The sequence below is a fragment of the Erwinia sp. SLM-02 genome (assembly GCF_037450285.1).
Lineage (GTDB): Bacteria > Pseudomonadota > Gammaproteobacteria > Enterobacterales > Enterobacteriaceae > Erwinia.
On sequence record NZ_JAQISN010000001.1, the window covers coordinates 1711372 to 1769042 of the forward strand.

Annotated in this window: 41 protein-coding genes and 2 pseudogenes (2 of these 43 only partly in view); 21 read left to right on the forward strand and 22 right to left on the reverse strand. The window is 56.7% G+C overall.

The window, feature by feature from the left end; all coding sequences use genetic code 11:
- Positions 1-719, reverse strand: partial view of a methionine aminotransferase gene (locus tag PGH32_RS07980; RefSeq protein ID WP_105594640.1) — the 5' portion only. The gene continues 451 nt to the left of window position 1, outside the view; 719 of the gene's 1170 nt are visible here — the first part of the coding sequence; the start codon lies at positions 717-719; the stop codon falls past the left edge of the window.
- Positions 720-850: 131 nt separating this feature from the next.
- Here PGH32_RS07980 and PGH32_RS07985 point away from each other — a divergent pair, with 131 nt between their 5' ends.
- Both PGH32_RS07985 and PGH32_RS07990 read left to right on the forward strand, forming a co-directional pair.
- Positions 851-1711, forward strand: coding sequence for a LysR family transcriptional regulator (locus PGH32_RS07985; RefSeq protein WP_337893715.1), 861 nt, complete (start codon positions 851-853; stop codon positions 1709-1711).
- A 165-nt stretch (positions 1712-1876) separates the two neighbouring features.
- The gene (locus PGH32_RS07990; RefSeq protein ID WP_337893716.1) at positions 1877-2311 is read left to right on the forward strand and encodes a DoxX family protein; all 435 of its coding nucleotides are present in this window, start codon (positions 1877-1879) and stop codon (positions 2309-2311) included.
- 50 nt (positions 2312-2361) lie between these two features.
- Here the strand turns inward: PGH32_RS07990 and PGH32_RS07995 are convergent, their stop codons facing one another.
- Positions 2362-3687, reverse strand: coding sequence for an MFS transporter (locus PGH32_RS07995; RefSeq protein WP_337893717.1), 1326 nt, complete (start codon positions 3685-3687; stop codon positions 2362-2364).
- A gap of 253 nt (positions 3688-3940) precedes the next feature.
- Here PGH32_RS07995 and PGH32_RS08000 point away from each other — a divergent pair, with 253 nt between their 5' ends.
- Positions 3941-4864 (forward strand): LysR substrate-binding domain-containing protein, encoded by a 924-nt coding sequence (locus PGH32_RS08000; protein ID WP_337893718.1) that lies wholly within the window; start codon positions 3941-3943, stop codon positions 4862-4864.
- Between the two features lie 3 nt (positions 4865-4867).
- Here the strand turns inward: PGH32_RS08000 and smrA are convergent, their stop codons facing one another.
- Positions 4868-5440, reverse strand: coding sequence for a DNA endonuclease SmrA (gene smrA, locus PGH32_RS08005; protein ID WP_337893719.1), 573 nt, complete (start codon positions 5438-5440; stop codon positions 4868-4870).
- Positions 5441-5839: 399 nt separating this feature from the next.
- Between smrA and PGH32_RS08010 the strand changes: the two genes are divergently transcribed.
- The 5 genes from PGH32_RS08010 to PGH32_RS08030 all read left to right on the forward strand — a co-directional run bounded on the left by PGH32_RS08010 (position 5840) and on the right by PGH32_RS08030 (position 11082).
- Positions 5840-6595 (forward strand): FNR family transcription factor, encoded by a 756-nt coding sequence (locus PGH32_RS08010; RefSeq protein ID WP_105594649.1) that lies wholly within the window; start codon positions 5840-5842, stop codon positions 6593-6595.
- A gap of 116 nt (positions 6596-6711) precedes the next feature.
- Positions 6712-7662 carry a universal stress protein UspE gene (uspE, locus tag PGH32_RS08015; RefSeq protein ID WP_314420505.1) on the forward strand — a complete coding sequence of 317 codons (951 nt, stop codon included), beginning with the start codon at positions 6712-6714 and terminating at the stop codon, positions 7660-7662.
- A 378-nt stretch (positions 7663-8040) separates the two neighbouring features.
- The gene (locus tag PGH32_RS08020; protein ID WP_337893720.1) at positions 8041-8577 is read left to right on the forward strand and encodes a DUF2946 domain-containing protein; all 537 of its coding nucleotides are present in this window, start codon (positions 8041-8043) and stop codon (positions 8575-8577) included.
- Positions 8578-8773: 196 nt separating this feature from the next.
- Positions 8774-10795, forward strand: a complete 2022-nt coding sequence (locus PGH32_RS08025; protein ID WP_337893721.1) for a TonB-dependent copper receptor — start codon at positions 8774-8776, stop codon at positions 10793-10795.
- Between the two features lie 20 nt (positions 10796-10815).
- Positions 10816-11082, forward strand: coding sequence for a DUF2534 family protein (locus tag PGH32_RS08030; RefSeq protein WP_314420510.1), 267 nt, complete (start codon positions 10816-10818; stop codon positions 11080-11082).
- 178 nt (positions 11083-11260) lie between these two features.
- Here PGH32_RS08030 and pntB read toward each other — a convergent pair whose 3' ends face one another.
- On the reverse strand, positions 11261-12649 hold the full coding sequence (pntB, locus tag PGH32_RS08035; RefSeq protein ID WP_337893722.1) for a Re/Si-specific NAD(P)(+) transhydrogenase subunit beta: 1389 nt from the start codon (positions 12647-12649) through the stop codon (positions 11261-11263).
- Between the two features lie 11 nt (positions 12650-12660).
- A complete protein-coding gene (pntA, locus tag PGH32_RS08040; protein ID WP_337893723.1) occupies positions 12661-14190 on the reverse strand; it encodes a Re/Si-specific NAD(P)(+) transhydrogenase subunit alpha in 1530 nt (509 codons plus the stop codon).
- Positions 14191-14703: 513 nt separating this feature from the next.
- Here pntA and ydgH point away from each other — a divergent pair.
- Together ydgH and PGH32_RS08050 are read left to right on the forward strand one after the other, a co-directional pair.
- The gene (ydgH, locus tag PGH32_RS08045; protein WP_314420516.1) at positions 14704-15660 is read left to right on the forward strand and encodes a DUF1471 family protein YdgH; all 957 of its coding nucleotides are present in this window, start codon (positions 14704-14706) and stop codon (positions 15658-15660) included.
- A gap of 223 nt (positions 15661-15883) precedes the next feature.
- Complete coding sequence (locus tag PGH32_RS08050; RefSeq protein ID WP_314420517.1) at positions 15884-17272, forward strand: amino acid permease; 1389 nt, start codon at positions 15884-15886, stop codon at positions 17270-17272.
- A gap of 3 nt (positions 17273-17275) precedes the next feature.
- Here PGH32_RS08050 and PGH32_RS08055 read toward each other — a convergent pair whose 3' ends face one another.
- On the reverse strand, positions 17276-17689 hold the full coding sequence (locus PGH32_RS08055; protein ID WP_337893724.1) for a hypothetical protein: 414 nt from the start codon (positions 17687-17689) through the stop codon (positions 17276-17278).
- 207 nt (positions 17690-17896) lie between these two features.
- Between PGH32_RS08055 and rstA the strand changes: the two genes are divergently transcribed.
- Positions 17897-18625, forward strand: coding sequence for a two-component system response regulator RstA (rstA, locus tag PGH32_RS08060; RefSeq protein ID WP_337893725.1), 729 nt, complete (start codon positions 17897-17899; stop codon positions 18623-18625).
- Between the two features lie 222 nt (positions 18626-18847).
- On the opposite strand, the pseudogene PGH32_RS08065 reads toward rstA, so the two are convergent.
- Positions 18848-19240: pseudogene (locus PGH32_RS08065) on the reverse strand (recombinase family protein); the annotation flags it as partial.
- Between the two features lie 304 nt (positions 19241-19544).
- Here PGH32_RS08065 and PGH32_RS08070 point away from each other — a divergent pair.
- Positions 19545-20213: a hypothetical protein gene (locus tag PGH32_RS08070; protein ID WP_337893726.1), complete on the forward strand. Its 669-nt coding sequence runs from the start codon at positions 19545-19547 to the stop codon at positions 20211-20213.
- Positions 20214-20497: 284 nt separating this feature from the next.
- Here the strand turns inward: PGH32_RS08070 and PGH32_RS08075 are convergent, their stop codons facing one another.
- The 4 genes from PGH32_RS08075 to PGH32_RS08090 form a co-directional block, all read right to left on the reverse strand.
- Entirely contained in the window at positions 20498-20689 is a 192-nt protein-coding gene (locus PGH32_RS08075) for a hypothetical protein (protein ID WP_337893727.1), read from the reverse strand.
- Between the two features lie 83 nt (positions 20690-20772).
- Complete coding sequence (locus PGH32_RS08080) at positions 20773-21096, reverse strand: hypothetical protein (RefSeq protein ID WP_337893728.1); 324 nt, start codon at positions 21094-21096, stop codon at positions 20773-20775.
- Between the two features lie 4 nt (positions 21097-21100).
- Positions 21101-21340: a DNA polymerase V gene (locus PGH32_RS08085; RefSeq protein ID WP_200546817.1), complete on the reverse strand. Its 240-nt coding sequence runs from the start codon at positions 21338-21340 to the stop codon at positions 21101-21103.
- Between the two features lie 179 nt (positions 21341-21519).
- Entirely contained in the window at positions 21520-23451 is a 1932-nt protein-coding gene (locus tag PGH32_RS08090) for an acyltransferase family protein (RefSeq protein ID WP_337893729.1), read from the reverse strand.
- 682 nt (positions 23452-24133) lie between these two features.
- On the opposite strand from PGH32_RS08090, the gene PGH32_RS08095 reads away from it, so the two are divergent.
- From PGH32_RS08095 to PGH32_RS08120, 6 genes and pseudogenes are all read left to right on the forward strand, one after another.
- On the forward strand, positions 24134-24895 hold the full coding sequence (locus PGH32_RS08095; protein ID WP_337893730.1) for a DUF1796 family putative cysteine peptidase: 762 nt from the start codon (positions 24134-24136) through the stop codon (positions 24893-24895).
- A gap of 465 nt (positions 24896-25360) precedes the next feature.
- A pseudogene (locus PGH32_RS08100) lies at positions 25361-25993 on the forward strand (site-specific integrase); the annotation flags it as partial.
- A gap of 29 nt (positions 25994-26022) precedes the next feature.
- A complete protein-coding gene (gene rstB / locus PGH32_RS08105) occupies positions 26023-27315 on the forward strand; it encodes a two-component system sensor histidine kinase RstB (protein WP_314420522.1) in 1293 nt (430 codons plus the stop codon).
- 33 nt (positions 27316-27348) lie between these two features.
- Positions 27349-28833, forward strand: a complete 1485-nt coding sequence (locus tag PGH32_RS08110; RefSeq protein WP_337893731.1) for a carboxypeptidase M32 — start codon at positions 27349-27351, stop codon at positions 28831-28833.
- A gap of 171 nt (positions 28834-29004) precedes the next feature.
- Positions 29005-29628 (forward strand): acid resistance repetitive basic protein Asr, encoded by a 624-nt coding sequence (gene asr, locus PGH32_RS08115; RefSeq protein ID WP_443112745.1) that lies wholly within the window; start codon positions 29005-29007, stop codon positions 29626-29628.
- 281 nt (positions 29629-29909) lie between these two features.
- On the forward strand, positions 29910-30716 hold the full coding sequence (locus tag PGH32_RS08120; RefSeq protein ID WP_314424676.1) for a trypsin-like serine peptidase: 807 nt from the start codon (positions 29910-29912) through the stop codon (positions 30714-30716).
- Between the two features lie 41 nt (positions 30717-30757).
- Here the strand turns inward: PGH32_RS08120 and fos are convergent, their stop codons facing one another.
- Positions 30758-31156, reverse strand: coding sequence for a fosfomycin resistance glutathione transferase (gene fos / locus PGH32_RS08125; RefSeq protein WP_337893732.1), 399 nt, complete (start codon positions 31154-31156; stop codon positions 30758-30760).
- 492 nt (positions 31157-31648) lie between these two features.
- Here fos and PGH32_RS08130 point away from each other — a divergent pair, with 492 nt between their 5' ends.
- Entirely contained in the window at positions 31649-31909 is a 261-nt protein-coding gene (locus tag PGH32_RS08130; protein ID WP_337893733.1) for a SymE family type I addiction module toxin, read from the forward strand.
- Between the two features lie 55 nt (positions 31910-31964).
- Here the strand turns inward: PGH32_RS08130 and PGH32_RS08135 are convergent, their stop codons facing one another.
- From PGH32_RS08135 to hrpA, 7 genes are all read right to left on the reverse strand, one after another.
- Positions 31965-32186: a hypothetical protein gene (locus tag PGH32_RS08135; protein WP_337893734.1), complete on the reverse strand. Its 222-nt coding sequence runs from the start codon at positions 32184-32186 to the stop codon at positions 31965-31967.
- A 2-nt stretch (positions 32187-32188) separates the two neighbouring features.
- Positions 32189-35008, reverse strand: coding sequence for a hemagglutinin repeat-containing protein (locus tag PGH32_RS08140; RefSeq protein WP_337893735.1), 2820 nt, complete (start codon positions 35006-35008; stop codon positions 32189-32191).
- 629 nt (positions 35009-35637) lie between these two features.
- On the reverse strand, positions 35638-36204 hold the full coding sequence (locus tag PGH32_RS08145) for a hypothetical protein (RefSeq protein ID WP_337893736.1): 567 nt from the start codon (positions 36202-36204) through the stop codon (positions 35638-35640).
- A 243-nt stretch (positions 36205-36447) separates the two neighbouring features.
- Entirely contained in the window at positions 36448-36858 is a 411-nt protein-coding gene (locus PGH32_RS08150) for a hypothetical protein (protein ID WP_337893737.1), read from the reverse strand.
- A gap of 207 nt (positions 36859-37065) precedes the next feature.
- Entirely contained in the window at positions 37066-37254 is a 189-nt protein-coding gene (locus tag PGH32_RS08155) for a DUF4926 domain-containing protein (protein WP_337893738.1), read from the reverse strand.
- 8 nt (positions 37255-37262) lie between these two features.
- Positions 37263-49100 (reverse strand): two-partner secretion domain-containing protein, encoded by an 11838-nt coding sequence (locus tag PGH32_RS08160; protein ID WP_337893739.1) that lies wholly within the window; start codon positions 49098-49100, stop codon positions 37263-37265.
- Between the two features lie 289 nt (positions 49101-49389).
- Positions 49390-53289 carry an ATP-dependent RNA helicase HrpA gene (gene hrpA, locus PGH32_RS08165; protein ID WP_337893740.1) on the reverse strand — a complete coding sequence of 1300 codons (3900 nt, stop codon included), beginning with the start codon at positions 53287-53289 and terminating at the stop codon, positions 49390-49392.
- Positions 53290-53519: 230 nt separating this feature from the next.
- Between hrpA and PGH32_RS08170 the strand changes: the two genes are divergently transcribed.
- Entirely contained in the window at positions 53520-54125 is a 606-nt protein-coding gene (locus PGH32_RS08170; RefSeq protein ID WP_314424714.1) for an FMN-dependent NADH-azoreductase, read from the forward strand.
- Positions 54126-54216: 91 nt separating this feature from the next.
- Here the strand turns inward: PGH32_RS08170 and PGH32_RS08175 are convergent, their stop codons facing one another.
- Genes PGH32_RS08175 through PGH32_RS08185 form a run of 3 tightly spaced genes read right to left on the reverse strand, consistent with a single transcriptional unit; the run spans position 54217 to position 57362 of the window.
- Positions 54217-54546, reverse strand: a complete 330-nt coding sequence (locus tag PGH32_RS08175; RefSeq protein ID WP_314424717.1) for a YdbL family protein — start codon at positions 54544-54546, stop codon at positions 54217-54219.
- Between the two features lie 10 nt (positions 54547-54556).
- Positions 54557-54748, reverse strand: a complete 192-nt coding sequence (locus PGH32_RS08180; RefSeq protein ID WP_123329751.1) for a YnbE family lipoprotein — start codon at positions 54746-54748, stop codon at positions 54557-54559.
- Complete coding sequence (locus tag PGH32_RS08185) at positions 54732-57362, reverse strand: YdbH family protein (protein ID WP_337893741.1); 2631 nt, start codon at positions 57360-57362, stop codon at positions 54732-54734. Before PGH32_RS08185 ends, PGH32_RS08180 begins: the two co-directional genes overlap by 17 nt.
- Positions 57363-57555: 193 nt before the next feature.
- Here PGH32_RS08185 and PGH32_RS08190 point away from each other — a divergent pair, with 193 nt between their 5' ends.
- Positions 57556-57671, forward strand: partial view of a 2-hydroxyacid dehydrogenase gene (locus PGH32_RS08190; protein WP_337893742.1) — the start only. The gene runs 871 nt beyond the window's last position; the window shows 116 of its 987 coding nt (coding positions 1-116); its start codon is at positions 57556-57558; its stop codon lies off the right edge, out of view.

Sequence of the window (57671 nt, forward strand, 5' to 3'; positions counted from 1 at the left end):
TGGAAGGTTTTGCCAAAGGAAGAAACAATCACGCTGCGCTGCGCCAGCTCGGGATGCGTCGCCATGCCGTTATGCTTGCGGCCATCGAACAGAATGTGTTCGTAAACCTCGTCGGAAAGCACCACGATATCGGTGTTACGGGTCAGCGCCGCAAGGCGGTCGAGATCCTCACGGCTCAGCACCTGGGAACTCGGGTTGTGCGGCGTATTAATGATAATCATCCGGGTACGCGAGGTGATTGCCGCGCTGACTTCATCCCAGTTAATCGCAAAATCCGGCACCTGGAGCTTGAGGCCAATCGGCGTCGCGCCCTGCAGACGCACGATCGGCGCATAGCTGTCAAAAGCCGGTTCGAAGAAGATAACCTCGTCGCCCGGGTGCACCAGCCCGGCAATCGCCGAGTACAGCCCCTCACTGGCGCTGGCGGTGATCAGCACTTCGCTGGCGACATCGTATTTTTGCCCGTACAGGGTTTCAACTTTCTCCGCCAGAATCTGCTTCAGGGCCGTGACGCCGGTCATCGGCGCATACTGATTATGCCCCTGCTGCATCGCCCGGCTGACGCCCGCTACCAGGGCCGGATCGCAGGGGAAATTAGGTGCGCCCTGCGACAGGTTAATGGCTTTATGCTGGGCAGAGAGCTGGCCGATCACGGTGAAAATCGTGGTGCCGACATCCGGTAATTTTGAGCGCTGCTGCACCGAAGAGGTGATAGTCATGGAAGCTCCAGTCAGAGGGGGTCACGGTCGGGATGAATTTCGTTTGTTCTATTCAACGTTGCGCGGCTTGAGCCGACAAGCGAATTGTTGTCATAATAGCTATGACTTTTAAACATAGCTCAGGTACTCCTATGTCCCAGCGTCCGCTGCCGCTGAACGCGATCCACGCTTTTATTGTCACCGCGCGCCATCTCAACCTGACCCGTGCCGCCGGGGAGCTGTGCATCACCCAGGGGGCGGTGAGCCGTAAGATTGCTTCGCTGGAAACCTGGCTTGGCTTCAGCCTGTTCGATCGCCACGCGCGCGGCCTGCGCTTAACGCCGCAGGGTTCCGCCCTGCTCCCGGCGCTGCAGGCGGGCTATCAGCAGATTTTTGACGCGGCGCAGTCCAGCCGGCAGCAGGCGGTGATCCGCTTAAAAGCCCCCACCTGCGCCATGCGCTGGCTGCTGCCGAAGCTGGTGGCGCTGGAAAAACGCCGGCCCGACCTGCACGTGTCCCTGACCACCACGGTCGATCACAGCAGCCAGCTGGAACATTATGATGCCGCGATCCTCTATGGCACCAGCGGTCGCGGCATGCGTTTATTTGAGGAGGAGCTGACGCCGGTCATCGCCCCGGGCCTGCTGGCGTCCTCTTCTTTTACTGAACAGCGCCTCGCAGCCATGACCTTTTTGCATCCCACCACCGACAGCCGCGACTGGCAGCTGTGGCTGAAATCACAGCGGATGACCATCGCCCTGCTGCGTAATCAGCATTTCGCCACCATGGACCTGGCGATCAGCGCGGCGATTCAGGGATACGGCGTGACCGTGGCCGACGTAACGCTGATTGCCGAAGATCTGGCGATGCAGCGGCTGGTTGCACCGTTTAGCGGTCGGGTGAAGACCGGCGCGCTCTACAGCCTGATCCGCCGCCCGGCAGAGGAGGCACCGCCGCTGCTGGATGAACTGGTCAGCTGGCTTGCAGCCCCGGAGGAGACGGGGGCTGGCTGACCTCTCAGGCACGCTCCGTTCAGCGGTGTTGTGCTCCCGGCTGGTGAAAAATGATTTGCAGATTATGCTGATAGGAGGCCGATCCTGACGTGTGTCACCATCGCCAGCCTGCGGCACATGCCTTATGCCGCCGGGCACTTCCCCATAACGTTAAGGACTTCACTTATGTTTTCCTCGCTAAACAACGGTTTTATCCGGCTCAGCGATCACCCCGATCTGGGCAAACTGGTGCTGCGCGTCTCGCTGGGCGCACTACTGCTGTTTCATGGTGTTTTCAAGCTGGAACACGGCGTTGGCTGGATTGAGAAGCTGTTACAGGCTCACAATGTTCCAGGTTTTGTGGCTTACGGTGCCTATATTGGTGAAGTTCTGGCACCGGCGATGATGATTATCGGGCTGATGACCCGCCCGGCGGCGTTTGTGGTGGTGATTAACCTGGTGGTGGCCACGCTGCTGGTGAAAACCGGGGCGTTCTGGGATCGCACCTCGGTCGGCGCATGGGCACTGGAAGGTGAGGCGCTGTATCTGTTCGGTGCGCTGGCGGTGATGCTGCTGGGTCCGGGGCGGTTTACGCTGGTGCAGGACAGTCGCCTGCAGTAGTGAGTGAAAAAACCACCTCCAAACGGAGGTGGTGAACACCAGAGCAAACATTACCGCTGGGGCCGGTAACCATAGCGGGATTTGGCTACCAGCATCAGGGTGGTTAACACCGCCGGGATTGCCAGGAAAGAGAAGACGTCGGTGATATTCCAGCCCATTGACAGCATCTGCGCACCCGCAAAGGCGCTGATAATCGCGCCGACGCGGCCAACGCCGTGCATCCAGCTGGACCCTGTCGCACGGGCGCGCGTGGGATAGTAGCTGGCGGAGAGCGCATTCATCCCGGTGTTGGCACCGTTAAGACAAAAGCCACTGCAGAAGGCCACGGCGCTGAGCATCATCACGTCTGCCGGCGCAAAGCCGATGCACACCGTGGCAATCGCCCCGGTGAAATAGATTGCCGCCAGGGCCAGGTTGGCATTGAAGCGGTCCATCACCCAACCGGCAAACAGCGATCCAACCGTCCCGCCCGCCTGATACATCGCGGTCACCAGCGCCGCCTGGGTGACGGTCATGCCGATATCTTTCACCAGCGACGGCAGCCAGCTGCCGATCAGATACACCAGGAACAGCCCCATAAAATAGCTGCCCCACAGCATAATGCTGCCGAACAGATACTGCCGGGAGACAACCAGCCGCACGGCTCCGCCGGTAGTGGTGATTTCGCTGAGCGCAAACCGGCAGCGATCGGTGGTCATGCCGGGGTGCATCTTTTCGACAATCTGCCGAATTTTCCAGGCCGGTGCGTTTCGCGTCATCATGAAGCGCACCGATTCCGGCAGCCAGCGCAGCAGCAGAGGCACAATCATCAGCGGCAGAACACCGCCGAGAATCAGCACGGCGTGCCAGCCATAGTTTGGGATCAGCCACGAGGCGGCAAAACCACCGCTGGCCGCACCAAAGGTAAAGCCGCAGAACACCACGGTAATCAGAAAGGCGCGTTTCCGTTCCGGGGAATATTCCGCCACCAGCGTCCCCACGTTAGGCATCGCCGCGCCCAGCCCTAACCCGGTGAGAAAGCGGAACAGCATCAGCTGGTCAAGGTTCTGCGAGAACGCAGTCGCCAGCGTCCACAGACCGAAGAAAAACACGCTGCTGATAATAATCACCCGGCGACCAAACCGGTCAGCCAGCGGGCCGGCAAACATCGCACCCAGCGCCAGACCGATCAGCGCGGCACTGATCACCGCACCCAACTGGTGATTGCTGACGCCCCACGCCGTTTTCAGCGCCGGGGCGATAAAGCCCATCAGTGCAATATCCATCCCGTCCATGGCGACAACGGCAAAACATAGCGCAATGATGCACTTCTGGTAACGGCTTAATGCATTACGATTAATTAATGCATGTATATCGATGGCCGCGGCACTGTCCACTCCGTACTCCCTGGCTGATGAACCGAAAAATAGCCCGTTATCATAACGGATTGTTATGGCGTTCTCCTGATTAATTGCAGCAGGTTGAATCAGTTTGAAGCATAAACGCACATTAAGGATGAGGAAATTAACGTCCTGAAAAGTAATGGTTACCCTGCTTCACCGCTCAAATGTTAATGAAATTTTGCAATAAGGTTAACAAAATCCATACTGAGCGCTTGCCAGTAGTACAGCCAGATAACTAATCTGGGTTATGAATAAAAATTATCAATTTAATCAGCGCATTCGACTGCGCCACCTGCATACCTTTGTTGCCGTTGCGCAACAGGGCACGCTCGGCCGCGCCGCAGAAACCCTTTCGCTCAGCCAGCCGGCGCTGTCCAAGACGCTGAATGAGCTGGAAGAACTCGCCGGGGCCAGGCTGTTCGAACGCGGCCGGCTGGGCGCGCAGCTGACCATGATGGGCGAACAGTTCCTGACCCACGCGGTCAGGGTGCTTGATGCGCTGAATCATGCCGGCCAGTCGTTTAATACGCCGTTGCCTCAGGAACCGGAGGTGCTGCGCGTCTGCGTGTTAACCACGGTAGCATTAGGCATGCTGCCCTCCATTCTCGACAGGTTCCACCAGCAGCGGCCGCAAACCATCGTACAGGTGGCGACGCTGCACAATAACGTGCTGATTGCCGGGCTAAAGGCCGGCGAGTTTGACGTGGGTATTGGCCGGATGGCCGATGCGGAAATGATGACCGGGCTGACCTATGAGCTGCTGTTCCTTGAGTCCCTGCGGCTGGTGGTGCGCCCGGATCATCCGCTGATGAGTGACAACGTCACGCTATCGCGCGCCATGTCGTGGCCGGTGGTGATTTCGCCAGAGGGCACCGCTCCGCGCAGGCTGGCCGAAGCGATGTTAAAGGAACAGGGCTGCAGCCTGCCACCGATGCTGGTCGAGACGTCTGCCACTTCGCTTGCCCGCCAGCTCGCGCTCCGCTACAACTACGTCTGGTTCGTGCCGTCTGGCGCGATCAAAGAGGATTTACAGCATAACTCGCTGGTCGCCCTGCCCATTGCGTCGCACGGGCCGGGCGAGCCGGTGGGTATCCTGACGCCGTCCGGCGTGCCGCTCAGCCTGAGCGCGGAGATCCTGCTGGCCACCATTCGAAAATCGCCTTCCGGCTAGCGCTCAGCGGCTGCGCCGGGCGTTCAGCTCCCGATTTTCCAGCCGCGCCCGATCGCTTTTGCGCAGCGCCACATAGCAGGCTCCGCTGCCGCCGTGGTGAGGCAGCGCGCTGCAAAACGCCTGTACTTCGTCAAACTGCTGCAGCCAGCGCATCAGGTAGCTGCGAATGATATTGGCATGCGAAGTATCGTGGCGCGCCTTACCGTGGATAATCAGCAGGTTGCGCATATCATCCCGCAGTGCCTGCTGCATAAACAGATACAGCGTCTGGCGGCAATTTTCCGCCGACTGCTTAATCAGATTCAGGTTGGCCTGCGGCGGATATTTCCCCTGCCTGAGCTTCTCAAGCACGCCCGGCTGAATACCGTCGGCAAGATATTCCAGCGGCACCGTACCCGGCACCACCTCCAGCAGCCCCGTGGTCAGCGGGTTATCTAACTGCGCTTCCCACTGCCGATCGCGCTGCGGTTTCGCTGAAGGGGATTTCTGCCACAGGATGCTGCTGCAGTCTTTCAGCGGGGTCACATCTTCCATCGCGTGGCGGAAGATATCGTTTTCATCAGGGTCGAAGGTCATCGTTCACTCCGTTTACGGGCACCGGCGGCGCGCTAAATCAGCCCATTTCGTGTGATGTTCACCGGACGAGTTTAGCAAGATGCAGGGGTAAAACGCGAAATCTTGCGCTGAAGCCGGTTTTACTGTGTGAAACAGGACGGCAATTAAGTGTAAATTATGATGGTGAGCGGCAGCACAATGCTCTGAATAATCGCTCAATGACGCAGAAATCTTATCGCAAACACTTAATTAAGTAGATTTAAGTTCGTTAATGGAATGTTTTTTCTCATATAATTCACGCAGATAACAATTGTTAATGACGTCCCCAGCTTTTATGTGGCTAAAACTGCTCTGACGAGTTTCATTTTGTAAGTCAAAACGGTAAAATTGATATCAGTCAATTATCATCGAGCGTACATTATGATTCCAGAAAAGAGAATTATCAGTCGACGCATACAATCAGGTGGTTGCGCTATTCACTGCCAGGATTGCAGCATCAGTCAACTCTGTATCCCCTTCACGCTTAACGAACACGAACTGGACCAGCTGGATAATATTATCGAGCGCAAAAAGCCGATTCAGAAAGGCCAGACGCTGTTCAAAGCCGGCGACGAGCTTAAGTCTCTTTACGCTATCCGCTCCGGTACGATTAAAAGCTATACCATCACCGAACAGGGCGATGAACAGATTACCGGTTTCCATCTGGCGGGCGATCTGGTTGGCTTCGATGCGATCAGCGGCAGCCAGCACCCCAGCTTTGCCCAGGCGCTTGAAACCGCGATGGTCTGTGAAATCCCCTTTGAAACCCTCGACGATCTATCCGGGAAAATGCCCAGCCTGCGCCAGCAGATGATGCGTCTGATGAGCGGTGAAATCAAAGGCGACCAGGAGATGATCCTGCTGCTGTCGAAGAAGAATGCCGAAGAGCGGCTGGCCGCGTTTATCTATGGCCTTTCACGCCGCTTCGGCCAGCGCGGGTTCTCCCAGCGCGAGTTCCGCCTGACGATGACGCGGGGCGATATCGGTAACTACCTGGGATTAACGGTAGAAACGATCAGCCGTTTGCTTGGCCGCTTTCAGAAAAATGGAATGCTGGCGGTGAAAGGCAAATATATCACGATTGAAAATCATGAAATCCTCTCCCAGCTCGCTGGCCAAAGCAGGGCTATCGCCTGACGATTTGCCGGGTCAATATTTGTTATTTTATTGATCCGGCAATATCTTTTCCCCTTTTTCCTTTTGTCTGATTGGGCTATCTTTAACTGACACGCTCAGTGTATGGAGAACCCATTATGGCTAACTATCAAAACATCCTTGTGGCTATCGACCCGCAGCAGGACGACCAGCCGGCTCTGCGGCGCGCGGTGTATCTGAACCAGCGCCTTGGCGGTAAGATTACCTGCTTTCTTCCGATCTATGATTTCTCCTACGAGATGACCACCCTGCTGTCGCCTGACGAACGCTTAACGATGCGTAAAGGCGTGATCAGCCAGCGCACTGAGTGGATCCGCCAGCAGGCGCAGGCCTATCTGGCCGCCGGAGTGCAAATTGATATTAAGGTGGTGTGGCATAACCGCCCGTTCGAAGCGATTATTCAGGAAGTGCTGAATAACCAGCATGACCTGGTGATTAAGATGACTCACCAGCACGATCGCCTGCAGGCGGTAGTGTTCACCCCGACCGACTGGCATCTGCTGCGCAAATGTCCCTGCCCGGTATGGATGGTGAAGGATCAGGTCTGGCCTGAAGGGGCTAAAGCGCTGGTTGCCGTGAACCTCGCCAGCGAGGAGCCGCACCACGATCCGCTGAACACCAAGCTGGTGAAAGAGACGCTGGACCTGGCCGAACGCGTCAATCATACCGAAGTTCATCTGGTGGGTGCCTATCCCGTTACGCCAATCAATATTGCGATTGAGCTGCCTGACTTTGACCCCAGCGTGTATAACGATGCGATTCGTGGCCAGCACCTGGTGGCGATGAAGGCCTTGCGCCAGTCGTTCAGCATTGATGAGAAATTCACCCACGTGGAAAAAGGGTTGCCGGAAGAGGTTATCCCGGAGCTGGCCGATCATCTGTCGGTCGGCGTGGTGGTGCTGGGAACGATCGGACGTACCGGGCTTTCCGCCGCATTCCTCGGCAATACCGCGGAACAGGTGATCGACCATCTGCGATGCGATTTGTTAGCGATTAAGCCTGATGGTTTCGCCTCACCGGTGGAACTGGACGACGACGAAGACGATTAACCCGCGCGTGGGCGCAGACGTTAAGCCTTACCCGGCTGCGCCCCGCTCTTTAGTAATCCTGTGCCCCATCATTTTGTACACAGAGGCCTTCGCACCACTCTCTATCTCTATCTCTATCTCCAGCTTCACTCTTCACTCTTCACTCTTCACTCTTCACTCGCAGCGGTAATATATTCCTGGCAGGTGAACAGGAATAACAATAAACAGCGCGGATATAATGTTAAATAAATGTTTAATTCACTACCTGTTTGCTGATGATAATTTATTCCCTGTGCATTCACGTTAAAAAACATCTGAATGATAAGAATTATCCTTTAACATTATAATTAAAAGCCGTTACACTCAGCCGGTCATTTAACTTTGCCAGAGATTGCCCTTTTGGTTTTATATCGTCTGTCACAGCGCCGGATACCTGCACTGATCGCCATACTGGCGATCCTGCTGCTGTTTATTGCGCCGGACATTTCGCAGTCTCTGATGCACCGCCAGTCCGCCGATGCGAGCGCCGCCGCGTTGCACGATATGTCTGCGACGGACGATGAGATGAACATGGCCGACATGGCCGCTGAAAGCAGCCACAGCAGCCACAGCAGCCACAGCAGCCACAGCAGCCACAGCAGCCACAGCAGCGTAGAAAACAGTTCACCCCGCCAAATGCAACACCCCGTCAATCCCGTCAAATCTCATACCATGAATATGGGCATGGGCATGGGCATGGGCATGGGCATGATGGACGATTTTGCCTGCGGCTACTGTCAGCTGCTGGTTCACGTACCGATGCTGGTGTGGATTTTCATCCCCGTTATTTTGCTGATGCTGCGGATAAGCCAGTCGCCGGCGGTCCGCCCGCAGCCCGTTTATCATCTTACCGTTTATCCCGGCCCCTGCCAGCCCCGCGCCCCGCCGCTGTTTTAATTCCTGACTCTCTATTCAATCTATTATTCGTGCGCGATAAACAGTTCGCCGCGACAGTAAAATAATAATGTGATGATCACAGGACTTCGTACGCCCTAATTAACCCGTTCACTCTGCATCGCTAAATAACAGCATAAGAAAACGGGAAAGAATAATTAACGGGCGCTGGCGAGGATTGTTAAAACAGGAAAAATACATGAACGCATTTCCCCTGCGTATTTCAGTGCTGAGCGCAGCGCTTTCCCTTGCGTGGCAAAGCCAGGCGGCCTCTGCCCCTCATCACCCCGCCGTGAACGACGATGCGGTAATTACCGTGACCGCGCCGCTGTCCAATCCGTTACGCGTGGTGACCTCGCCGAAAACGCCGCGCCAGCCGGTGCCGGCCAGCGACGGTTCCGACTACCTGAAAACCATTCCCGGCTTCGCCCAGGTGCGTAATGGCGGTACCAACGGCGACCCGGTATTTCGTGGGATGTTTGGCTCGCGCCTGCGCATCCTCACCGACGGCGGAGAAATGCCGGGTGCCTGTCCGGCGCGGATGGATGCCCCGACCTCGTATATTTCACCGGAAAGCTACGATTTGCTGAGCATCACCAAAGGACCGCAAACCGTGCTGTGGGGGCCGGGAAACTCGGCGGGCACTGTGCGCTTTGAGCGCCAGCCGCCGCAGTTCACCGAACCGGGGATCAAAGGAGATGCCAGCCTGCTGGCCGCGTCTAATCATCGCTACGATGAGAATGCGGACCTCAGCCTCGGCAGCGATCAGGGGTATCTGCGCCTGCTGGGCAACAAGTCGCGATCGGATGATTACAAGGACGGCAACGGCGATCGCGTTGCCTCCCGCTGGGATAAATGGAATGCCGATATCGCCCTGGGCTGGACGCCGGACGCCGATACGCTGCTGGAGCTGAGCGCCGGGCGCGGGAACGGTGAGGCCCGCTACGCCGGGCGCAGTATGGACGGCTCGCAGTTTAAACGCGAAAGCCTCGGCCTGCGTTTTGAAAAATCGAACATCGGAGAGGTGCTGGAAAAGGTTGAGGCACAAATTTATTACAACTATGCCGACCATATTATGGATAATATCACCCTGCGCTCGCCGACTGCCGGAATGGGCAGCATGGGTGGCATGGCGATGGGCGGGATGGATATGAGCAGCGGAATGTCTGGCCGGCTCGATCGCCGTACCGTTGGTGGCCGGGCGATGGCCACGCTGATGCTGGGCGACGTAACGCTCGAAAGCGGTATGGATATGCAGACCAGCACCCACCGCAAACGCAGCGGCGATGACTGGCGTAAAGATGCCCGCTTCCACGATGTCGGCGTGTTCAGCGAGCTGAGCTGGTCGGCCAGCGAACAGGATAAAATCGTCGGTGGAGCGCGGCTCGATCGCACGTGGGTGGATAATTTCAGCACCCGCGGTGAAGGCGAGCGCAGCGATACGCTCCCCGCCGGGTTTATGCGGCTGGAGCATACGCTCAACGACGTGCCGCTGATGCTGTATGCTGGCGTTGGTTACACCGAGCGCTTCCCGGATTACTGGGAGTTATTCTCGCCCTCCTCCGGCGCGGATGGCCATTCCGCGGCGTTTGATACGGTCAAGCCGGAGAAAACCACCCAGCTGGATGTGGGCGTTAAGTATTCCGGCAAGCGGCTTGACGGCTGGCTGTCGGCCTACGTCGGCCGGGTAAACGATTTTATTCTGTTTAATTACGATGCGGCCGACAGCAGTAATAGCCGGGCCAGCAACGTTGACGCCACTATTATGGGTGCCGAAGCGGGTTATCGTTACCAGTTGACAGAACGCTGGTCAACGGATGCCAGCCTGGCCTGGGCATGGGGTAAAAACCGCAGCGATAACGTGGCCCTGCCGCAGATGCCGCCGCTGGATGCCCGGCTCGGGCTGGGTTGGGAAAACGGACCGTTCAGCACCAGCGCTCTGCTGCGAATGGTCAGCCATCAGGATCGCATTGCGTTGAATCAGGGGAGCGTCGTCGGCAAAGATTTCAGCCGCAGCCCCGGCTTCAGTATTTTCTCCGCCAATGCGGCCTGGCAGTTTAACCCGCACCTCAAACTGAGCGCGGGCGTTGATAATATTTTCAATCAGGCGTATAGCGAACATCTGAATCTGGCGGGTAACAGCAGCTTTGGTTACTCGTCCAATACCCCGGTTAACGAGCCAGGCCGTACCTGGTGGGCAAAAGTTAACGTGAAGTTCTGAACAGCATACAGGAGTTTTTTATGGCGTTTTTACCACCGGGCAAAAAGAGAAGGAATTTTCTGACCGCCCAGGCCTGCGTTTTCATTATCGTAGCCGTTATCATGACCCGCGCGATCATTGGCGGGGCCATTCAGGAATACAACATGCCGCTGTCTACCTGGCCGGTACAGCTGTATATTTCTGAATTCTTTATGATTGTGATTTACAGCAGCGTGTTTACCCTGCTGTTCTCCATCCCGCTGTGGTACTTCTTTATCGGTACCCAGGACCCGGAGAAGAAACAGTAATCCCGCCTTGCTCAGCGCCCGCCATCATTCTCGACGAGGAATAATCCCCCTTCCCGAGGCGTTGATTTCAGCTGACAATGAAAAAGGGGCGACCGGTTAACGGTCGCCCCTGTTATTTTCCACTTCTTGCAGGCTTCAGGTAACCCGGGAAATGGGCATATCCTCCAGCCTGAGCGGCTTACAGCGCCTTCAGAATCGCATCGACGGTGGCTTTCGCATCACCGAACAGCATCTGGGTGTTCTCTTTAAAGAACAGCGGGTTCTGCACGCCAGCGTAGCCGGTATTCATTGAACGCTTGAACACCACCACGTTTTGCGCTTTCCACACTTCCAGCACCGGCATACCGGCGATTGGGCTGCGCGGATCTTCCTGCGCCGCCGGGTTAACGGTGTCGTTAGCGCCAATCACCAGCACGGTATCGGTAGCGGCGAAGTCATCGTTGATCTCATCCATTTCCAGCACGATGTCGTAAGGCACTTTTGCTTCGGCCAGCAGCACGTTCATGTGGCCAGGCAGACGACCCGCAACCGGGTGGATACCGAAACGCACGGAGATGCCGCGCGCGCGCAGTTTCTCGGCAATTTCAGCCACCGGGTACTGCGCCTGCGCAACCGCCATGCCGTAGCCCGGGGTGATGATCACCGAGTTGGAGCCTTTCAGCAGTTCTGCGGTACCCGCAGCGTCGATTTCGCGGTATTCGCCCATCTCTTCGGCTTCGCCGGTTGAGCTGCTGTCGGTACCGAAGCCCCCTGCGATCACGCTGACAAACGAACGGTTCATCGCTTTACACATAATGTAGGAGAGGATCGCACCGCTTGAACCCACCAGCGCACCGGTGACGATCAGCAGGTCGTTGCTGAGCATAAAGCCCGCTGCCGCCGCCGCCCAGCCCGAGTAGGAGTTCAGCATGGATACCACCACCGGCATATCCGCACCGCCGATAGACGCCACCAGATGCCAGCCAAACGCCAGCGCGATCAGCGTCATCACCAGCAGCGCGAAGCCCTGCGCACCAACGCTTTCTGAACGCACAAAGAGGATCAGCAGCAGGAAAGAGACCACCAGCGCCAGCAGGTTAAGCTTGTGGCGATGCGGCAGCATCAGCGGACGGGAGGAGATTTTCCCACGCAGCTTGCCGAAGGCGACGATCGAACCGGTGAAGGTGACGGCGCCGATAAAGATGCCGATAAATACTTCGGTCAGATGGATGTTTTCCATCACCGGCAGCAGGCCCGGAGCGTGGTCGAGGTAGCTGTTAAAGCCCACCAGTACCGCCGCCAGACCAACGAAGCTGTGCAGTACCGCCACCAGTTCCGGCATTTCGGTCATCTCGACCTTCTTCGCCAGACGGATGCCGATCGCACCACCAATCACCATCGCCAGCAGAACCCAGGCAATATTGCCGGAGTCCGGGCCGAAGATAGTCGCCACCAGCGCCAGCGCCATACCGCTGATGCCGAAAATATTCCCCTGTTTCGAGGTTTCATGTTTAGACAGCCCGGCAAGGCTGCAAATAAACAGGATCGCAGCAACGATGTATGCTGCAGTCACTAATCCGCCAGACATGGACAAACCCCTCAGTTTTTACGGAACATTTTCAGCATGCGCTGGGTGACGGTGAAGCCACCAAAGATATTGATGCTGGCAATCAGCACCGCGATAAACGACAGGAAGCTGACCCAGCCGCCGTGGCCAATCTGCAGAACCGCACCGATCACGATGATCCCGGAAATGGCATTGGTTACCGACATCAGCGGGGTATGCAGCGCATGGCTGACGTTCCACACCACGTAGTATCCCACCACGCAGGAGAGCGCAAACACGGTGAAGTGCGAGAGGAATTCCGGCGGAGCCACGTTAGCCAGCCAGCCAAACAGCACGATGACCAACGCCAGCAGCAGATACTTACGCAGCGGCGACGCCGGTTTTTTCAATTCTGCTTCCGCTTTCACTTCCACTTTCGGCGCTTTAGGCGCAGCGGAAACCTGAATCGGCGGTGCCGGCCAGGTCACTTCGCCATCGCGGATCACGGTCACGCCGCGTACCACAACATCGTCGAAGTCGATAACGATTTCGCCGTTTTTCTCTTTGCACAGCAGCTTCAGCAGGTTGACCAGGTTAGTACCGTAGAGCTGAGAGGACTGCGTCGGCAGGCGGCTCGGCAGATCGGTATAGCCGATAATCTTGACGCCGTTCGGGGTGACGGTAACCTTATCTGCCACGGTCAGCTCACAGTTGCCGCCGGTTTGCGCCGCCAGATCGACGATCACGCTGCCCGGTTTCATTGAGGCCACCATTTCTGCCGTAATCAGCTTAGGCGCAGGCTTGCCCGGGATCAGGGCGGTGGTGACAATAATGTCCACTTCCGCGGCCTGAGCGGCGAACAACGCCATCTCAGCCTTAATAAAGGCTTCGGACATCACCTTGGCGTAGCCATCGCCGCTGCCTGCTTCTTCCTCGAAGTCCAGCTCAAGGAACTCGGCACCCATACTCTGCACCTGCTCCTTCACTTCCGGACGGGTATCGAAGGCACGCACGATCGCCCCCAGGCTGCGCCCGGCACCGATCGCGGCCAGACCGGCCACGCCCGCACCAATCACCATCACTTTGGCAGGCTGTACTTTGCCCGCGGCGGTGATCTGCCCGGTAAAGAAGCGGCCAAATTCGTGAGCGGCTTCCACAATCGCACGATAGCCGGCGATGTTGGCCATGGAGCTGAGCGCATCCAGCGACTGCGCGCGCGAAATACGCGGCACCGCATCCATCGACATCACGGTGACTTTACGCGCCGCCAGTTTTTCCAGCAGCGCCGGATTCTGTGCGGGCCAGATAAAGCTGACCAGGGTACTGCCTTCGCGCGTCAGGGCGATTTCTTCATCATCCGGCGCATTAACCTTGAGGATAATATCCGACTGCCAGACGCTGGCCGTGTCGGTGATGGTGGCCCCGGCGGCCACAAAGGCCGCATCGTCAAAGCTGGCAAGCTGACCCGCTCCGCTTTCTACGGTGACGCTGAAGCCGAGTGATAACAGCTGTTCCACCGTTTTCGGTGTTGCTGCCACGCGGGCTTCGTTGGCCAACCGTTCTTTGGTAATACCAATAAGCATATTCTTCCCTTTCATCAGAGAGTATGACGGTTTGTTGATACTGCTCCGGCCTCTATGACCGAAACCATCCTGTTTCAAACTGTTTATAACCTACTGAAAATGTGTCTTTCGATCCAGCTACCACGAGCACTGCAGAGCACTTTACCTATAAAAATTCAGTCCAGGCCCGGTTAAACCCTATATTGGACCTGAATTACCCGCTAAACCAACTATAATCTGCTACGAAAAAATTTAACAATCTCAGTGTATTCTTATCAAATCCTATTAATTAACAATGCATTAACGAGTAAAGTGGTAGCTATTACCTGCATAAGTGGTATGGAATGAAAAAACGACACGATTCAGCGAGCTTTCCTGACTATTCCAAAAATCGGAATACCCCCCCGCATAAAACCATAAAAAATGCCTGAGACAGAGGCATTATTACATGTAATAATCGTGAGCTAATCTGTTGAACATCAAGACTCCAGCACGTTTTCGTACTCATTTTGCGTAAGGCGAAGGATTATTTTTATGAAGCTGAAGAACACCATCCTGGCATCAGCCCTGTTGTCACTCACATCATTAACCGCAGTCCATGCGGCACAGGAACTGACGCCGGAGAAAGCCGCCGCGCTGAAACCGTTTGATCGGATCACCATCAATGGTCGTTTTAATGCCATTAATGAAGCCAGCAGCGCAGTATCTAAACGTGCTGATGCGCTCGGTGCCGCCTCCTACTACATTCAGGGCATCAACGATACCAACGGCAACGGCGGTAACTGGAACGTGACGGCCGACCTGTATCGCGCAGATGCCCCAGAGGCGGTGAAGAATAAAGATCGCGTGATCAACGGCGTGCGCGAACTGACCAAGTCTGAAGCCTACACCCTGGAGCCGTATGACACCGTCAGCGCCAGCGGCTTCTTCCGCAGCCAGCCGGATGTTAACGATGCGATCAGTCGTTCAGCCAAAGATAAGGGGGCGGCGTCCTTCTTTATCATTCGCCAGATTGATACCAACAACGGCGGCAACCAGATGATTACCGCCTACATCTATAAGGCCGATGCGCCTAAGCGAGTGGTGCAGCAGTCGTCTAACCTGATCCCGGCCGACTCCGAAGCGGGCAAAGCGGCACTGGCTGCCGGCGGTGCCGCAGCCAAGAACGTTGAGATCCCGGGCGTGGCCTCTTCCGATACCCCGAGCAAGAACGTCGGTCGCTTCTTTGAAACGCAGAGCTCCAGCGGTCAGCGTTACACTGTCACTCTGCCTAACGGCAAGAGCGTGCAGGAAGTAAATGCCATTACCGCCGCGCAGATGCAGCCGTTCGACAGCGTGACCTTTACCGGCCACTTCAGTACACCAACTGAAATCTCTGAAGAAGTGGGTAAACGTGCGATCGCCAAAGGCGCGAAGTACTACCACGTCACGCGTCAGTGGTCTAACCAGAGCGGCGGTAACCTGACCGTCAGCGCCGATCTGTTTAAGTAACGCTCAGAAACCGTATGCAACACGGGCAGCCTTCGGGCTGCCCTTTTTGTTGGTGAATAATCTGCGGTGATTTGTGCATAGTAAATCATTGCATCCCCTCTCCTCACTCCGTAAAATCGCCTCCCTCTTGCAGGGCTATCGTTCACCTAATCGCGCAATTCCCCTGAGTAAAAATTATACCTGGCAAATTAACTGGGTTTTTATTCCGTTTCTGGAGTTATTCTTGGACAAAAAACTAGGGCTTACCGCTCTCACCGCGCTGGTACTCAGCTCTATGCTTGGTGCGGGCGTCTTCAGCCTGCCGCAAAACATGGCGGCGGTAGCCAGTCCGGCAGCATTGCTTATAGGCTGGGGCATCACCGGCGTGGGTATTTTGCTGCTGGCAACCGCGATGCTGCTGCTGACCCGGATAAAACCCGAGCTGGATGGCGGGATTTTTACCTACGCGCAGGCGGGCTTTGGCGAACTGATCGGCTTCTGCTCGGCCTGGGGCTACTGGCTGTGCGCCGTCATTGCTAATGTGTCCTATCTGGTTATCGTTTTTTCCGCGATGAGCTTCTTTACCGATTCCCCGGGCCACGCCGTTTTCGGCGACGGCAATACCTGGCAGGCCATGCTCGGTGCCTCCGTGCTGCTGTGGGGCGTTCATGCGCTGGTACTGCGCGGGGTGCAGACCGCCGCCGGGATCAATCTGGTGGCCACGCTCGGCAAGCTGCTGCCGTTAGGGCTGTTTGTGGTACTGGCGATTGCCGCGTTCAATTATGACCGCTTCCGCATCGATTTCAGCGGGCTGTCGCTGGGCAAGCCGGTGTGGCAGCAGGTGAAGGACACCATGCTGATTACCCTGTGGGTATTTATCGGTGTGGAAGGCGCGGTGGTGGTTTCTTCCCGCGCGCGCAACAAGCGCGATGTTGGCCGCGCGACGCTGCTGGCGGTTGTGGCTGCGCTGATTGTTTATCTGCTGGTGACGCTGCTGTCGCTCGGCGTGGTGCCGCGCGCCGAGCTGGCGGGGATGCGTAACCCTTCGGTCGCGGGCCTGATGACCACGCTGATCGGCCACTGGGGCAACCTGATTATCGTCACCGGACTGATTGTTTCGGTCTGCGGGGCCTATCTCAGCTGGACGATTATGGCGGCAGAAGTGCCGATGATTGCCGCCCAGCACGGGGCGTTTCCCCGCATCCTCAGCCGCCAGAACGGACGGGGTGCACCCGCGGCCTCCCTGTGGCTGACTAACGGCTGCGTTCAGCTCTGCCTGATCCTGATCTGGCTGACCGGTGCCGACTACAGTACGCTGCTGACCATCGCCTCGGAGATGATCCTGGTACCTTACTTCCTGGTGGGGGCGTATTTATTCAAGCTGTCCTACCGTCGGGGGCAGCCCGCCATCACGGCGGTTGCGGTGGGAGCCAGCCTGTACGGGCTGTGGCTGCTGTATGCCTCCGGCCCGCTGCATCTGCTGCTGTCGGTGGTACTTTATGCGCCGGGCATGCTGCTATTTTTGTTCGCGCGTCGAAAAGGATCGCTGAAAGCACTCAGGACGGTAGAAAAAATGGCGATGGGGATACTGGTCGCGGCCGCCGTTCCGGCGGCCTGGATGCTGATGCGCTGACCGTCAGTGAGACTGCGGCAGGATGGCGATATGCAGTCGATCGTCCTGCTGCTGAAGCTCCAGCGGGCGGGCATATTCCTGGCGCACGGTGGCCAGCTGGGTATCGGACAGCGGATAAGGCAGAAGGATTTCAAAGCGGGCAATTTGCTGCTGCTGCGCAAGGGTAATCAGCCGAACGATATTGATTTCATCACTGACCTGGGTGGAGATAATCTGCAGCGCCAGGTCTTTCAGGCGTTCAGGTGCGGCGCGCGGTGCGGCCGTGGTTTTCCGCGTGACGATGCCAAAAAACGGGATCACGCCGTAAATCGCATCAACAAAGCTCCAGCGTTTCTTACAGGAAGCAGAAAGGAAATCGATATAGTTTATACAGACAGGGTCACTGTGCCCCGCTGCAGCCAGCTCAGATTCTGACACCCTTTCCTCCTTTTGATTGCACGCATAAACAGCCCCGGCGAGTATAATGACATACTCGACGTCCATTATACTACATTCATTAGATTAACAGATGTAAGGATGTCAGCGGATTCGCCGGGCGTTTTTCCGGTGATTTAGCACAGGTTAATAGGCGATATCCCTCAGAAAGGATAAGCTACCGTCATCTTTGGCCCGATAAACGGCATCATGAATAAAATTGTATTTGTAGAAGACGACAAAGACGTGGGCGAACTGATTGCCGCCTACCTGGGACGGCACGATATTGAGGTGATCGTTGAGGGCCGGGGTGACAAAGCGGAAGCGACCATCGCCGCCGCCAACCCCGATCTGGTGATGCTGGATATCATGCTGCCGGGTAAAGATGGCATGACCCTGTGCCGCGATATTCGCAGCACCGGCGTCTGGTCCGGCCCGATTGTGCTACTGACCTCGCTGGACAGCGATATGAATCATATTCTGTCGCTGGAGATGGGCGCAAACGACTACATCCTGAAAACGACCCCGCCGGCGGTTCTGCTGGCGCGCCTGCGGCTGCATCTGCGCCAGGCCGGTGGCAAACCGCAGGGTGAAGAGATCGCCCCGGCGGTTTCCAGCCAGAAAGGCCTGCGCTTCGGCACGCTGAGCATCGATACGGTCAATCGCCAGGTGACCCTTTCCGGTGAGATCGTCGCCCTTTCCACCGCCGACTTCGATCTGCTGTGGGAGCTGGCGACCCATGCCGGAACGATCCTGAACCGCGATGCCCTGCTGAAAACCCTGCGCGGCGTCAGCTACGACGGCATGGATCGCAGCATTGACGTGGCGATTTCTCGCCTGCGCAAAAAACTGCTCGATAGCGCCACCGAGCCGTATCGCATCAAAACCATCCGTAATAAAGGCTACCTGTTCGCGCCGCACGCCTGGGATGCCCAATGAGAAAGCTGTTTATTCATTTTTAGTGTGCGGATGTATTTCAACATACTGTATTTAAACAATTTATCTAAAATTCAGTATGTTGGCATCAGGCAAGCAATGGACATTTAAAGGCGGGCACGGTCTTTTTCGTGCCCCTAATTCTGTCCCTGCCGGTGAAATGCCCCCAAATTTGCCCCTATTTTCTGGCTTGATGTAGGTTTCACAACTCATGAGTCCGCCCTCTTATTCGGCAGGAAAATATTTATATACTGTCTTCACTCCAACCCGATTACATCGGCTACCTGTTGCCGGGTTGCGCCGCTATCAAGCATTCTTTTCCCCCGCGCTACAACTTCCGGTGTCATGACTCGCTTACGACCACCAACCCTACCCTGAACACGTGCTGCTGCCAATCCTGCACGCGTTCGTTCGATGATCAATTCACGCTCCATTTCCGCAAGAGCGCCCATGACGTGAAAAAAACCGGCCGGCAGGTGTGGAAGTATCGATGCTATCTGTCAGGCTTTTAAATGCCCTCCTCGCCTGCAGATCGGATGCGAGCGTGATTAAATCTCTGACGCTGCGCCCCAGCCTGTCCAGTTTCTAGACCACCAACACATCCCCGGGCCTCAGTTGTTTTAGTACATTCTTGGGTTACTGATGTTAAACACATAACGCCTGCAAGAGAAAAATACACGCGGCAGTGTCGCCTCTATCTGGGCGGTAGAAAAACTGCTTTAATCGATTTTAGTGTACCTCTTTCACTCGTTAACCTAGTAAAACTTAGTTTTCCTTAACGACTGAACAAAAAACCAGTGTATTATTCTTGAAATAACTTATTAATAGTATTTCAAATGTTAGATTTGAGCCAAGGGCAGTAGATATTTCACACATTTTTCGTTCCCAACCACACTCATATTGATTCTGAGGTTATTAATAAATGTCTATTTTGAGCGAAGTTAGCGTGTTTCTTGAAAGCATTCCAACATGGGTATCATCAGCTATCATAGCCTTAACAGGGTCATTTGTAGGGGCATTAACTGGCGGTTTTTTTACTCTTAGAGGCGTTGACCGTGAAGCAAAAATTAATCGAGCGGAATCAGAAAAGGAGTCGCTTGAGTTGCAGCTATCTGTATTGAAAGGAGTTAAGGGAGAAGTTGCTACTTTAATGGATTTGTATGATAAGAGAATGAGAAAGCTCGTTGACAACATCAAACCCGACAATTTTCTTGATGTAATATTCCCTATTGGAGATGATAACTTTACATTCTATGAAAAAAATGCAAATGTCGTTGCGAAACTGAGCGATTCCTCAAGGGATTCAATAATTAAAATTTATACTTATGCGCGTTCTTTAATACAGTCTTACAAGGGAAATAATCAGCTTATTACCGATTGCGAGAAAATTATTTTCGACATGGCAGACAATAACAAAAACAGAATAATGTATGAAAAGTTGCACAGCGAAAAAATACAAATAATGATTGACTACGCACAAGGACTTCAATCTATTGATGCTGAGCTTAAAGAGGTTAAAGAGTTAGGATTTAACGTAATCAATCAGGAAATAGCAGAACTACAAGCAAAGATACAAAAATTAACGCATTGAAATATACCCCCAGGCTCCGTGCGAAACTGATATGCCTATTAACGGTACGCTTATACCCAAACTCAGATATTCGCACTCTAGGTCATGGGACGAGGTCGGAGGTAAAAATTTTATCGTGCCGATCAGATACCTTAGAAAAACCAGGCTCTTACGACTGGTTTTTTGTGCCTGTTTTTTTACGGGGAGTCACCGGGGAGAAATGGGGGAGAAACCCGGCCAGATACCCTATGGCTTTTGGTGCTTTCAAGCTGAGGCCACTTGTGGGTTAATCATCATTGATCTCCCTACCTCAAAATGTCCGCAGCGGCCTTGCTGATGCTCTTGACCTGTAAGTCAGATGAATAGGCCTTTATTCGCTCCAATTCATAAATGATGTTTTCTTTGCTTAAAGCATGTCCATTAGCCATCAGGCTAATCACGGCTGTTCCAATTGCGCAGCCTATGAGCGCTTTTCTATCTGAATCATTGTCTTGCACTTCTTTTTCTCGCCAGTAGTTATTTACTTACAATAAGATTATTGCTATTTGTTGAATTTTCAACCTGAGCACTTTTCGGGCGTTCAGATTGTTGGTCGATGTTCCGGCGTAATCTCCAGCGCGATGTGAGTCACACGACCGATAATCGTCACCTCGTCAAGCGCCTCCCCCTCAATCGCTTCTCCCTCCTCAGTAATCAGCGCCCTGACCGACAGTTTCCCAATACGTCCCTCTCCGAACAACTCAAAAGCCACTGTGTCACCCTGGCCCGCTCTTAGCGACCGATCAACGATCACCAGGCGACCCACATCATTGATGATCATGGTTGATAATGGGTGCGAAATCAGTAGCGCATTGAGGTCTAGCCGCGTCTCGACGTAATCCTTTGCCGGTGATGGAAAGCCCATGCTGTTACCTCATGTGGTCGGAGTTGGTTAAGAAGAAAATCCGGCGTTCGCCCTCTTCCGTGGAGATATCTTTAAAGCAACTCTGGTAATGCTCGATCCATCTATTGGCTTCCTTCAATGACCAGTGGTGATTCAGCGCTGCAAGCTCACGCACGAAATCGACTGTGTGGACCACCCGACGGCCGCTGGGTTCTTTTTTGATGCTGTTTTTAAATGCGTGGGGAATTTCGTAGTAGCGAGGCATGATGCCCTCCCGTCAAAAAATACTGTATATACGCACAGCATTGCCTTTTTTTAGGAGGGATCAAGCAGATCATTGAGGAGGGAATTTAAGATGCCGATAGGACTAAAAAAATAATTGCAGTTGTACTTATAGGACAGACTTGACAAAGAGAAAAGCCCTGACTAGCAGGGCGTCCTTTATTATAGTTTTATATCACCAAGTATATTTTTATTCTTACGTAGCCATGATGGGTTAAAGTGCCCAGCATCTGCATACATAAATTCACCATTATCAGTCAATTTACATGTTTCTGAACCACAGACCTTATCATATATATTTATAATTTGTGCACCTGAACTCTGCGCTTTTGACGCCAAAGTTCCAATGAAGTCAACCTGATCTCTATCCATGCTAACACTGACGGTTTCATGTGGATTGTAGCTCAGTAATGGTTGCAACCTCATCCGATAAATGCCAGGAAACACATCTGTGATGTATGGAGCATCTTTAATGAAGTAGACATTTTTACCCATTTTAGTAAGTTCTTTAATAGTGGTCATCAGGCTACTTATAGCAAGATTCATTCCATTTTCGGAGTTGATAGAAAATTTTCCGCTATCATCTTTATAAAAGTAATCTTTTTTGCTAAAGAAGTACATATACCATGCACCACCTATAACGACATTCTTGACGCCGCTATCTTTGATTTTTTGATAGGCTGAATCCCTCATATCCCAGCAGCTTTTCCTGCGCTGATCGTCTGTATAAACATTCTTTATAGGTATGCACCCACCTCCAGCAGCTATAACGACACCAGGAGGATTTGAAGTATTATTGAGCCTATCATCAATATATTCAGCTAAATTTGCTATATGGGAATCGCCAATGAAAACATATGAGTTATCTGGTTTGGGCATCATAGTGTAGATCCCTGTGCCATTGTTGTTAAACTCATGGAGACCGAATTTTTCGTGATTCGCTTTAAGGAAAGACCATTCGGATTCACTGGGTAATACCATCTCATTTATTCTTGACTTAGATCCCATCAGATAAAAAGATAGCAAAGGTATTGCTATCATTGCAAAAAACAACTGATATGACACGGACAGTTTTTTTCTGTGTATAGGCTTTTCAATTATAGAGTAAATTCCGACCGCTATAACAAGAGAGGCAATAATACAAAGCACGTTAGCCTTGTCAGATGCACGACCAATTAAGATCGATGCAAAGCTCATTAACGGCCAGTGAACAAGGTATAGCGGGTAACTAATAAGGCCAATAAAGACAACTGATTTTATTGATAACCATTTACCAACAATAGTATTTTCACTAAAAAATATAATTAACGCCGACCCTAAAACCACAGGAATAGCATAAAATCCAGGAAATAACTTTTGAGACGGAATAAGGAAAATAGAAAGGAGAACGATTATTAACCCACATAATGCCAGACCCCCTCTTACTTTCGGGTTTAAATCCTTTATTGTTTTATCTGTATAAATAACAGAAAGAAGACTCCCCACCATCAATTCCCAAGACCTTCCAAGAGGTGAGTAATAAGCTGCCGCAGGGTTGTTCGAAATATCGTAAACATTAATACAAAAAGATGCGATTATGAAAAATAAAATTCCTTTTACTTCTATTTTTCGCTTAACAAAAAACGCTATTATAAATGGCCAGAAAATATAAAACTGCTCCTCTATTGACAAGCTCCATATGTGCAGAGTTGGCTTGAATATTGAAGCTTTGTCAAAATATCCATCTTCACTCCAAAGTAAAAAATTCTCAGTAAATAAACTTGAAAATATTACGTGTTTAAGCGTTATTGAAAACTCTGAAGTAGACAACAAAAACCATGATAAAAACAAAACACCTAAAATGGTAATTATTAACGCAGGATATATCCTCCGAATTCTTTTTTTATAAAATGATGCGAGTGAAAAATCCCCTCTTATTAATTCTTTCCGTATTATTGTTGTTATTAAAAAACCAGAAATGACAAAAAAAATGTCAACTCCAATATATCCACTTCTGAAAAAATTAGGGAGCGCGTGATAAAAAAGCACTGACATCACCGCGATCGCTCGCAAGCCATCAATATCTGGCCTATATGCTAAGTTATTTCTTGACATAACTATCCCGTAAAGTGTTGATGTGTATAACGTTATTTTATTGTGAGGAATTGTTTAAAACTATAACAGAACATCGCAAAATAAATCAATGCATTACGAACCATACTACTCACTTAGCTCGTGCGCCGCTTAACTGGCAAGAAACAAATCGCTGGGATGACACCATTTTTCTAATAAAAATCATAATTTTAATTACTTTGTTATTCATTTGGGTGTTGCGTCCCTATCTACCAACGATGGTTATCGAGCCCAGTTAATATGAATAGGGCTTTCATAGCGGCGTGGCATGATGCCCTACTGTTAGATTTAACTGTATGTAAATACAGCACTATCGCTTTCAGAGAGGGCTCAAGAGGTGCTGGCGGGGTTTAGGGTAATTGATTGACAAGCAAGAATATTTAGCAAATAAGGCTCCCTGGCATCAGCTGACATGTAGTTGATCATTTGGTAGGTCATCCTCAATTCAAGAAACTACTAATTTTTCATAACAGCCAAAAGTATTAAAATTAATGATATTTTTTAATCCACGACTTAGATAAACGACAGAGCAAAAAAACGAATCTAAATAAATTCAATAACTTAAGTGATAAGCTGAAATATTATCTTGCATATTCATACAGTTTACTTACATTACGATAGAGGATATGTAAAAAACACTTATGATTTATAGGATAGAATTTCTATGTCAATCACAGAGCTAATCAATAAAACTCAATCCAAAATTTCTTATTTCCACAGCGTGTTATTGTGTAAGTTTAAAAAAAACAATGATTTTACTTGGTTGTCATTAGGCGAAAATTGCCTGTCGGATGATATTTTACAGAGGCATCATAGAAAAAGTTACAGTTCTGTATTTTCATCCGGAAGATCGAATATTGATTACATACTCGACATGGAAAATGATAATTACGAAAACTTATTAAATAAAGAACATCTATATACAGCAACTATTGGTAATGAGCACGTAGTAAGATCAAATTATTACGATAAAAGCTCAGTTCATTACCATGAACTTCATATGAATGGTTTTGAGTTCACTCACCACAACCCCCTTGATAAACCTGAACATGTTGATGCGTTCAAGCGAAGACTAACACGTATGACAAGCCAAAAAGGAAAATCTAATTTCATTTTCCTTTACCACCATCGACATTGTGATAATCAAAACCTTCTTCTTCTTAAAGAAAAACTAAAAATATTCCAGAAGTTTTATTCAACAGGCGGGAAAAAGTGCTTCATAATTTTCTTCTATCAGTCTCTAGTTAATGAAAACCTTAGAGGATTAAAATTAATAGAATCCACAGAGGGAATTTATGAATTTAAAATTGACACTCAGCATGAATGGGCCGGAGAAAATCAGGATGTTTTTTGGGCACGAGTTGATGATGACCTCATCGGAAAAATGCTAAACACCTCCTATAACCATATAAAATCTATGATTTAATCTAAGCAATTACCAATACATACATGCCCCTAAACTTTAAAAATAATTAAAACTCGGTGAGGGGCATTAACGATATCCGCAGGATCACATCCTACTTAACATTCCCCCCGAACCGACAGTGATGGCAGCCTTGCGCTGCGCTTATGTCATTGCGCCATCATAGACAGCGACGAACCCAACTGATCCTTCGCAGGTTCCCCCGGCAACATCCTGACCCAGCAGTAACGGAGTCGCCCATTTTGTGAGATTGATTGCACTGGGGAATTCAAGCTGCAGCACCTCTCCATGCTGATTTTCAAATGCGCAGGGATGTTGAAGATACCGACATGCTGATGATGTCCCACTCACCGGCAACGAATGTCGGTAATGCGTAATACGCCACTGAGCCCGATGGATAAAGGGCATACCAAACCTGACCCACTTCTGAAACATGAGTACTAGCAGTCAAACGATGCCGCTCCGGAAAAACAGAAAAACATGTGGCATTTTTTTGCCTATACCGGGATACGTCCTGGTGAACTTTGCGCACTGGGCTGGGACGATATCGATCTCACTACTGGAGAAGTTCACGTCAGTCGTAACCTTACTCAAGAAGGCATTTTCGGCCCACCAAAGACCGAATCCGGATACAGAATAATAAAGCTGCTTGAGCCAGCGCTGGAAGCCCTGCGGGCTCAAAAGGAGCTAACAGGAAACGCACCTCAGGTACCAGTGACGATCCACCACAGAGAATTCGGTAAAACAGAAACGCAGAAGCTGAATTTTGTATTCATGCCGCGGATGCTGAAAGGCATGCAGGCCCCGCATTACTCCGTTAATTCGATAAAGTCACTTTGGGATGTTACTGTACGCAAAGCGGGTATCCGACGCCGACGCCCCTATCAACTGCGCCATACCTACGCGTGCTGGATGTTGTCAGCCGGTGCAAACCCTGCTTTTATAGCGAGTCAAATGGGTCATGAGAATGCAGAAATGGTTTTTCAGGTATATTCTTCCTGGATTACCGCCCTCGACAGCGATCAGGTTTCGTACCTGAATCAGCGCATTGGTGGTTATACGAGTGCCCCCATAGTGCCCCTGAAGGTAAACGGCAGGTAGCTAACATGTTGATTTTTGAGTTATAAAGAATGAGAAAGCTGTTTATTCAGTTTTATCTGCTGCTGTTTGTCTGCTTCCTGGTGATGGCGATGCTGGTCGGGCTGGTGTACAAATTCACCGCCGAACGCGCCGGCCGCCAGTCGATGGACGATTTAATGAAGAGCTCGCTGTATCTGATGCGCAGCGAACTGCGGGAGATCCCACCCAGGGACTGGAACCGGACGATTAATAATCTCGACCTCAATCTTTCGTTTAAGCTGCACATCGAGCCGATGAGCAAATACCAGCTCGACCCACCGACGCTGCGCCGCCTGCGGGCGGGTGAGATTGTGGCTCTCGACGACGAATACACCTTCCTGCAACATATTCCGCGCAGCCATTACGTGCTGGCGGTCGGCCCGATCCCGTATCTTTTCTATCTGCACGAAATGCGCCTGCTGGATATCGCCCTGCTGGCGTTTATCGGTATTTCGCTGGCGCTGCCGGTGTTTATCTGGATGCGCCCGCACTGGCAGGACATGCTCAAGCTGGAGAACGCCGCGCAGCGCTTCGGCCGGGGCCATCTGGACGAGCGTATTCATTTTGACAGCACCTCGAGCCTGCTGCGCCTGGGTGTCGCTTTCAACCAGATGGCCGATAATATCAACACGCTGGTCGCCAGCAAGAAGCAACTGATAGACGGCATTGCCCACGAGCTGCGCACCCCGCTGGTGCGGCTGCGCTATCGTCTGGAAATGAGCGACAACCTCAGCGAAGCTGAATCCACGGCGCTGAACCGGGATATTGGCCAGCTGGAAGCGCTGATCGAAGAGCTGCTGACCTATGCCCGCCTCGATCGCCCGCGCGTGGAGCTGAATCTGCAATCGCTCGATCTGGCGCAGTGGTTGCACGAACGGCTGCAGGATATCCGCCTGGTCAATCCCGATACCGATATTGCACTGGATACTCCGCAGCGCGAGAATCATGGGGTGGCGGATACCCGCCTGATGGAGCGGGTGCTGGACAACCTGGTGAATAACGCCCTGCGCTATGCCGACAAGCGGCTACGGGTAGGACTGTGGTTTGACGGCGACATTGCCTGCCTGCAGGTCGAAGACGATGGCCCCGGTATCCCGCTGGAAGAACGTGAGCGGGTATTCGAGCCGTTTGTTCGCCTCGATCCCAGCCGCGATCGCGCCACCGGCGGCTGCGGCCTCGGGCTGGCCATTGTCCACTCCGTTGCCCAGGCCTTTGGCGGCTACGTGACGATTGACAGCAGCCCGCTTGGCGGAGCCAGCGTGCGTTTCTGCTGGCCCGTGAACCACCCTTTGCGTGACGCCTGAGGCGTCTGAACTTCTCTTTTATTAAGGAACCGTATGTCATCTGCCTATGCAAATCTGACCCGCACCTTCCAGCGCCTTTCACGCTTTGGTCATCTTGCCGCGATTACCGGCTGGGATATGCAAACCATGATGCCCGCCGGAGGCAGCCGCGCACGCGGTGAGGCGCTGGCGGAGCTGAGCGTGCTGCGCCATGAGATCCTGACTGCCAGGCAGGTGGGCGAATGGCTGGACCAGGCAAAGCAGGAAGATCTGGACGATGTGGCGCAGGCGAATCTGTATGAAATGCACCGCGCCTGGCAGCAGGCATCGCTGCTGCCCGCTTCGCTGGTGGAAGCGAAATCTATCGCCGGTTCACGCTGCGAGCACGCATGGCGTCAGCAGCGGCCCGCCAACGACTGGGCGGGGTTCGCTGCCAATCTGAAAGAGGTGGTGAAACTCAGCCGCGAGGAGGCGGAGATCCGCGCACAGGCAAACGGCTGTTCACGCTATGACGCGCTGCTGGATATCTTTGAGCCGGGTATGACCAGCGCGAAGCTGGACAGCACCTTTGGCGACCTGAAACAGTGGCTGCCGGATCTGCTGCAGAAGATCGTTGAACAGCAGTCGAAGGAGGCCGTGATTGTTCCGGCCGGGCCATTCCCACAGGAGAAGCAGAAGGAGCTGGGCCTGGCGATTATGACGCTGCTGGGCTTTGACTTTAACGCCGGTCGCCTGGACGTCAGCGCGCATCCGTTCTGTGGCGGCGTGCCGCAGGATGTTCGCATCACCACCCGCTACAAAAGCGAAGAGTTTATCAGCGCGATGATGGGCGTGATCCACGAAACCGGGCACGCGCGCTATGAGCAGAACCTGCCGCAGCAGTGGGCCGATCAACCTGTTGCACTGGCCCGCTCCACCGCTATCCATGAGTCGCAGAGCCTGTTTTTTGAGAAGCAGCTGGGCCGCAGCCCGGAGTTCCTCAGTCTGATCCAGCCTCTGGCGGTGCGGCTGCTGGGTGAACGCGGCGGTATGGCCACCGATAACTTTATCGCCCTGAACCAGCGGGTGAAGCCGGGGCTGATCCGCGTGGATGCAGATGAGGTCAGCTATCCGGCCCACGTGATCCTGCGCTATGAGATTGAACGCGCGCTGATTGCCGGAGACATTGAAGTCGACGATATTCCGACCCTGTGGCAGGAGAAAATGCAGCACTGGCTGGGCATTAACACCGCCGGCAACTATCGCGATGGCTGCATGCAGGATATCCACTGGACCGACGGCGCATTTGGTTACTTCCCGACCTACACCCTGGGCGCGATGTACGCCGCGCAGCTGTTCCAGGCGCTCAAGCGCGCTATTCCGCAGGTCAACGAACTGATTGCTCAGGGCGATCTGCAGCCGGTATTCAACTGGCTACAGCAAAACATCTGGCAGCACGGGAGCCGTTTCTCTACCCGTCAGCTGATTGAAAACGCCACCGGCGAAGATCTCAACCCGCTGTGGTTCCGCCAGCACCTTGAGAGCCGCTATCTGAAGTAAACCCGCCGTAATGACTGCCCGTAAGGGGGATGCGACCGCCGTATCCCCCTTTGTACATTCGGTTACACGCCGATACCAATCACTCACTGAAGCGCCCCTCCCGTTCTCATATAGTTTACTCACCGGCCCCGCAGTGGGCTGACACATGAATAAACATTTGAGGGTTTTGCAATGAAAAAATTATTTGCTCTGGTTGTAGCCGCTGCAATGGGTCTGTCTTCAGTTGCTTTCGCTGCTGAGACAACAGCTGCCCCAGCTACCACCGCTCCAGCTGCCACCACCACAACTGCGGCTCCGGCTCCGGCTAAAGCCACCGCTAAGCATCACAAAAAACACAAGAAAGCGACCGAGCAGAAAGCTCAGGCTGCCAAGAAGCATCATAAAGCTGCCAAGAAGCCAGCCGCTCAGAAAGCTCAGGCCGCTAAAAAACACCACAAAGCCGCCAAGAAGCCAGCCGCTCAGAAAGCCCAGGCCGCTAAAAAACACCACAAAGCCGCCAAGAAGCCAGTAGCGCAGAAAGCCCAGGCTGCTAAAAAACATCACAAAGCTGCCAAGAAGCCAGTAGCGCAGAAAGCTCAGGCTGCTAAAAAACACCACAAAGCTGCCAAGAAGCCAGTAGCGCAGAAAGCTCAGGCTGCTAAAAAACACCACAAAGCTGCCAAGAAGCCAGTAGCGCAGAAAGCTCAGGCCGCTAAAAAACACCACAAAGCCGCTAAGAAGCCAGTAGCTCAGAAAGCTCAGGCTGCTAAGAAGCACCACAAAGCTGCCAAGAAAGCCGCTGCACCTAAAGCGTAAGTTCTGCAGACGGGCGGACAGCCGCCCGATATAAGATCTTTAACTCAAACACCCGGATAATCCGGGTGTTTCTTTCCCGGAGTCTCGGATGATGGTGCGCCGCTATTTATTCGAAATCATTCTGGTTGTGATGATCCTTTGCGGTGTAATTGCCGCCAGCTTCTACATCTGAACCCTGTAGCGTGCTGATATTCCAAATTAATCTCCCTTTTTAAGCGCTATCCGTCTATAGTTACTGCATTAGCGTAATCACCTTTAATGCTGCCCAGCCTGAGAGAAATATGCGCCTGACTGCTGTGTTTTTACTGGGTCTTCTCGCTCTTTCGTCCCAAACCCATGCCGATGATGATGGCCAAAGTGAAGCCGATACCCGCACGCTGTTTTTTGGTAAAGACGATCGCCTGCCGGTCAGCAATACCGCCAGCCAGCCGTGGGAAGCTATCGGTCAGCTTGAAACCGCCAGCGGTAATCTGTGCAGTGCCACGCTGATCTCCCCTCATCTTGCGCTGACCGCCGGGCACTGCCTGCTGGCTCCTCCCGGTAAGCTGGATAAGGCCATCGCACTGCGCTTTATTGCCGGTAATAACGGCAAATGGCGCTATGAGATCCACGATATTGAAGGCCGGGTGAATCCCACTCTGGGGAAAAAACTCAAGGCCGACGGCGACGGCTGGATTGTTCCGGCTTCTGCGGCACCCTATGATTTCGGGCTGATTATCTTACGTAATCCCCCTTCCGGTATCGTTCCGCTACCGCTGTTTGCCGGCACGCGCGGCGAGATGACCGCCGCACTCAAGGCGACCGGGCGCAAAGTGACCCAGGCGGGCTATCCGGAGGATCATCTGGATACGCTTTACTCCCACAGCGACTGCCTGATCACCGGCTGGGCGCAGAAAACGGTGCTGTCGCACCAGTGCGATACCCTGCCGGGAGACAGCGGTTCCCCGCTGCTGCTTAAGGTAGACGGAGAATGGCAGCTGATTGCGGTGCAAAGCTCCGCACCCGCGCCGAAAGATCGCTACCTGGCTGATAACCGCGCCATTGCCGTGACGGCTTTCCGGGATAGTCTGGAAGAGCTGGCGAAATAGGCGTTGAAGCGCCGATATGCGGCTCTACTACCCGCTTAGTTTCAGAAAAACGTCATGCCATCATAAGGCTGGTCCCGGCAGGCCATCAGGCGGCTGGCCAGATCGCCATCATGGATCTCCAGCCGGTGTCCGTCGGGATCGAGGAAGTAAACCGATTTCCCTTCACTTTTGTTGGTTTTCCACTCCGTCACGCCCCTGCCTCTCAGACGGGCAGCAAACTCATCAAAATCTTCGCTGCGGATGCTGAAGGCATAGTGGGTGTAATCCCCGCCGGACAACACGGTATCCGCCGACAGGCAAAGCCACAGATCGCCCAGCGAAAGGTAGGCACCTCGCGCCCACTTTGCCTTTGGCGTAAAGCCCAGCGTATTGACATAAAACTCAAAGCTTTTCGTCACATCGCTGACGGCGATGGTGATGTGATTAAGTCCGTTCAGCATGGGGGATCTCTTTGGTGGGAGAGGAAAGGGATAATTTAGCATGAGGGATGTTTTATTCGGCACTAAACAGCATGCGGGAAACCAGCAATGCGATAGATAAAATCCCGAAGCCCCCAGCAACGCCCGGCGGCGTCCTGCCTGTCGGGCAGATTCATTCCGCTTCGTATACAAGCCGGTAATGTTCATATTGCTAAACGGTCGTTAAGCGCTTCCTGCGCCAACAGCACTTTCATGCTTTACCTGACAGTCTCGCACGACGCGCGGCGAACTGCGCTTCAACGTCTTCATTACTCACAACGTGAGTCTTCCCATATATCCTGGCGCCAGGATTCGGCAAGGAAGGCGGTTAAAGAAGACAGTTAACCCGAACGCAGGCTGAAGGAGCTGGAACACCAACAGCCCGCTGACCACAGCCAACGAAAGGAGTTGATTATGGCTGAGCAGTATTACAAGTCAGGCACAGGTATATCCACAACAACAGGGGCTTATACTGTGGGTTATGTCAGTGACGCGAAGTGCCAGCCCGTTCAGGCTGTCACGCTTAAAGGCAACTGGCTGGCTGAAGCGGGCTTTACCACCGGCACGCCGCTGGATGCACGGGTGATGCCGGGTTGTCTGGTGCTTACCGCTCAGGAACCGCCTCTACCTGAGCCAGAGATTATGCAGGCGCTGAAGAAGGTCTGTAAGCTGTCGGCCTGCAAGCAGCGCCAGGTGACGGAGCTGATCGAGGTGATCAGTAAGCCGCAGCGATAAGGCACTAACTGGCTGGCGTATAAAGTAAAATCCCGGCTCAGTGGCCGGGATTTTATTATTTTTCTAACAGTTTATTCTTAGCCTCACTTAACGCATTTTGAAGCCAGTCGAGACTTAATGAGGTAAGATTAGGCGAAAATTCAAGCTTAATATCATCTATCCCATTCTCCTGTTGTAAGAGAGCGATAAATTCATCATTGCAATAAATTTCAGCTATTAATTCTTCATAATCGACATCACTTGCGATCACGATCTTTAGTTGATCTTTAGAGTTCATAGTTAAGGTTCCAAAAATCCACGGAAATTTCCTTGGGGATCAAATCTAGCACCACGCCCATCAGGGGCGATAACATCAAATCCTCCAAAACGATTTCCTTCTTTTGTGGAGGATCCTGGCGCTTTAATTATCCCATCTAATATTTTCTGTCCCTGCTCATTGATTTGAGCCGGGGTACCTTTAGCAACAGGATAGGCACTTCCTTCACGGCTTCCATGTTTCTGTAATGCTCTTCCTGCAATAGTGAAGTTCCCAGATTTAGCCGCTGGATCAATATTGGTTCCGGTTTTTGATAAGGAATTTAATTCAAATTGTCCGAATTTTCCGGCATTAATTTTACCAACATTTGAAGATATGTTCTTAGCGGCATTCGCTGCTACTGCTTCAGCCTTCGCTGCTGCCGCCTCTGCCGCCGTTTTACCAACCCCGATAGCTCCTGCTGCACCAACACCGCCCGGTGTCACCACTTCCGCCACCTGCAGTCCGGCATTGTTCAGACAGACTACCGGGGCCGCCGTACATCCCTCAAGTGCCGCTTTCGCCGCCGCCACGATTTCCGGTGTGGCTCCTACAACCATCGCACCACCGGCCACGCCTGCAACACCGGCTGATACCACAAGGTTTCCTTCCGAAATGCCTTTGGCTATACCGGCTTTACAGGCAGTATCACAGTCAGGATTTTTGCCCAGCCAGAAGCCAAGATCACTTCCGGCCATCGCACCCAGCGCATTATTCTCAACGGAATTCTTACCCGCCTCCGCCCCGGCCACTCCATCTGCAGCACTGCCGCCCGTGATACCTCCGGCAAGGCCCGCCGCCAGAGTGCCCAGCACGCTGACCGTCTGTTTCTCCGTTTCCGTCAGATCACTGACCTGTTTACCGGCGTACAGCTCCTTCATCACCAGCTGCGCCATCAGCTCGCCGCTGACCGCTCCGGCAGCCCCCGCTGCCGCACCGTTACCCGCCTCGTACGACACAATGGCACCCACCACCGCGTGCGCCATCGCCCGGCTGGCTTCGTCCGGGGCCAGTTTGTGGATCTGCTCTGCCAGATACGGCGCAGCCGCACCGGACAGCAGCTGCCCCACATTGCCGCCAGCCAGCCCCTGTATCGCCGCCGTTGCCGCTTGGATACCCTGCTGGATCGCGCTCCCTGTGCCCCACGGGGCCATAGCATTGTTATACGCCTGCTGCGCCACATCCGATTCGGTATAAGGCTTGCCCCCGGCAGCGAGTTGTTCTCTCGCCGCATTCAGCGCGACCGGGTCTTTCTCCGCCTTCTGCCCGGCTATCTGGCCCTGCGTCCTTGCAATATCCCCGACCTGGCTGCCGATCTCCCCGATAACCTGCGCTTCCTGCAGCCGCTTCTGCTCTTTCTCCTTATCAAATATCGGGCTCAGGCCTTTCGCCGCGTGCTCCGTATCCCGGTCCAGCGTTGCCACATCCTGCTGCTGTTTATCCTTATCCCGGATAACTATCGTGCCGTCTTCCACCGCCGCGTGCGTCGTGCTGCTGTCGTGACCGTTGCCGTTTGCACCGACCAGCGTGTTGTTCGCCATATTGCCGACGAACTGCTCGCCCACGCCGCCGCCGGTGCTGATGCCTGCGCCCTGGTGCGAGACGTCGTAGTCGGCTTTGTTATGAATATCGCTCCAGCCCAGCGTCCCCGTATCCAGCCGGTTCTTCTCTTTCTCTGCCGTGCTGGCAATCGCGCCGCCGTCCAGCTGCGTATGACTGCCCACGCTGATATCAAAGCCGCCTTTCCCGGCAAACACCCCCGTCTGCTCTTTTACGCTGGCGAAGTCACTGTTCATCTTATCCCGGCTGCCGCTCAGGCTGGCCGAGCCGCCGATGCCCATACCGCCGATAACGCTGCCCCCGACGCTGCTGCCGGTCTGCTTCATGTCGTAGTGGTCGCGGTCCTGCTCGCTGGCAATCTGCAGATTGTGCCCGATGTCGGCTTTCACCGAGTCGCCGCTGACCTGCGCGCCCTGCAGCACCGTGTCGTGCCCGCTGTTCAGCGTCAGGCTCCGGCCCGCATCCGCCGTCGTCTCGCTGTGGGTCAGGCTGCTGCCGTTCTCATGGCCCCGGCTGTGGTCGGCGCTCGCCGACACGCTCAGCCCCAGTGCGCCCCCGCCCGCCGACAGCCCTGCGCCCACGCTACCGCCGTGGCTGCTGCTGTGCCCACTGCTCTGCGTGCTGTTTTTCCCCGACGTCAGGCTGAGGTCCCGGCTGGCCGACAGCGCCATATCCTGTCCGGCCTTCAGCTGCCCGCCCTCCACGGTCAGGTCGCCTCCCGTGGCCGCGATATGCATATCGCGCCCCGCCTGCAGGTGGCTGCCCGATGCGGTACGCTCTTCCTCACGCTGCTCCGAGGTCGACTTCTGCTTACCGTAACTCAGCGTCAGCCCGGCGATGTTGCCATCGCTGCTGCCACCCGTCGCGCCCGCCGCCAGCTGTGCCGCCTGGGCCGCCTGATACCCGGTCAGCGCCGCCTGCGTGCCCTTCAGCGCCGCCAGACGACCGCTCTCTTCTTTCTTCGCCGCCTTCGCCTGATGCACCGCGGTGTTCAGCGCACTGCCCACCGTACCGGATAACCCCAGCGTCAGGCCACTGCTTTTCGACTCGCTTTTCGTCAGCGCCGTGTGGCTGTTCTCCGCCGCACTGATGCTGACGTTTTTACCCTGCACCGTCAGATCCTGACCGGCCACCAGGTCGCTGCCGTGAACGGTCGCCGCGTTCCCCGCCTGCAGCGTCAGGCTGCCCGCGCTGCTGCGCTGTTCGCTGTCGGTGAGGCTGAGAATGTCGTTGCCGGCCTGCAACGCGAGGCGGTCGCCGCCTTTTAAAGAACAGGAAGTAACGACTGAGCACCATGATTGTGAAGAGTCAGGTCACGCAGGCCGTGGCGCGTGTAGGAAAGGCGGCAACTAAAGAGAAGGGATAAATTTATTAACGCGGGGCTGAGGTGTTGGAGCACCTGACCCCCGCTGACCACAGCAACTAGCAGAGGTAGTTATTATGGCTGAGCAACATCATAAGTCAGGCACAGGTATATCCACAACAACACGGACTTACACTGTGGGCTACGTCCGGGATTCGCGGACATTTGAACCGTCACCGGCTGTTATCCTTAAGGGGAACTGGCTGAGGCAGGATTTGAGACTGGCAGGCCACTGGAAGTAAAGGTGCTATCGGGTTGTCTGATATTGACTGCGCAGGAGCCTCAGCCTGAACCTGCTGAACCTGCTGAACCTGCTGAACCTGCTGAACCTGCTGAACCAGAAGTAGTGACCACACTGCGCCGGGCATGTAAAAAACTTTCCGCCCGCAAGCAACGACAGGTAGCGGAGTTTATACAGGTAATTGCGGGACCGCCGATGCACTCGTAACTGAGAGGCTATAAAGTAAAATCCCGGCTCAACGGCCGGGATTGTGTCAAGTTGGCGAGCTGTTATGAGGCATTATCCAGCTCATCAAAAAGATTGCGGAACTTTTCCTCCAGCTCATCCAGCTTTTCCTTATCCGGCATTTTATCCTTGTAGACATGTTTGGTAAAAGATAAAACCGTTTCAGCCAACCCACCGTAACCCTTGATCAGGTTCTCTATTTTTTTCTGTTTCTTCTCCCACTCGCGTGATGCAATACACTTTTTATGTTCCCTACATACAGCTTCAGGATCGATAAAAAGCTTTTTAATCACGTCAGTTTCTACAATGTAGGATGTCTGTGTTGTGGCACATCGGGCGATTGAAGACGTAGTATTAACATTGCAGTGCAGGACTGGGATAAAATATTTTTTCTCCAGGATTTCCACAATGGCCGGAAGTCTGAGCACTTCGTAGTCGGCTACTACGTTATTTCCTGCCGAAGTCAGTCGCTCTCCGCGAAGAAGAGAGCACAAAACAACGACCTGAGCATTCTTCATACGATTAATTTGCAACAACAGCGCTGGATGAGCAGAGAACTTCGAAGCCAACTCAGCACGGGCAACAGAGGGATGGATCGTTAATAAAGTCATCGTTGATTACCTTACCTATTGATATTTATACAATAAGACTTCAGGTTAACCACTTGATGTAAAACAGAGATACCGGATTTAAGTTTAGTTAAACTTAAAGTTGTGGCCATAGATATGCAAATGCGCATAATATTATGGACAACCTCCTGTAAACTGATGTTACAGCGCGGGTTACTGAAGGCAGGGTCCGGACCTAGTCGCCAAACTGTGTATCCGTTCCCTGCCTCTTCCTTCATCGCCTTCCTACTCATCACCCAGCCTGAAGATAATCTGACCTTTCTCCATCTGTGTGTCTGAATCCTGTGAAAACTGCTTTACTGATGCCTCATCATCATCTGACAGACGCGGGAACCCCGGACGCAACGTCAGACGGATAGCGCAGGAAGAGAACTCCCCGGCTTTATTTTTCTGGCCCGCCACGGCAAAGCCACCTACCGGGATCTTTTTAATCATCCACAGGGAGGATTCTGCATCGTGCAGGATGTCAACACGGTCACCAATGTTGATGCCGGTTTCGTCCATGACTGAACGACTGAGGCGAAAGCCCAGCTCAACGGCTCCCGTCACTCGTTTGCTCTGCGTAACGGCTACATTATTGCTCTGGGCAATACGGCCTGTTTTTGCAGCGAGGTTGGATAGTGAGACAAAGGACATTTTCAACTCCGTTTATTGTTTGTGTTAGATATTATCTGATCAATTAAATTTCGTTGCAATTCAATTTACTCACAACTGAAGTTGTACTTTTACCATGATAACGATTAACCGTTACGCCTGAATGTCTCTCGCGAAGTATATCATGCCACCAAAGAAGATCTGAATAACAAAAAACCGGCTCTATGGCCGGTTTGATTTTTGTAGAACCTAAGCTATTTGGTCGGGAAGTAGCGCAATTTGTGAGATAGTATTCCCTTCATCGTCACAAAATTCGACTTCATAGGCTTTCTCTGGATCCTCATAGATGTCGATTACCACGCCTTGCATCCCTCGATACAATTTTTCACCTGGCAAATCAACCTGTAATGTAACAACATCGAACGGTGTAAAGCTCACAAGTGACCTCATTTATTAACGTATATAGTTGTCATTCTCGGCGTTGTGGATCCCACATCGTAGATCCAGCCAGTCCTTACTATTACAGTTTTCCCGTTAGGCCCGGTAATCGGCATATCAATTGTCATTCGCTGACCGAATTTATCTGAGGATCCCATTTTAACTGAATTAGACTTCACGCCTTCCTGTACTTTCGTAATCAGATCCGCTGCATTTGACTGGTTATAACCCAGCGCTGATTCAAAAACCTTTGCTTTGTTACCTCCGACAGGATGCTCTGAATTTAGAGCATAGGACGTAACTTTATTAGGATCGATTACAGCCTTATCTGCATTGACCAACCTCCCGGTCGCAGACGTTTGTGCAACAGCTTCAGCGTAAGTATAATTTTTCCAGTTCTCTGTAGGGCCTGAGAGTTTGCCTGAAGATGCAGATTCAGCAGTGGCAGCCATTTTATCGGCATTAATACCCGCTGATTCAGCCTTACCCGCAACCTTAGCAACAACCTTCTCCGTCAGTACCGCGCCACCTTTAGCAACCCCTGCACCGCCAGCCAGCAGCCCGGCGATGTCCGTCACCAGCTTACCGCCTTCAACACCCGCATTAAACGAGCCGCTGGCCCCGGCTTTCTGGTACTCCACTTCCATCCGGTCAATGCGATCTATATAAGACTGCTTCACCGCATCCGACACATTGCCCAGCACATCACCACTGTTAAACAGCGATTTCAATGCGTCATAGGTTTCCTGCGGGCTGCTGGCCGTTTTCACGATGCTGTCTATCGTGTCGTACAGCCCTGCCGGAACCCCGGCCACCATCCCCGCCGCAAAGCTGCCGTCCTGCCCCAGGTCAATCGCCGTCCATTTCGCCTGAACACCGGCTTTGCAGGCCACGGTCTGACATTCTGCGATTTCCTTATCCTTCTGAGCCTGCTGTTTCTGGCTCAGATAGTTATTCTCAACCGAATTCTTACCAGCCTGTGCCCCGGCCATCCCATCCGCCGCGCGGCCTCCCGTCAGTCCTCCGGCAAGGCCCGCCGCCAGGGTGCCCAGCACGCTGACCGTCTGTTTCTCCGTTTCCGTCAGATCACTGACCTGTTTACCGGCGTACAGCTCCTTCATCACCAGCTGCGCCATCAGCTCGCCGCTGACCGCTCCGGCAGCCCCCGCTGCCGCACTGTTTCCTGCTTCATACGACACAATGGCACCCACCACCGCGTGCGCCATCGCCCGGCTGGCTTCGTCCGGGGCCAGTTTGTGGATCTGCTCGGCCAGATAAGGTGCAGCCGCACCAGACAGCAGCTGCCCCACATTGCCGCCAGCCAGCCCCTGTATCGCCGCCGTTGCCGCCTGGATACCCTGCTGGATCGCGCTCCCTGTGCCCCACGGGGCCATCGCATTGTTATACGCCTGCTGCGCCACATCCGATTCGGTATAAGGCTTGCCCCCGGCAGCGAGTTGTTCTCTCGCCGCATTCAGCGCGACCGGGTCTTTCTCCGCCTTCTGCCCGGCTATCTGGCCCTGCGTCCTTGCAATATCCCCGACCTGCGAGCCTATCTCACCAATCACCTGCGCTTCCTGCAGCCGCCTCTGCTCCTTCTCCTTATCAAAGATCGGACTCAGGCCGTTCGCCGCGTGCTCCGTATCGCGGTCCAGCGTTGCCACATCCTGCTGCTGCTTATCCTTGTCCCGGATAACTATCGTGCCGTCTTCCACCGCCGCGTGCGTCGTGCTGCTGTCGTGTCCGCTGCCGTTTGCACCGACCAGCGTGTTGTTCGCCATATTGCCGACGAACTGTTCGCCCACGCCACCGCCGGTGCTGATACCTGCGCCCTGGTGCGAGACGTCGTAGTCGGCTTTGTTATGAATGTCGCTCCAGCCCAGCGTCCCCGTATCCAGCCGGTTCTTCTCTTTCTCCGCCGTGCTGGCAATCGCGCCGCCGTCCAGCTGCGTATGGCTGCCCACGCTGATATCAAAGCCGCCTTTACCGGCAAACACCCCCGACTGCTCTTTCACGCTGGCGAAATCACTGTTCATCCTGTCCCGGCTGCCGCTCAGGCTGGCCGAGCCGCCGATGCCCATACCGCCGATAACGCTGCCCCCGACGCTGCTGCCGGTCTGCTTCATGTCGTAGTGGTCGCGGTCCTGCTCGCTGGCAATCTGCAGATTGTGCCCGATGTCGGCTTTCACCGAGTCGCCGCTGACCTGCGCGCCCTGCAGCACCGTGTCGTGCCCGCTGTTCAGCGTCAGGTTCCGGCCCGCATCCGCCGTCGTCTCGCTGTGGGTCAGGCTGCTGCCGTTCTCGTGCCCGTGGCTGTGGTCGGCGCTCGCCGACACGCTCAGACCCAGTGCGCCCCCGCCCGCCGACAGCCCTGCGCCCACGCTACCGCCGTGGCTGCTGCTGTGCCCACTGCTCTGCGTGCTGTTTTTCCCCGACGTCAGGCTGAGGTCCCGGCTGGCCGACAGCGCCATATCCTGCCCGGCCTTCAGCTGTGCGCCCTCCACGGTCAGGTCGCCTCCCGTGGCCGCGATATGCATATCGCGCCCCGCCTGCAGGTGGCTGCCCGACGCGGTACGCTCTTCCTCACGCTGCTCCGAGGTCGACTTCTGCTTACCGTAACTCAGCGTCAGCCCGGCGATGTTGCCGTCGCTGCTGCCACCCGTCGCGCCCGCCGCCAGCTGTGCTGCCTGGGCCGCCTGATACCCGGTCAGCGCCGCCTGCGTGCCCTTCAGCGCCGCCAGACGACCGCTCTCCTCTTTCTTCGCCGTCTTCGCCTGATGCACCGCGGTGTTCAGCGCACTGCCCACCGTACCGGATAACCCCAGCGTCAGGCCACTGCTTTTCGACTCGCTTTTCGTCAGCGCCGTGTGGCTGTTCTCCGCCGCACTGATGCTGACGTTTTTACCCTGCACCGTCAGATCCTGACCGGCCACCAGGTCGCTGCCGTGCACGGTCGCCGCGTTCCCCGCCTGCAGCGTCAGGCTGCCCGCGCTGCTGCCCGCCACGCTGCCCTTCTGCACGTTACTGCTGTCGTCGCGGGTCAGTTTCTGCGACGAGTGGCCCAGCGAGAAACCAATTCCGCCGGTGCCGCCGAAGCCGGATTTTTTCTTCTGCTCAACCGAAACCGCGTGGTCAGACTCTGCGGCGGTGCCGAGCGTCAGGTTATTGCCCGCGCTGAGCGTCACGTCGTGCGTGCCGAGCAGGTTGCTGCCCGACGCGGTCAGATCGTTCCCTGCCTTCACCGTCAGCGTGTCGCCGGACACCGTGCTGCTGAGCGCGGTTTTCTGGTGCACCTCGCTCTGGATCGTCGTGGTGGTTTTCGACAGGAACCCGTGTTTTTTCCACTTCGCACGGGAGGACTGATCCCAGCTCTCCTCCCCGCTCGTCAGGTTCAGATTACTGCCCGCCAGCAGCGTGGCGTCGCCGCCCGCCGTCACGTCAGCAGCCCGCAGGTTCATATCGCGCCCCGACTGCATCAGCAGGCTGCCGCCGGCGCTGATCACCGAGCCGACTTCACGGCTCTCTTTCGTGCGGTCGTAGTTATCGCTGTTGCGGGTGTAGTCGGTGGCGTGGCGGGTCGTCGCCGTATCCAGCGTCAGATCGTTCCCGGCGCTCAGCCGGGTGGTGCTGTCCCGCCCCTGGTTACTCACCACGCTGGCCGTCAGCTGTATATCATGGCCCGCGTTCAGCGACAGAAGGCCACTGTCCCCGGTTGCCACAATACCCGCCTGGCGACCCAGCCAGCTCTCGCTGCCGCGCTGTTCGCTGTCGGTGAGGCTGAGAATGTCGTTGCCGGCCTGCAGGTCAAGGCGGTCGCCGCCTTTTAACAGGCCGCCGCGGTTAACAATATCACCGGTGGTCACCAGCTGCGTGCTGTTGCCGCTGATATCACCGGTATTGAGCAGGCTGCCTGCAGAAACGGAGGTCAGCTCGCGGCCGTTAATGCTGCCGCTGTTGAGCACCGCCTCAGCGGTGCTGATGCGCACGTTATTCCCCGCCAGCAGGGTGCCACCGCCCTGCAAATCGCCGGACTGAACCCGGGCATACAGCTTCGGTACGCTGACCACCTGCCGGCTGCCGTCGGCAAGGGTGACCGTCTGGTTCACCATCAGCACCATATCGGCGGTCACCTGCGCCATCTGTTCCGCACTGAGGTCCACGCCCGGTGCGATGTTAAAGCGTTCACTAAAGGCCAGACCGCTGGCGAGCAGGGCGCGGTACTGGTTCTCATCGTCGCTGTAGCCGGAAAGATAGCGCTGGCCGGTGGTCTTCATCACCTGATCCCGCACCAGCCTCTGCTCGTAGTAGCCGTCACCCAGCCGCTTCTGCAGCTGGTCCTGGCTGTAGAAATCGCCGCTGCTGAGCGCCTGTTTACCGTCGGTAAAACGCGGATCGGTTTCCACCAGATAGTGGCTGGCGGATCCGGGATGCAGGCTGAACAGGCTGTTGTCGGGCAGTTTCACCGGACCGGTCACGCTGCGCAGCACCCAGTCCTCCTGCGGCGGGATCGTCACCGGCGGCCCGCTGTGGGTATCGTCAATCTGGGCGCCGTCCTGCGTGGTGCCCGTGCCGTCCCCCGGCGTGGCCGTAAGGCTGCCGGCATCGTGGAGCGTCACGTCGCTCAGGCCGTCCGCCGTGCTGTCCCGGGTCTTTAAATCCGACGATGCGTGATGGCCGTCATCGGTGAGGGTGTCCGCGACCGGTTTCAGCTGCGTGTCCGTGGACGGTCCGGCGGGCAGCGCCACCTCCGTGACCAGCGTTTGCTGCCCGAGCTGCGCCAGTGCCGTCGGGTCGTTTAATGCCGACGCCTTCCCGTCTGCCACGCTGGTCGACGGCTGTGCGGCAATCGTCCGGCCCTCAGCGGGCCCCTGACCCTGCTGCTGAACGGTCAGGTGCAGTGGCAGGTCCGTTTCCTGCAACGGCGGCTGATATTTACCCTGTCCCTCAAAGTGGGTCTGCTTGTGGCCCTTACGTTTCCCCGCCCGCACCACCACGCCATCCTGGGTGATTTCCTGGCGGATGGTGGTTTCATCGTTATCGACGTGGCCAGCGATCAGCAGATCCTGACCGGCTACCACCTGGCTGTCCTTATTGTGCAGGTCGCCGTTCAGCGCCAGATCGCCGCCGCTGCGGATCACCGCGCTGTCCTGGTCGCTGACCACCTGCTCTTTAACGCGCTGCGTGTAGGAGAAGATGTCGAACCGCCGCCCGTCGCTGCTCACGCCCGGCAGGTTATAGCGGATGATATCCTTATTGTTATCCTGCCACAGCCAGATGTACTGCGGTTTGCCGTCAACGTCGACGGTCAGGCGGTTGCCCTGGTCATCAAGCGCGTAGCTGCGCCCGTCGGCGTCAAAATTGAAGTCCACGGGGCTGGTTTCATCCTGGTTGAACTCAACCAGATGCCCGTCCATTCTGTAGTGCTGACCGTTGGTTCTGCCGCAGCCCTCGGTCCATTTTTCCCCGTAGCACAGTTCCACCTCCAGCACGTTCGGGGTCTCCGAGACGGTTTGCAGATCGCTGCTGACCGTCAGGTGAATGTCGCGGTTTTCCGTCTTCGCCGCGTCAATGTGCAAATCGCCCATCGCCTCGATCGTCGCGCTCAGGTTTTCTACCTGCCCCGCCTGGCCGGTCAGTTCCCCCGCCTCGTTCAGCCCGCCGCCGATGCCCAGCCCGCCGTCGCTGTAGATCAGGCCGTGTTCCTGGTTGATCAGCTGGCCGGTAGCGATACGGAGATCCTCGCGCGCCGCGATGGTGGCGGCCGTGTCGCCGGTTTTATCGTTGATCAGGGTACGGGCATCGATTGCCAGACGGTCGCCGTAGAGTCGCCCCGTTCCGGTGTTGTGCAGCGTGTCGGTCCGCAGCCACACATCGCCACCGTCAATCAGCCCCTGATTGAGCACGCCGGCGGCATCGATGTGGGTGGTGCCCGCGTTAATGTCGCCGCCCGACTGATTGTTCAACTGGCCGGTGGTCAGCGTCAGCCGGTCGCCCGCGCTCAGCGTACCGCTGTTGGTCAGCGCGTTGCCGTGAATGTTGAGGGTAAAGTCGCCCCCGGCGGCCAGCGTGCCGCTCTGGTTAAGCGATGAGGTAATATCCAGGCTGAGGCTGCCGCCGCTGATGACCCGTCCGGCACCGTTAAGCTGGCCCAGCCACAGGCTGGCATCGCCGCTGGCCACAATATCGCCGCCGCCGTTGTCGATTGTGGTTCGCGAATCCGCCTTGCCGATACGCAGGCTGTTCTGCGACGAGATCAGGCCGCTCTGGTTACTGAGCAGCCCACCGACGTTGGCCTGCAGCGCATCGCCCGCGCGCAGGGCGCCGTCCTGGTTGCTCAGCGCGGTGGCGTTCAGCGTCAGATCCTGCGCCTCAATCCCCTGCCCACTGCCGCGGGTGTGCTGATTATCAATCTGGTCGGCGGTGAGGACCAGGGTCTGACCGGCTTTGATCAGCCCCTGCTGGTTTTGCACACTCTGCCCGGCGGTGACCTGCGCATTCCCGGCGGCAAACAGCTGGCCGCCGCTGTTGTTCAGCGAATTCACGCTGGCCGTCAGATCCGCACCGGAAAGCGCCTGTCCGTGCTGGTTATCAAAATGACCGCCCTTCAGGGTCAGGCCCGTACCGCCCTGGATCAGACCGCGATCGTTACCCAGGCTGCCGGTGCTGAGGGCCAGGGCACCGTCGGCCAGCAGTTTTCCCTGCTGGTTTTGCAGATCGGCACCGCGTGTATCAAGACGGAGATCGCCGCCGGCCCGGATCGTCCCGTTCAGGTTGTCCAGCGGGCCGCTGGCGATCTGGCTGTCCCCGGCGCTGCCGATGGTGCCCGCCTGGTTACTGACGGCCAGACCGCTGAGGCTCAGCCGGTCGCCGGCCATCAGCCCGCCCTGGTTGTTGATATCACCCGCGTTGAGGACCAGTTCGCCGCCGGACCGCAGCCCGGTTGTCGCACTGTCGGTATCGCGGTTGTCAAGCAGCTGCCCACGGGTATCCAGCCGCAGGCCGTCGCTGCCCTGAATAAGCCCGGCCTGGTTGTTCAGCTGCCGGGTGGTCAGATCAAGCAGAGCTGCCAGCAGCAGTCCCTGGCGGTTATCCGTATCGCCGCTGTCAAGCGTCAGCGCGCCGTGGGCGCTGATGCTGCCCGACTGATTGTTCAGCGGGCCGCCGATCGTCAGCCGTCCGTCCGCTGCAATCGACTGGATGGTGCCGCGCAGGTTGGTCAGATTAAGGGCATCGATCGCCAGCCCGCCCCGGCTCTGCAGCGTGCCGTCGCTGTTATCCAGGCGCTGCCCGCCGTGTACCGTCAGCGTTTTGTCGACGGCGGTCACCGTACCCTGCTGGTTGTTCAGTCCGTCGGCGGTCAGCGTGACGTCCTGCCGGGCAGCAAGGCGGCCCTGCTGATTATTCAGGCTCTGCGCGGTGCTGACCGTCAGCGATCCCGTTGCCGAGAGGATCGACGCCGCGCGGTTATCGAGGCTGTCACTGGCAATGTCCACCGTGCCGTCGGCCTCCAGCGAACCCTGCTGGTTGTTCACCGCCCCGGTCACCGTTACCCCGAGCGTGCCGTTCTGACTGCTGACGGCACCGCCCTGGTTATCCAGCGAGGCGGCCTGCAGGCCGGTTGCTCCGCCGCTGACTATCTGCCCCTGCGCATTGCGTAACTCACCGCGGACGGCTATCTGATTCCCCCCCGACACGGCCAGCACGCTGCCGCTGCGGTTATCCAGCGAAGCACTCGTCAGCACAACGCCCTGGCCGCTCTGCAACACCCCGCGCTGGTTATCGATGGCCCCGTCCAGCCGGGCATTCAGCTCACCGCCAACGCTGGTTATCGTACCGTCGCGGTTGTCGAGCGACTGGCCGACAACCCGCACATCGTCCCGCGCCGCCAGGCGGCCGCGTTGGTTGTCGGTGGTGCCGGCGGAGACGGTTAACGCTCCACCCGCAGCGACCAGCTGGCCGTCATGGTTATCGACGCTTTCGCCGCTGAGCTGCAGCGCACCGCCGCTGTCGACGGTGCCGGACTGATTAAGGAACGCCGCCATCGCGTGGATCAGGGCGGCACCGTTGAGGGCGGCGATCCCGCCGCCCTGGTTATCCACCCGGGCGGCGGTCAACTGCAGATCGTCGCGGGCCAGCACTTTCCCCTGTTGGTTATTCAAAGCGCCTTCTACCGTCACGCTGGCGTTGCCCCCTGCGGCCAGCAGCGCACCGCTGCCGTTGTCGAGCGCTCCGGCGGTCACAAGCAGGCTCCGGCTGCTCTGCAGGGTGCCCTGTTGATTATCAATGCCCTGGGTCAGTGAGGCCGTCAGATCGCCCTCTCCGGCGCTGATCAGTCCGCCCTGGTTGCCCAGCGCGGTGCCGCTGAGGGTCAGCGCATGCAGGCTGTCGATCTCACCCCCCAGGTTATTCCACGTCAGCCCCCGGGCGTGGAGTTCGTCGCCGCGGATCAAACCGTTGTGGTTATCCACGTCGCCTGCCGTCAGCGTCAGCGCGCCCCCGGCGCGGATCCCGGCGGTATCGCTGAGGGTGTCGCCGTTCAGCAGTGCGCCACCGTGCGTGTCAATGCTCAGCGCGTCGCCCGCCTGGATCAGCCCGGCGGCGGTGGTCAGTCCATGGGTTGAAATCTGCATCGCCTCAGCGGCCAGCAGCTGTCCGCCGCTGTTATCGACGTTTGCCGCTTTCAGCCGCAGCTGGCCGCTGCTTTCAATATCACCGCCCTGATTAGCCAGCAGGCCCGTCGTGCTCAGCCGGGCATCCCCGTGGGTGGCAGCGATCGCGCCCTGCCGGTTATCAACCGAGCCGGCCTGCAGATCCAGTGCGGTACCGGCGAGGACACTTCCCGCCAGGTTGCTCACCGCGCCACTGAACTGGCCGGCAATCTGCGCCATTGCTGACAGTATCCTGCCGCCGTCGTTATCCAGCGAAGCGGCCTGCAGATCCAGCGCCCGCTGGCTTTGCAGCGTCCCCTGGCGGTTAGCCAGCTCCCCGCTCAGTGCCAGTGACGCCGCCCCGCCGTCGGCGCTGACCAGCCCTCCGGCGTTATCAAGCGAGGTACCCGTCAGGTTCAGCCCCTCGCTGGCCATCAGAGATCCCGCCTGGTTATTGACCTGCGTAGCAGTGAGATCCAGATTGCGGGCCTGCAGCTGGCCCTGCTGGTTACTGAACAAGCCGGTGGTCAGGGTCAGATCCGCGCCGGAGAGGATGCCCAGACCGTCGGCGTGAGTCTGCGCGTTAATCAGCTCGCCGCCGTGCAGATCAAGGCCCAGCGCGCCCGGCGTGGCGATGCGTCCGGCGGTGTTATCCAGCGAGGACGCGTTCAGCGTCAGCCCGTTTTCGCCCTCCAGCGTGCCGCCGCGATTATCCAGCGCACCCTGAAGATCCAGCGTGCCCGTGCCGGACAGGGCACTGACCACGCCCTGCCGGTTGTTCAGATCGGCCGCCTGCAGCATCAGCTGCTGCGCGATAAACTTGCCGCCGTGGTTATCCGCGCCGCCGCGAAAACGCCCCTCAAGCAGGCCGCCCGCGGCCAGCACCCGGCCGTCCTGATTGGCAAAGCGGCCGGCGCTGAGGGTCAGGTTTTTCGCGCTCTGCAGGTTGCCGTCGCGGTTATCAACATCCCCGGCAACGGACAGATTCGCCTCGCCGCCGTCGGCGCTGATAAAGCCCCGCTGGCTGTCCAGCGAACCGGCGGTCAGGTTCAGCGACTGCAGGGCTTCGATCGTGCCTTCACGGTTGGTCAGTGCGTCCGCGCGGACCTCAAGATGCAGGCCTGCCAGCGTGCCCGCGGTGTTATCGAGGTCACCGGTTTCCACCCGCAGTGTGCCGTTGCCGGCAATGCGTCCCTGGCGGTTGTCCAGGCTGCCTGCACGCAGGGCGATCGCCCCCGCGCTCTCTAAATCGCCGCCCCGGCTGTCAAGATGGCCGGTCGCCGTGATCTGCATCTCCCCCTGGCCGGTCTGCAGCAGCTGGCCGTTCTGCAGCGAAAGCGTGCTGCCCTGTACGCGAACCTGCTGCCCCTGCGTCAGCGCGCCGTCCAGCCGGATCTGCTTACCGTCCAGGCTCAGATCCCCGGCGGCCAGTATTTTCCCCTCTGCACCGAGGATATCCCCGCCCTGAATCACAACGCTGCCGTTCTCCGAGCCCAGCTCGCCGCCGGTATTGTCCAGAACGTGGCCGGTCAGAGTCAGGTTTCCGGCGCTGACCAGCGTACCGTCGCCGTTATCAATTCGCTGGCTTTGCAGGGTCAGACCCCGCTCGTCGCGGGAGATCAGGGTGCCACCGTGGTTATCCAGCCCTTCATCCGCGCGGAGGGTCAGCCGATCGGCGGCAATCGCGCTGCCTCTCGTGGTTAAGATGTGTGCCGTACTGAGCGCGGTCTGCCGTGCGTCAATCAGCGCGTCGTCGGCATTGAGATTGCCTTCACGGGCGGTCACCGCAGCCGTCGCGGCCCGGCTCTGGCTGCCCGAGAGATCCACCTCGCGGCCGGATGCGCTGAAGCCGTCGTGGCTCAGGTGCGTGCCGTGGCTGGTCAGCCGCTGCTCCGCCGTTACCGAAAGCGAACCCTGCCGTGTGGCGCTGCCACGGCTGTCGATCCCTGCCCCCATCGAACTGCCGCTATCCGCCTCAACGGTCCGGGCGGTGACGGTGGCGTTGCCGCCCGCCAGCAGCGCCGATCCGGCCTGCCCGTGCAGGCGGCCACGGCTGTCCAGCTGCAGATCGCCATCGGCGCTCAGCGTTCCCCGGTTGCTGACATCGCCCTGGCTGGCAATCCTGAGGCTGCCGCCGGTTGAGATATGGCCCTGATTGTCGAGCTGGGCCGCTTTCAGCGCCAGATCCTGCTGGGCGTAAAGCGTACCGCTGTTGGCGATTTTGCCCTGTGCATTCAGGGTGAAGCCGCCCTGGGTTGCGCCGATCTCACCTGCGTTGCGCACCCCCAGGCCGCGTTCGGTACCCACCAGAGTAATGTGCCTGCCGTACATACCGCCCAGCGCGGCGGTATCCACCGCGAACTGCGGACGACCCTGCGGATCGTCAGCCTTCACTTCGGTCACCCTGCCGCCGGCATCCGTCAGGTTACGCCCGGTGGTGACCGTCAGGTCGCCCGCCTGCAGCCGGGCGTTCACCTCAACGGCGCGGGCAATCAGATGGGTGTAATCCTGGCCGGTGGCGTCCATGCCGCCGCCGCTGACGATAATGCGCCCGCGATCGATGTCGTAACCGGCCACCTGACCGTTTTTCAGCTGCACGCGACCGGCCGCCAGGGTGCTGCGCCCGGCATTGATAAACCCGCACCCGCTGCAGGTAATCCCCGCCGGGTTAGCGATAATCACATCGGCTTTTTTGCCCGCCACCTCGATAAAGCCGTGCAGCTGGCTGGGTCGGGTGCTGTTGACTTCATTGAGAATGACCTTAGCCGATCCCTTTGCCAGCCACGGGTTACCGGCAATCTGCCCCGCCAGCTGAGTCTGGGTGCTGTGCTGACTGTTGTTCAGAATCGCACCGCGATCGCCGACGTCGAACTGGCCGTAGCGGTTATGGGACAGCCCCTGACCGTTGGGAGACTGAATATTGACCTGCGGCAGGCCGTTACCGGTCTGCAGCACCGTTGGCCGCTGCCCGCCGGGTGCGCCGCGATCCGGGGCGATGGTACCGGCCTGGGCCGTGCCGATCAGCCCGGCGGCCAGCCACAGCGCCGCGGTCAGCGGCCGCAGGGCCACGATGCAGGAAGAGGAAGAGATGCCCGGGCCGCGGGCCGTGTCGCCACCGCGGGCGCGGGCCAGTTCGGAAACCACCACCAGCATCCGGCGGGCACGGTTAAAAATAATGCGGTAACAGCGTCGGTTCATCATCTATCCCTGTATCAGTCCTGCCCGCAGGCAGTCGCCATCCTGGTCAGAACCTCTGGTTCTGCGGGCGTAAAAAAGGGAAAGATAGTAATGCCGGAGAAGTAGTGGAACCTGTACAGGGCGCACAAGTTCTTTGAAATCGGGATTTATCCATCGGAAGGGAAATGCCCCCGGACGGGGGCCTGCTGACGGGGGTTTCCCGGAGAAATGAGGCTATCTGTCTGCTGCCCCGGGGAGTCCGGCAGCACAAAAAGGGAAACGAACGCGCGCGCGCACGTTTCCTTCCTGTTTACACCACGAGCTGCTCCATCGCCTGGGTAATACGCTTTTCCGAAACGGGATACGGCGTGCCCAGCTGCTGCGCGAAGAAGCTGACGCGCAGCTCCTCAATCATCCAGCGAATATCCTGCACGTCGTCGTCATCGCGCCGCTGCGGCGGCAGTTTGTTGAACCACGTGTTCCACGCCTGCTCCACGCTCTGCACTTTCAGCATCCTGGCGCGATCGCTGTGCGGATCCACCGCCAGCTTTTCCATGCGCCGCTCGATAGCCTGCAGATAGCGCAGCGTGTCCGCCAGTTTTTTCCAGCCGTTGCCGGTGACAAAACCGCGATACACCAGGCCACCCATCTGCGCTTTGATATCGGAAAGCGCCAGCGCCATGGTCATATCCACGCGCCCTTTCAGCCGCTTGTTGATGTTGAACACCGCCGTGAGGATCTGTTCGACCATTTTGGCAATCTCCACCACCGTGTCGTTCAGCTCGGCGCGCACCACCTCATGCAGGCGGGCATAGCCGGACTCCTGCCAGCTCGGGCCGCCGTGTTCGGCAATCAGCTTATCGATACCGCAGGCGATGCAGTCATCGATCAGGTCCAGCACCTTGCCGTAGGGGTTAAAGTACAGCCCGAGCTTGGCCTTGTTCGGCAGCTTTTCGTGCAGGTACTTGATCGGCGACGGCACGTTCAGCAGCAGCAGGCGGCGCTGGCCGCGCCACATCGCTTTCTGCTGCTCATGCTGCGAGTCAAACAGCCGGATGGCTACGCTGTCTTTCTCATCCACCAGCGCAGGCCAGGCCTTGACGCTGTAGCTGCCGCGCTTCTGCTCGAAGTGGTCCGGCAGATCGCCGAAGCTCCAGATATGCAGCCCGCTCTGCTCCAGCCCGTCGTCGGCCACCTGCGAGAGGGTTTCCTGCACCTTGCCCTTCAGCTGCAGCTTCAGCGCGTCCAGGTCTTTGCCTTCCGCCAGCTTACGGTTGTTTTCATCAATCACCCGGAAGGTGATTTTCAGATGATCGGGCACCTGATCCCACTGCCAGGCTTCACGGTCCAGCGTCACGCCGGACATGCGGCGGAATTCGCGCTCCAGCGACTCCAGCAGCGGCAGCGCCAGCGGTTCGGCGCGGCCGAGGAAGGCCTCCGCGTAGTTCGGCGCGGGAACAAAGTTACGGCGTAACGGCTTCGGCAGCGATTTGATCAGCGCAATCACCAGCTCGCGGCGGATGCCGGGGATCTGCCACTCAAAACCCTTTTCCTCAACCTGATTCAGCAGCGGCAGCGGCACGTGGACGGTCACGCCGTCGGCGTCGGCGCCCGGTTCAAACTGGTAGCTGAGCTTGAGCTTCAGGTTGCCCTGATGCCAGAAGTTCGGGTAGTCCAGCTTGCTGACGTTCTCCGCGCCCTGGCGGATCAGCATCTCTTTGGCGAAGTTCAGCCGCTCCGGCTCGGTCCGGCTGGTATTTTTCCACCAGCTGTCGAAATGGCGGGCAGAAACCACGTCGTGCGGGATACGCTGGTCGTAGAACTCAAACAGGATCTCGTCATCGACCAGAATGTCGCGGCGGCGGGATTTATGCTCCAGCTCTTCAACCTCCTCACGCAGCTTGAGGTTGGCCTTAAAGAAGCCGTGGCGCGTCTGCCAGTCGCCCTCCACCAGCGCATGGCGGATAAACAGCTCGCGCGACAGCACCGGGTCAATCTGGCTGTAATTCACCTTACGCGCCGCGACGATCGGCAGGCCGTACAGCGTCACTTTCTCCACCGCGATGACTGCGCCCTGGGCTTTCTCCCAGTGCGGTTCGCTGTAGCTGCGCTTGAGCAGATGCTGCGCCAGCGGCTCTATCCACTCCGGCTCAATGCGGGCGGCAATGCGCCCCCACAGGCGGCTGGTTTCCACCAGCTCGGCCACAATCGTCCACTTCGGCGGTTTTTTAAACAGGCCCGAGCCCGGAAAGATAGCGAAGCGGGCATTGCGCGCGCCGGTGTACTCCTGCTTGTCGCTGTCTTTCTGGCCGATATGCGACAGCAGGCCGGTGAGCAGCGCGGTGTGCACTTCGCGGAACGGGGCCGGCTCGCTGTTCACCGGCAGCCCCTGTTCACGCACCACCTGGCGCAGCTGGGTATAAATATCCTGCCACTCGCGCACGCGCAGGTAGTTGAGGTAGTCCAGCTTGCACTGGCGGCGGAACTGGCTGGAGGACAGCGCTTTCTGCTGCTCCTGCAGGTAGTTCCATAGGTTCACAAAGGCGTTGAAATCCGACTCTTTATCGGCAAATCGCTGATGCTTCTCGTCCGATGCCTGCTTTTTCTCCGCCGGACGCTCGCGCGGGTCCTGAATCGACAGCGCGGAGGTAATAATCATCGCCTCGCGCACGCAGCCGTATTTCTGCGCTTCCAGCACCATTTTTGCCAGGCGCGGGTCCACCGGCAGCTGGGCCAGCGATCGCCCGGAAGGCGTCAGCTTATAGTGCTGGTTATCGTCAAGGGTGATGGCCCCCAGCTCTTCCAGCAGGCGCACGCCGTCCTGAATATTGCGCTGGTCCGGCGCTTCCACGAACGGGAAGGCGGCGATATCGCCCAGCCCGAGCGAGGTCATCTGCAGGATCACCGATGCCAGGTTGGTCCGCAGGATCTCCGGGTCGGTAAACGGCGGACGGCTGAGGAAATCATCTTCGGAGTAAAGACGAATACAGATCCCCTCGGAGACGCGGCCGCAGCGCCCTTTACGCTGGTTGGCTGACGCCTGCGATACCGGCTCAATCGGCAGCCGCTGTACCTTGGTGCGGAAGCTGTAGCGGCTGATGCGGGCCGTACCCGGATCGATCACGTATTTGATGCCCGGCACCGTCAGCGAGGTTTCCGCCACGTTGGTCGCCAGCACGATGCGCCGCCCGACGTGCGACTGGAACACGCGGTTCTGCTCGGCGTTAGACAGGCGTGCGTAGAGCGGCAGCACCTCGGTATGCGGCAGGTCGCGCTTCATCAGCGCATCGGCGGTGTCGCGGATTTCCCGTTCGCCGCTCATGAAAATCAGAATATCGCCGCGGCTCTCCTGCCCCAGCTCGTCAACGGCGTCGAATATCGCCTGCAGCTGGTCGCGGTCGGTATCGTCCGCGTCTTCCACCACCGGGCGATAGCGCACCTCCACCGGGTAGGTGCGGCCCGACACTTCGATCACCGGCGCGTTGTTGAAATGCCGCGAGAAGCGCTGCGGATCGATGGTCGCCGAGGTGATGATCACTTTCAGATCGGGGCGCTTCGGCAGCAGCTCGCGCAGATAGCCCAGCAGGAAATCGATGTTCAGGCTGCGTTCGTGGGCCTCATCGATAATGATGGTGTCGTACTGCATCAGCAGGCGGTCCTGCTGGATTTCCGCCAGCAGGATACCGTCGGTCATCAGCTTCACCTGGGTGGTGTCACCGACCTGATCGTTAAAGCGAACTTTATAACCCACGCAGCCGCCCAGCGAGGTTTCCAGCTCGGCGGCAATGCGGTCGGCAACCGTGCGCGCGGCCAGGCGGCGCGGCTGGGTGTGGCCGATCAGGCCACGTATGCCGCGCCCCAGCTCCATGCAGATCTTCGGCAGCTGGGTGGTTTTCCCCGAACCGGTTTCACCGGCGACAATCACCACCTGGTGATCGCGGATCGCCTCTGCGATGTCCTGCTTCTTCTGGCTGACCGGCAGATTTTCAGGGTAGGTAATGGTCGGCACGGCGGCACGGCGCTGGGTAATGCGCAGCTCGGCGGCAGTGAAATCGCGGTTCAGTTCGTCGGCTATCGCCTGTAGCGCAGCCGGATTTTTAACTTTTTTCGCCCCGTGCAGCCGACGCTGCAGGCGCTGGCTGTCGCGCAGCATCAGCGAGTCCAGGCGCGGCCAGAACACGGTCAGGGCAGATTGTGGTGTATCAGACATAGGTCAAACTCACTTTATTGCGCGGTTAACCGACAACATGGATGTATTGGGATAAAAAATTTTGCGTATAGTAGCACAGACAAGAACTTAGCGTTTTATCTGCAGGGTATCCTTATTCAATATTTTCGAACATCGATAACAAAAACTCGCACTTACACTCACCGGCATATCGCAGTAAAGTGTTTCACATCAGGCGGACAGCTTTCCGCGACTTAACAGGAAATAAAGACATGAGCAAAGTACTCGTTTTGAAATCAAGCATCCTCGCCGGTTATTCTCAGTCAGGCCAGCTGGCCGATCATCTGGTTTCAGAGTGGAAAGCCGCTCATCCTGGTGACGAAGTCACCATCCGCGATTTAGCCGCAAACCCGATTCCGGTGCTGGACGGTGAGCTGGTTGGCGCACTGCGCCCTTCCGACGCTGAGCTGTCCGCCCGCCAGCAGGAAGCACTGTCACTGTCTAACGAACTGATTGAAGAACTGCAGGCGCACGACACCATCGTTATCGCCGCACCGATGTACAACTTCAACATCCCTACCCAGCTGAAAAACTACTTTGACCTGGTTGCCCGTGCAGGCATCACCTTCCGCTATACCGAAAACGGTCCTGAAGGCCTGGTGAAAGGTAAAAAAGTGGTGGTTCTGACCAGCCGTGGCGGCATCCATAAAGATACCCCGAACGATCTGCTGACCCCGTACCTGACCATCTTCCTGGGCTTCCTGGGGATGACCGACGTGCAGTTCGTGTTCGCTGAAGGTATCGGTTACGGTCCGGAAGTGGCGCAGAAAGCGGCTAACGATGCGAAAGACGCTATCTCTAAAATCGTTGCGGCCTGATTTTACTCCGCCGGCGCTCTGCCGCCGGCGCTGAAATGACAACGCGATGCCCCGTGCATCGCGTTTTTTTTTCGCTACGACAGTGTTTTCGCTAGGGTTGTTTTTTCAGCCACTGGCCGTTGATTCCGCGCACGTATTCCCCCGGCTTTGCCCGCGTCACCAGCTTTTGCCCGGCGATTCTGGCCACTTCGGCCGCCGTCATATTATTCTGCTCCGCCAGCAGCTGATACTGCCTGCTGCGGCCTTCGTTTATCTGTTTTACCAGCGCCTGGGTTTCCGCATCCGACTGTCTGGGGGCGATATAGCCGTTCAGCGTTTCGCCAACACGACCCTGCTGCCTGGCTTCATCCAGGGTCAGCGCCATGGCCCCCGCAGACATCAGCAGGCAGCCCAGCAGTAGTGCTCTGTTCAGCAGTTTCATCGTTTTATCCTCAGAACAGACCGCTCTGGTTTTTTAACAGCGCTTCCACGTCTTTATCAACCTTGATGTGGATTTCATGCTCGATTTTGACGTTCATATTGATAGTAATCGGCTCTTTTGGCGCCGCCACTTCAATGCGCGGAATGCATCCGCTCAGCGACAGCATCGCGCCGGCCATCAGCAGGCTATTCAGGGCTTTCATCACGTTTTTCCTTCTGCGACGGCAGGGTGGCATTCTCTTCCACCCAGGACTGCAGGTTATCGCCAAAGCGCAGGCTGCGCCAGAGTTGAAACAGGTTTTCCCGCTGAGAGTAATTCAGGGCAACGCGCTGATCGCGATCGCTGAACCGGCTGGTGCCGTCCACCTTTGCCGTCAGGCTCATCCAGCCCAGATTATCCAGGTCAAGCGTCGCCCAGCTGCGCGAAATTTCCATATAGCGCAGCCAGTCGATGGCCGCCCCGGCGGCAATATTATTGCTGCTGATGGCATCGGCCATATCTTTGTCCATGCGCACGGTCAGCGGCCCGCTGTTGGCAATCCAGCCGTCCTTCACCAGCCACTGGCTGTTATTCAGGAACAGCGGCAGCTCGCCGTTAATCTGACCGGATAGCGCAATCTGCTTCAGCTTCATTGCCGTAATCAGCTGCGACAGTGCGATATGCTGCACGCGGATTTTCGCCGCCTCGGTCTGCGGCATCTGCAGGCGGTCGAGGCTGAGCGTCCCGCCCAGCACATCCAGACTGACGTTGCTCAGGCTCAGCGGTTCGGCGGCGGTCCACGGATACCAGCCGCGCAGATCGGCGGTGACGTTCTGCATCGCAAACTGGTTTTTTATCTCGCCGATGCGCAGCGATACCGGCCCGTGGGTACCAAAGTACCAGCGGTGGGACTGCAGACGGAACGGCAGCGAAAAATCGACGCCGTTGAATTCGTTATCCGGCAGCAGCGCCCGGCCGTTACGCACCAGCCAGTGGCCGCCGGCCTCCAGCCCCTGATCGGCGGCGGCGGAGAATGCCACCTGTGCTTTCAGCGTGCCGCTCTGGATCGACAGTTTTAAATCCGGGCTGAGCAGCGGCTGAAACACCCGCAGCGACTGCTCCGGCCACCAGGCCTGCCCGCGCAGGCGTTCGCCGTCCCAGCGGCCGCGCACCTGGACCGGTCCGATTTTCTGCGCCTGCAGCGTGCCGTTGAACAGAAACGCCCCCGGATCGCGCCCCTTCACCGCCAGGGTTAAGGTTGACGGCGGCAGATAGCCTCCGGCGCTGAAGCGGGTTTCCCGCGCCTTTAACGCCAGCTCGCCGTTAAAAGCAGGATTTTGCTCATCGCGCTGCCAGCCGACCGGTTTCACCAGCGTCAGGCGCGGCGCGGCCATCTCCACGCTGCCGTAGCTGATGCGGTCGAAACCGGTAGATAGCGTGGAGAGTTCGATCAGCGAGTCCTGCCAGCGCCCGGTGCCGGTGACGTCCCATTTCGCCGCCAGCGGTTTCAACCGACCGTCGCCCCAGTAGCGCCAGCGCCATTCGCCTTTATCCGGCCAGAAATTGCTGGCCCGCCCGTCGAGATGCAGGCGAAAATTGCCCATCTGCGCGTCGTGCGCGCTGAGTATCGCCTGCAGTCGACCGTCGATCCCGGCAGAGGCGATCTTCACTCCGGCCAGCGGCCAGCGAGCTTCATCCACTTCCAGCGTTGATAGTAGCCGCCCCTTCATACGCAGCAGCGCGCCGGGCTGCATCACCAGCTGGGGATCCGTTAGCGGCCCGCGCAGTTCACCCACCAGCCGGGCATAGAACTGCAGGGCATCCAGCTTGCTTTCGCCGTTGAGCCGCAGCGGCAGGCTGCTGTCCTGCCAGTCAAGATGCCCCGGGCCCACCGACAGCACCACGTTGCCTTTACCGCCGCGCCCCTCGGTCAGCAAATTCAGCCGGCCGCTGATGCGGGTGGCGCTCAGCCCCTGCTGCCAGCCTTCGGCAAGCAGCGAAATCCCACCGGAAAGGGGCTGCGTGCCCCACGGCCAGCTCCAGCTCCCCTGCTGGATCTGCAGCTGCTGCGGCGAAATCTGCCACGGCAGCGCCAGCAGCGGCTGTGGGCGATCCGCCGCGCTGACCCGCAGCGTGCCGCTCTGCTGCTGCCAGTCCAGCTGCACGTTCAGCGGCTGCGGGATCGCATCCAGCGCCAGGCTGCCGTGCAGCACCCCGCTCTGCGGCAAGGCGTCGGGAATACGCGGCAGCGTCAGCGTGCCGTCGAGGGTAATTGGTTGAGGAATGCCTGGCGCCTGGACGGTCAGGGTTTTAAGGGTCAGCTGCTGCTGGCGCAGTTCCGCTTCCAGCGAGAGGTTATCGCCTTTGTAGTGGAGCTGCTGACTGTCGGGTTTGAAATCAAGCTGCAGTTCACCCGCCCACTGTGGCCAGGGTTTGAGGGTCAGTTGACGGATGCTTACGCTCGCACCGGGCAGCATCTGCTGCCACTCGGCCAGCGTACGGGGCGCGTTCTGATTGTCGCTGGCCGGGAGTTTTGCCACGCATTCGCTGTCAATCATTACGCTGTCAGCATTCGCCAGCCAGCGCTGCTGACGGTAGCTGAGCGACACATTGTTCACCGCCGCCAGCTCGCAGTCGCCAATGCGATAATGAACGCCGGGCAGGCTCAGCGCGCCGTGCCGCCAGCGCGGCCCGCCGTCGAGTGAAATGGTGGTATCATCCGGCAGCCACAGGCCCACCAGACGCGGCAGCCACTGCGTAACGGTGAGTAAAAGTCCTGTCAGCAGCAGGATCGCTGCCAGCAGCGCGGCAAGCGCGCGTTTCCAGCCCCTGTTCATGGCGGCAAAATCCTGTTCGGTCCGTGATTATCCTTGAAATGATGGCACGGAATCGCGTCATCGTGAAGTTTTTCGCGGGTTTACGGCCGATTCGGGACTTTTTACTCCCTCATTTACCATCCGGTTCTCCCCTCGGTGAGAATAGTTGATAAACTCAGGCTATTCATTCTGCAGCGGGAAAAGGACACAAACGATGAAACTTGCGGTGTACAGCACCAAACAGTATGACCGGAAATACCTGGAACAGGTCAACGCGGACTTCGGCTTCGAGCTGGAGTTTTTTGACTTCCTGCTTACCGAACGCACCGC

Bases quoted from the DNA above. Each gene is read 5' to 3' on its own strand.
- PGH32_RS08025 (WP_337893721.1), top strand. From the start codon at position 8,774: ATGAACGCATTTCCCCTGCGTATTTCAGTGCTGAGCGCAGCGCTTTCC.
- ydgH (WP_314420516.1), top strand. From the start codon at position 14,704: ATGAAGCTGAAGAACACCATCCTGGCATCAGCCCTGTTGTCACTCACA.
- PGH32_RS08120 (WP_314424676.1), top strand. From the start codon at position 29,910: ATGCGCCTGACTGCTGTGTTTTTACTGGGTCTTCTCGCTCTTTCGTCC.
- PGH32_RS08010 (WP_105594649.1), top strand. From the start codon at position 5,840: ATGATTCCAGAAAAGAGAATTATCAGTCGACGCATACAATCAGGTGGT.
- PGH32_RS08080 (WP_337893728.1), bottom strand. From the start codon at position 21,096: ATGGGCTTTCCATCACCGGCAAAGGATTACGTCGAGACGCGGCTAGAC.
- PGH32_RS08180 (WP_123329751.1), bottom strand. From the start codon at position 54,748: ATGAAAGCCCTGAATAGCCTGCTGATGGCCGGCGCGATGCTGTCGCTG.
- PGH32_RS08030 (WP_314420510.1), top strand. From the start codon at position 10,816: ATGGCGTTTTTACCACCGGGCAAAAAGAGAAGGAATTTTCTGACCGCC.
- PGH32_RS08085 (WP_200546817.1), bottom strand. From the start codon at position 21,340: ATGCCTCGCTACTACGAAATTCCCCACGCATTTAAAAACAGCATCAAA.
- PGH32_RS08150 (WP_337893737.1), bottom strand. From the start codon at position 36,858: ATGTCCTTTGTCTCACTATCCAACCTCGCTGCAAAAACAGGCCGTATT.
- PGH32_RS08185 (WP_337893741.1), bottom strand. From the start codon at position 57,362: ATGAACAGGGGCTGGAAACGCGCGCTTGCCGCGCTGCTGGCAGCGATC.
- PGH32_RS08175 (WP_314424717.1), bottom strand. From the start codon at position 54,546: ATGAAACTGCTGAACAGAGCACTACTGCTGGGCTGCCTGCTGATGTCT.
- fos (WP_337893732.1), bottom strand. From the start codon at position 31,156: ATGCTGAACGGACTTAATCACATCACCATCGCCGTCAGCGATGTGACG.
- smrA (WP_337893719.1), bottom strand. From the start codon at position 5,440: ATGACCTTCGACCCTGATGAAAACGATATCTTCCGCCACGCGATGGAA.
- PGH32_RS07990 (WP_337893716.1), top strand. From the start codon at position 1,877: ATGTTTTCCTCGCTAAACAACGGTTTTATCCGGCTCAGCGATCACCCC.
- PGH32_RS08170 (WP_314424714.1), top strand. From the start codon at position 53,520: ATGAGCAAAGTACTCGTTTTGAAATCAAGCATCCTCGCCGGTTATTCT.
- PGH32_RS08160 (WP_337893739.1), bottom strand. From the start codon at position 49,100: ATGAACCGACGCTGTTACCGCATTATTTTTAACCGTGCCCGCCGGATG.
- PGH32_RS08095 (WP_337893730.1), top strand. From the start codon at position 24,134: ATGTCAATCACAGAGCTAATCAATAAAACTCAATCCAAAATTTCTTAT.
- PGH32_RS08090 (WP_337893729.1), bottom strand. From the start codon at position 23,451: ATGTCAAGAAATAACTTAGCATATAGGCCAGATATTGATGGCTTGCGA.
- PGH32_RS08135 (WP_337893734.1), bottom strand. From the start codon at position 32,186: ATGAACTCTAAAGATCAACTAAAGATCGTGATCGCAAGTGATGTCGAT.
- PGH32_RS07985 (WP_337893715.1), top strand. From the start codon at position 851: ATGTCCCAGCGTCCGCTGCCGCTGAACGCGATCCACGCTTTTATTGTC.
- PGH32_RS08070 (WP_337893726.1), top strand. From the start codon at position 19,545: ATGTCTATTTTGAGCGAAGTTAGCGTGTTTCTTGAAAGCATTCCAACA.
- rstA (WP_337893725.1), top strand. From the start codon at position 17,897: ATGAATAAAATTGTATTTGTAGAAGACGACAAAGACGTGGGCGAACTG.
- hrpA (WP_337893740.1), bottom strand. From the start codon at position 53,289: ATGTCTGATACACCACAATCTGCCCTGACCGTGTTCTGGCCGCGCCTG.
- PGH32_RS08110 (WP_337893731.1), top strand. From the start codon at position 27,349: ATGTCATCTGCCTATGCAAATCTGACCCGCACCTTCCAGCGCCTTTCA.
- PGH32_RS08000 (WP_337893718.1), top strand. From the start codon at position 3,941: ATGAATAAAAATTATCAATTTAATCAGCGCATTCGACTGCGCCACCTG.
- pntB (WP_337893722.1), bottom strand. From the start codon at position 12,649: ATGTCTGGCGGATTAGTGACTGCAGCATACATCGTTGCTGCGATCCTG.
- PGH32_RS08145 (WP_337893736.1), bottom strand. From the start codon at position 36,204: ATGACTTTATTAACGATCCATCCCTCTGTTGCCCGTGCTGAGTTGGCT.
- pntA (WP_337893723.1), bottom strand. From the start codon at position 14,190: ATGCTTATTGGTATTACCAAAGAACGGTTGGCCAACGAAGCCCGCGTG.
- uspE (WP_314420505.1), top strand. From the start codon at position 6,712: ATGGCTAACTATCAAAACATCCTTGTGGCTATCGACCCGCAGCAGGAC.
- rstB (WP_314420522.1), top strand. From the start codon at position 26,023: ATGAGAAAGCTGTTTATTCAGTTTTATCTGCTGCTGTTTGTCTGCTTC.
- asr (WP_443112745.1), top strand. From the start codon at position 29,005: ATGAAAAAATTATTTGCTCTGGTTGTAGCCGCTGCAATGGGTCTGTCT.